Origin of the sequence: Streptococcus sp. IsoGale021 (genome assembly GCF_031142795.1) — a bacterium.
In the GTDB taxonomy this organism is placed as follows: Bacteria; Bacillota; Bacilli; order Lactobacillales; family Streptococcaceae; genus Streptococcus; species Streptococcus hominis.
This window is the reverse complement of sequence record NZ_JAKZJH010000011.1, coordinates 1-48,477: the sequence shown is the minus strand read 5'-3', so window position 1 is coordinate 48,477 and position 48,477 is coordinate 1. Positions and strand designations below refer to the sequence as shown.

The 48,477-nt window shown below is 39.3% G+C and carries 48 protein-coding genes and 2 other annotated features; of the genes, 10 read left to right on the top strand and 38 right to left on the bottom strand.

Going from position 1 to position 48,477, the window contains the following annotated elements; all coding sequences use genetic code 11:
• The 9 genes from RG565_RS08205 to RG565_RS08165 all read right to left on the bottom strand — a co-directional run.
• Nucleotides 1-1,750 (bottom strand): GbpC/Spa domain-containing protein (locus RG565_RS08205; protein ID WP_308937467.1); only part of this gene is annotated, 1,750 nt, incomplete at its 3' end.
• A gap of 348 nt (nt 1,751-2,098) precedes the next feature.
• Nucleotides 2,099-2,392, bottom strand: coding sequence for a 50S ribosomal protein L27 (rpmA, locus tag RG565_RS08200; RefSeq protein WP_003032879.1), 294 nt, complete (start codon nt 2,390-2,392; stop codon nt 2,099-2,101).
• A 17-nt stretch (nt 2,393-2,409) separates the two neighbouring features.
• Nucleotides 2,410-2,754, bottom strand: a complete 345-nt coding sequence (locus RG565_RS08195) for a ribosomal-processing cysteine protease Prp (protein WP_003032850.1) — start codon at nt 2,752-2,754, stop codon at nt 2,410-2,412.
• A 16-nt stretch (nt 2,755-2,770) separates the two neighbouring features.
• Nucleotides 2,771-3,085, bottom strand: a complete 315-nt coding sequence (gene rplU, locus RG565_RS08190; protein WP_003024987.1) for a 50S ribosomal protein L21 — start codon at nt 3,083-3,085, stop codon at nt 2,771-2,773.
• Between the two features lie 34 nt (nt 3,086-3,119).
• Nucleotides 3,120-3,191, bottom strand: a sequence feature (ribosomal protein L21 leader region).
• Nucleotides 3,192-3,326: 135 nt separating this feature from the next.
• Nucleotides 3,327-4,541: a tRNA uracil 4-sulfurtransferase ThiI gene (gene thiI / locus RG565_RS08185; RefSeq protein ID WP_247936696.1), complete on the bottom strand. Its 1,215-nt coding sequence runs from the start codon at nt 4,539-4,541 to the stop codon at nt 3,327-3,329.
• 3 nt (nt 4,542-4,544) lie between these two features.
• Nucleotides 4,545-5,687: a cysteine desulfurase family protein gene (locus RG565_RS08180; protein ID WP_247936718.1), complete on the bottom strand. Its 1,143-nt coding sequence runs from the start codon at nt 5,685-5,687 to the stop codon at nt 4,545-4,547.
• Nucleotides 5,688-5,799: 112 nt separating this feature from the next.
• Complete coding sequence (locus tag RG565_RS08175) at nt 5,800-7,719, bottom strand: fructose-1,6-bisphosphatase (RefSeq protein ID WP_247936697.1); 1,920 nt, start codon at nt 7,717-7,719, stop codon at nt 5,800-5,802.
• Between the two features lie 42 nt (nt 7,720-7,761).
• The gene (locus RG565_RS08170) at nt 7,762-8,580 is read right to left on the bottom strand and encodes a pyruvate, water dikinase regulatory protein (protein ID WP_003027505.1); all 819 of its coding nucleotides are present in this window, start codon (nt 8,578-8,580) and stop codon (nt 7,762-7,764) included.
• Between the two features lie 13 nt (nt 8,581-8,593).
• The gene (locus tag RG565_RS08165; RefSeq protein WP_003040398.1) at nt 8,594-9,223 is read right to left on the bottom strand and encodes a CBS domain-containing protein; all 630 of its coding nucleotides are present in this window, start codon (nt 9,221-9,223) and stop codon (nt 8,594-8,596) included.
• Nucleotides 9,224-9,399: 176 nt separating this feature from the next.
• On the opposite strand from RG565_RS08165, the gene ppdK reads away from it, so the two are divergent.
• Nucleotides 9,400-12,009: a pyruvate, phosphate dikinase gene (gene ppdK / locus RG565_RS08160; RefSeq protein WP_247936698.1), complete on the top strand. Its 2,610-nt coding sequence runs from the start codon at nt 9,400-9,402 to the stop codon at nt 12,007-12,009.
• Between the two features lie 198 nt (nt 12,010-12,207).
• On the top strand, nt 12,208-12,636 hold the full coding sequence (locus RG565_RS08155) for a DUF6556 family protein (RefSeq protein ID WP_003027515.1): 429 nt from the start codon (nt 12,208-12,210) through the stop codon (nt 12,634-12,636).
• Nucleotides 12,637-12,889: 253 nt separating this feature from the next.
• Here the strand turns inward: RG565_RS08155 and RG565_RS08150 are convergent, their stop codons facing one another.
• The 7 genes from RG565_RS08150 to lepA all read right to left on the bottom strand — a co-directional run bounded on the left by RG565_RS08150 (nt 12,890) and on the right by lepA (nt 20,441).
• Nucleotides 12,890-13,960 carry an ABC transporter substrate-binding protein gene (locus RG565_RS08150; RefSeq protein ID WP_247906081.1) on the bottom strand — a complete coding sequence of 357 codons (1,071 nt, stop codon included), beginning with the start codon at nt 13,958-13,960 and terminating at the stop codon, nt 12,890-12,892.
• The gene (locus RG565_RS08145) at nt 13,957-14,730 is read right to left on the bottom strand and encodes an ABC transporter permease (protein ID WP_106382539.1); all 774 of its coding nucleotides are present in this window, start codon (nt 14,728-14,730) and stop codon (nt 13,957-13,959) included. The genes RG565_RS08150 and RG565_RS08145 overlap by 4 nt, the downstream gene beginning before the upstream one ends.
• Nucleotides 14,727-15,533, bottom strand: coding sequence for an ABC transporter permease (locus RG565_RS08140; RefSeq protein ID WP_106083721.1), 807 nt, complete (start codon nt 15,531-15,533; stop codon nt 14,727-14,729). Before RG565_RS08140 ends, RG565_RS08145 begins: the two co-directional genes overlap by 4 nt.
• Nucleotides 15,514-16,671 carry an ABC transporter ATP-binding protein gene (locus RG565_RS08135; RefSeq protein ID WP_247936699.1) on the bottom strand — a complete coding sequence of 386 codons (1,158 nt, stop codon included), beginning with the start codon at nt 16,669-16,671 and terminating at the stop codon, nt 15,514-15,516. The genes RG565_RS08140 and RG565_RS08135 overlap by 20 nt, the downstream gene beginning before the upstream one ends.
• Nucleotides 16,672-16,767: 96 nt before the next feature.
• A complete protein-coding gene (gene murB / locus RG565_RS08130; RefSeq protein ID WP_003025014.1) occupies nt 16,768-17,670 on the bottom strand; it encodes a UDP-N-acetylmuramate dehydrogenase in 903 nt (300 codons plus the stop codon).
• Between the two features lie 194 nt (nt 17,671-17,864).
• The gene (locus tag RG565_RS08125; RefSeq protein WP_247936700.1) at nt 17,865-18,509 is read right to left on the bottom strand and encodes a hypothetical protein; all 645 of its coding nucleotides are present in this window, start codon (nt 18,507-18,509) and stop codon (nt 17,865-17,867) included.
• Nucleotides 18,510-18,617: 108 nt separating this feature from the next.
• On the bottom strand, nt 18,618-20,441 hold the full coding sequence (gene lepA / locus RG565_RS08120) for a translation elongation factor 4 (RefSeq protein WP_049534294.1): 1,824 nt from the start codon (nt 20,439-20,441) through the stop codon (nt 18,618-18,620).
• Between the two features lie 136 nt (nt 20,442-20,577).
• Here lepA and RG565_RS08115 point away from each other — a divergent pair, with 136 nt between their 5' ends.
• Both RG565_RS08115 and pepT read left to right on the top strand, forming a co-directional pair.
• Nucleotides 20,578-21,393, top strand: coding sequence for a Cof-type HAD-IIB family hydrolase (locus RG565_RS08115; RefSeq protein ID WP_049534292.1), 816 nt, complete (start codon nt 20,578-20,580; stop codon nt 21,391-21,393).
• A gap of 133 nt (nt 21,394-21,526) precedes the next feature.
• A complete protein-coding gene (gene pepT, locus RG565_RS08110; protein ID WP_247936701.1) occupies nt 21,527-22,750 on the top strand; it encodes a peptidase T in 1,224 nt (407 codons plus the stop codon).
• Between the two features lie 59 nt (nt 22,751-22,809).
• On the opposite strand, the gene RG565_RS08105 is transcribed toward pepT, so the two are convergent.
• Together RG565_RS08105 and udk are read right to left on the bottom strand one after the other, a co-directional pair.
• Nucleotides 22,810-23,490 carry a YoaK family protein gene (locus RG565_RS08105; RefSeq protein ID WP_164558146.1) on the bottom strand — a complete coding sequence of 227 codons (681 nt, stop codon included), beginning with the start codon at nt 23,488-23,490 and terminating at the stop codon, nt 22,810-22,812.
• A gap of 42 nt (nt 23,491-23,532) precedes the next feature.
• Nucleotides 23,533-24,165, bottom strand: coding sequence for a uridine kinase (udk, locus tag RG565_RS08100; RefSeq protein ID WP_003039926.1), 633 nt, complete (start codon nt 24,163-24,165; stop codon nt 23,533-23,535).
• Between the two features lie 104 nt (nt 24,166-24,269).
• On the opposite strand from udk, the gene RG565_RS08095 reads away from it, so the two are divergent.
• Together RG565_RS08095 and RG565_RS08090 are read left to right on the top strand one after the other, a co-directional pair.
• Nucleotides 24,270-25,259 carry a Gfo/Idh/MocA family protein gene (locus RG565_RS08095; protein WP_247936702.1) on the top strand — a complete coding sequence of 330 codons (990 nt, stop codon included), beginning with the start codon at nt 24,270-24,272 and terminating at the stop codon, nt 25,257-25,259.
• Complete coding sequence (locus RG565_RS08090; RefSeq protein ID WP_247936719.1) at nt 25,243-26,331, top strand: DEAD/DEAH box helicase; 1,089 nt, start codon at nt 25,243-25,245, stop codon at nt 26,329-26,331. The genes RG565_RS08095 and RG565_RS08090 overlap by 17 nt, the downstream gene beginning before the upstream one ends.
• A gap of 51 nt (nt 26,332-26,382) precedes the next feature.
• On the opposite strand, the gene RG565_RS08085 is transcribed toward RG565_RS08090, so the two are convergent.
• The 7 genes from RG565_RS08085 to RG565_RS08055 all read right to left on the bottom strand — a co-directional run bounded on the left by RG565_RS08085 (nt 26,383) and on the right by RG565_RS08055 (nt 30,993).
• Nucleotides 26,383-27,747 carry a polysaccharide deacetylase family protein gene (locus RG565_RS08085; protein ID WP_195322817.1) on the bottom strand — a complete coding sequence of 455 codons (1,365 nt, stop codon included), beginning with the start codon at nt 27,745-27,747 and terminating at the stop codon, nt 26,383-26,385.
• A 101-nt stretch (nt 27,748-27,848) separates the two neighbouring features.
• Nucleotides 27,849-28,235, bottom strand: a complete 387-nt coding sequence (locus tag RG565_RS08080) for a VOC family protein (RefSeq protein ID WP_003040302.1) — start codon at nt 28,233-28,235, stop codon at nt 27,849-27,851.
• Between the two features lie 279 nt (nt 28,236-28,514).
• On the bottom strand, nt 28,515-28,874 hold the full coding sequence (gene rplT / locus RG565_RS08075) for a 50S ribosomal protein L20 (RefSeq protein WP_003027551.1): 360 nt from the start codon (nt 28,872-28,874) through the stop codon (nt 28,515-28,517).
• Between the two features lie 46 nt (nt 28,875-28,920).
• Nucleotides 28,921-29,121, bottom strand: coding sequence for a 50S ribosomal protein L35 (gene rpmI, locus RG565_RS08070; protein WP_003025048.1), 201 nt, complete (start codon nt 29,119-29,121; stop codon nt 28,921-28,923).
• A 33-nt stretch (nt 29,122-29,154) separates the two neighbouring features.
• Nucleotides 29,155-29,685 carry a translation initiation factor IF-3 gene (gene infC, locus RG565_RS08065; protein ID WP_247936704.1) on the bottom strand — a complete coding sequence of 177 codons (531 nt, stop codon included), beginning with the start codon at nt 29,683-29,685 and terminating at the stop codon, nt 29,155-29,157.
• 15 nt (nt 29,686-29,700) lie between these two features.
• Nucleotides 29,701-29,830 (bottom strand) — a sequence feature (ribosomal protein L20 leader region).
• 26 nt (nt 29,831-29,856) lie between these two features.
• Nucleotides 29,857-30,534 (bottom strand): (d)CMP kinase, encoded by a 678-nt coding sequence (gene cmk, locus RG565_RS08060; protein WP_247906080.1) that lies wholly within the window; start codon nt 30,532-30,534, stop codon nt 29,857-29,859.
• A gap of 9 nt (nt 30,535-30,543) precedes the next feature.
• Nucleotides 30,544-30,993, bottom strand: a complete 450-nt coding sequence (locus RG565_RS08055) for an SAG1386/EF1546 family surface-associated protein (RefSeq protein ID WP_151379906.1) — start codon at nt 30,991-30,993, stop codon at nt 30,544-30,546.
• Nucleotides 30,994-31,038: 45 nt separating this feature from the next.
• On the opposite strand from RG565_RS08055, the gene RG565_RS08050 reads away from it, so the two are divergent.
• Nucleotides 31,039-31,236: a ferredoxin gene (locus RG565_RS08050; protein WP_003040052.1), complete on the top strand. Its 198-nt coding sequence runs from the start codon at nt 31,039-31,041 to the stop codon at nt 31,234-31,236.
• Here the strand turns inward: RG565_RS08050 and RG565_RS08045 are convergent.
• From RG565_RS08045 to cdaA, 6 genes are all read right to left on the bottom strand, one after another.
• Nucleotides 31,223-31,717 carry an EbsA family protein gene (locus RG565_RS08045; RefSeq protein WP_022525091.1) on the bottom strand — a complete coding sequence of 165 codons (495 nt, stop codon included), beginning with the start codon at nt 31,715-31,717 and terminating at the stop codon, nt 31,223-31,225. The genes RG565_RS08050 and RG565_RS08045 overlap by 14 nt on opposite strands.
• 215 nt (nt 31,718-31,932) lie before the next feature.
• Nucleotides 31,933-33,045: a glycerate kinase gene (locus tag RG565_RS08040; protein ID WP_247936706.1), complete on the bottom strand. Its 1,113-nt coding sequence runs from the start codon at nt 33,043-33,045 to the stop codon at nt 31,933-31,935.
• A gap of 3 nt (nt 33,046-33,048) precedes the next feature.
• Nucleotides 33,049-33,699: a phosphoserine phosphatase SerB gene (serB, locus tag RG565_RS08035; RefSeq protein ID WP_247936707.1), complete on the bottom strand. Its 651-nt coding sequence runs from the start codon at nt 33,697-33,699 to the stop codon at nt 33,049-33,051.
• A 108-nt stretch (nt 33,700-33,807) separates the two neighbouring features.
• Entirely contained in the window at nt 33,808-35,160 is a 1,353-nt protein-coding gene (gene glmM / locus RG565_RS08030; protein ID WP_247936708.1) for a phosphoglucosamine mutase, read from the bottom strand.
• A gap of 24 nt (nt 35,161-35,184) precedes the next feature.
• Nucleotides 35,185-35,913, bottom strand: a complete 729-nt coding sequence (locus RG565_RS08025) for a YbbR-like domain-containing protein (RefSeq protein ID WP_106083709.1) — start codon at nt 35,911-35,913, stop codon at nt 35,185-35,187.
• Nucleotides 35,900-36,757, bottom strand: coding sequence for a diadenylate cyclase CdaA (gene cdaA, locus RG565_RS08020; RefSeq protein ID WP_143876534.1), 858 nt, complete (start codon nt 36,755-36,757; stop codon nt 35,900-35,902). Before cdaA ends, RG565_RS08025 begins: the two co-directional genes overlap by 14 nt.
• Nucleotides 36,758-36,864: 107 nt before the next feature.
• Here cdaA and murT point away from each other — a divergent pair, with 107 nt between their 5' ends.
• From murT to RG565_RS08005, 3 genes are read left to right on the top strand one after another with little or no spacing between them, the layout of a single operon-like run.
• On the top strand, nt 36,865-38,208 hold the full coding sequence (murT, locus tag RG565_RS08015; protein WP_247936709.1) for a lipid II isoglutaminyl synthase subunit MurT: 1,344 nt from the start codon (nt 36,865-36,867) through the stop codon (nt 38,206-38,208).
• Entirely contained in the window at nt 38,208-38,993 is a 786-nt protein-coding gene (gene gatD, locus RG565_RS08010; protein ID WP_003035035.1) for a lipid II isoglutaminyl synthase subunit GatD, read from the top strand. Before murT ends, gatD begins: the two co-directional genes overlap by 1 nt.
• 28 nt (nt 38,994-39,021) lie before the next feature.
• A complete protein-coding gene (locus RG565_RS08005) occupies nt 39,022-39,270 on the top strand; it encodes a LapA family protein (protein WP_003035088.1) in 249 nt (82 codons plus the stop codon).
• Between the two features lie 377 nt (nt 39,271-39,647).
• On the opposite strand, the gene RG565_RS08000 is transcribed toward RG565_RS08005, so the two are convergent.
• The 7 genes from RG565_RS08000 to RG565_RS07970 all read right to left on the bottom strand — a co-directional run bounded on the left by RG565_RS08000 (nt 39,648) and on the right by RG565_RS07970 (nt 48,431).
• On the bottom strand, nt 39,648-41,546 hold the full coding sequence (locus RG565_RS08000) for an ABC-F family ATP-binding cassette domain-containing protein (RefSeq protein WP_247936710.1): 1,899 nt from the start codon (nt 41,544-41,546) through the stop codon (nt 39,648-39,650).
• 74 nt (nt 41,547-41,620) lie between these two features.
• Nucleotides 41,621-41,986, bottom strand: a complete 366-nt coding sequence (locus RG565_RS07995; protein WP_025271866.1) for a hypothetical protein — start codon at nt 41,984-41,986, stop codon at nt 41,621-41,623.
• 1 nt (nt 41,987) lies between these two features.
• Complete coding sequence (locus RG565_RS07990) at nt 41,988-42,692, bottom strand: matrixin family metalloprotease (protein ID WP_247936711.1); 705 nt, start codon at nt 42,690-42,692, stop codon at nt 41,988-41,990.
• A 144-nt stretch (nt 42,693-42,836) separates the two neighbouring features.
• The gene (locus RG565_RS07985; RefSeq protein WP_003034999.1) at nt 42,837-43,628 is read right to left on the bottom strand and encodes an alpha/beta hydrolase family protein; all 792 of its coding nucleotides are present in this window, start codon (nt 43,626-43,628) and stop codon (nt 42,837-42,839) included.
• Between the two features lie 97 nt (nt 43,629-43,725).
• Nucleotides 43,726-45,387, bottom strand: a complete 1,662-nt coding sequence (locus RG565_RS07980; RefSeq protein ID WP_247936712.1) for a ribonuclease J — start codon at nt 45,385-45,387, stop codon at nt 43,726-43,728.
• Nucleotides 45,388-46,084: 697 nt separating this feature from the next.
• A complete protein-coding gene (locus tag RG565_RS07975) occupies nt 46,085-47,371 on the bottom strand; it encodes a U32 family peptidase (RefSeq protein ID WP_247936713.1) in 1,287 nt (428 codons plus the stop codon).
• Between the two features lie 130 nt (nt 47,372-47,501).
• Nucleotides 47,502-48,431, bottom strand: coding sequence for a peptidase U32 family protein (locus tag RG565_RS07970; protein ID WP_247936714.1), 930 nt, complete (start codon nt 48,429-48,431; stop codon nt 47,502-47,504).
• Nucleotides 48,432-48,477: the final 46 nt, after the last annotated feature.

Sequence of the window (48,477 nt, the reverse complement as noted above, 5' to 3'; positions counted from 1 at the left end):
TGTAATCGGTATCAATAGAAGCATTAGAAGTATCTTCAACACTCTCTTTAATCGTTTCGCCAGCTTGATTTCTATAATTTACGATAACATTTCCAGTCACTTCAACGTAAGAATTATATACATTGGTTATTCCTAATTTAACTGTACCTGTTATATTATCAGATGACGATACATATTTATAAACTTTACCATTGAATGTTATTCGGTCTTCATGCGTTCCTGTATAACTTTCACCTATAAGTGTGCCTTTAGGTTTGACAGTTTGTGTTTCTGTCAACTTAGTAGTTGTACCTTGAATATAATTGTCAAGTAATACAGTCCCTGCTTTATTATAGCTAAAGAATTTATAACTTAAATTAGGCTTAGTTAAAACGAAAGGTGAAGGCAATTTACTTGTAATTGCTAACCAGTACCCGCTATCAAACTCTGAATCCCTACGCATGGTAAACGAGATAACATCGCCATTATCTATTACACCAGCGATACTAGTCTTATAAAAATCCGGATGGTTATATCTATCTGGGATATTTTGTGTCGGACTACTTGCAGCTAAACGATTATCAGATTGTTTTTCAACATACGAACCAGTTATTTTTACTGGTTTGAAGTTATAGTCTGCTATCCCCTCTTCATGCTTCTTTCCATCAGCACGTATCGTTTTTGACAAACTTGTCAGTGCCAATATAGCTGGAGTTGCTTGCTTAAATTGGATGATATTATCATTCTCGTCATAAAAACGAATTTTTACACCATATTTAGAAGGAGCAGTTAAGTTATAAAAAGTATAAATCCCCTTAGTTGGATCTTTCTCAGCAAAACCGATTATTCCTATCCCATTATTTAAATTTGTTACTTCATAAACAACTTTAGCAATTTTTGTACCATTATAGCTAGAATTTTGTAGATTTGTGTAAGTAGCTGTTATAGTTTGACCTTTGTTAATTTTGGGAATCACAAAATTCCCTGATGCAGAAGTTTTGTATGCAGCTATTGGATTATTAGCAAATGTCCTACCACTACCTATATATTCTTCATATGAGTACGCTCTAGGCGCATCTTGCTGACCAAATTCAGTTGTACCTGTAATTGATAGGTGAGCATTTGGTTCGTTTTCAAATTTCAGTCCTTGAGTTACAACTTCACTAAGATAACCTGGTTTTTGAGTATTACTCTGTGCAGTTGCATAGTCGTTTTTATATTTATCAACTGCCTCCTTTATTTTTTGGGCCTGCTCTTTCTCACGAGTGACAGCCTCAGCTTCTAAAGTTGCAACCTCTTCTTTAATATTCGCAGTTCCAATATTTTCTGTCGTCTCTTGCTTTGCTTCAATCCCATTATTCTTGGCTTCTGTTACAGCGTCTTTTAATTCTTGATTTTCAACTGTTACATTTGGATTTTGATTTTCTGTCTGTGCAGTAGATAGCATTGCTTGAGAAGCGGCTGCAGTAGGTGCTGTTGCAGCTGCTCTACTAGTTGAACTCATAGTAGTGGCTGAATCAGCCTTTGTAGTTGTCAGAGTAGTATTATCTTCTTGTCTAGCCATTTGTGATTGTACAACAAGACTTGTATTTGACGCTTCAGCTATAGGTATAGGTGCTGTTGTTTTAGGACTTTCAATATCATCAGCCGCCACACTCTTGTGTAAACTAAACATTGCGATTATTCCAAATATAATAACACCAACAGTCCCGTAAATTTTATTTTTACGAATTGAGCCATGACCTTGAAGTTCATTATTTTTTCTAAACATGCTAGTATCCTTTTTATAAATTATTTATCTTATCTATTCCTGAAGGTATAACTATATATGGAAATAGAAGAGTTTCATTACTAATTACAACTATATTATTACTTGTAATCACGTTAAAGATATCATTATATATTATACTTTGATAATTGGAATAATTCAACTAATATGATACTAAAATACATGAAAAACACATGTAAAATGTACTTAAAATAAAGATAGCTGCAAAGTTGTTCACAGCTATCTTATAATGAGATGAAGATTGTTCGTTTTATCTACATTTCTTTTGTTGTTTTCAAATTATCATTTCCAAAAGAAAGACCCGTACCATGAGGTAGGGACTTTCAATTCTTATTTCGCAATTGGGTAAACAGAAACTTGTTTTTTATCGCGACCTTTGCGTTCAAAGCGTACAACGCCTTCCACTTTCGCAAACAAAGTGTCATCTCCACCGCGTCCAACATTGACACCTGGATAGATGTGAGTACCGCGTTGACGATAAAGAATTGATCCACCAGTTACAGTTTGTCCGTCAGCCGCTTTAGCCCCAAGACGTTTTGCTTGTGAATCACGTCCGTTAGATGTAGAACCTCCACCTTTTTTGTGGGCGAAAAGTTGCAGATTAGCAAGATTCATTTTCAACATAATGTTTTTCCTCCGTGTTAGTTTTCTGTGATAACTCTTGTTTGGACGAACTCAGCTGAGTCCTCCGATAAGTTTGCCATACCTAAGAAGAATGATTCAAAGAAAAGTTGAGTCATTTCTCTTTGGTGAGATGGAATATCTGTAGGAATCTCTACCCGTAAGAATCCACCTTCTTCTTCGTTTAATTCTAAGATTGGTTCATAGCCTGCGAATTTTTCAATCGAATTGATGAAATTTATGGCAAGCGTAGAAACCGACGCACACACGACATCAAAGCCGTATTCGCCACTTTCGGCGTGTCCAGTAATTTCTGCACTCCTCAGCTCACCATCCTCGGCTCGTTCAAAGACTGCTTGTATCATGTGCTCTCCTTAAAAATTAAGCGTTGATTGCATTGATGACAACCTTAGTATATGGTTGTCGGTGACCTTGTTTACGATGGCTACCTTTTTTAGGTTTGTACTTGTAAGTAACAACTTTCTTTTGTTTTCCTTGCTTTTCAACAGTTCCAACAACAGTAGCTCCAGAAACAAGCGGAGTTCCGACAACAGTGTTTTCACCACCAACAAGAACAACTTCGTCAAATGTTACATCTTGACCAGCTTCAACGTCCAATTTTTCAACGTAAACTGCTTGACCAACTTCAACTTTAACTTGTTTGCCGCCAGTTTTAATGATTGCGTATGTGCTCATTATGCACCTCCTATGAATTTTACGGGTTTCCCCTAATTTTGTGAAGACTCGCCTAGCATCGTGGGACGAACCACTTATGACGATGTTCGAGCGGTTGCACAGGCTGTGCATAGTCAACTCTATAAGTATAGCATTTCTGATAGCCTTTGGCAAGTATTTTTTATCAAAAGACTAACTCAGTAGCTTTTAGTAATTTTTAATAATTTCCCAGAATAACTTCCAATCTCAAAATCCGTTCTTATTACAACAATCCCTCAATCATTTCATCCACCTCGTCTGTTTCTGCTTCTGGTGTAATTTCAGTAATGATGATACCAGCAACAGCACGTTCCACTAAAGCATCCACATCCATACGTGCTTCGTATTGCTCGGCATTTTTTATCTTTGGATTGGTTTTAGGCCTGTCTGGCGCAAAGATGGTACAACAATCTTCAAAGGGTTGAATCGAGATATTAAATGTATCAATCTTTTCAGCAATGTCAATGATTTCTAGTTTATCCATAGTCACGACTGGACGAATAATTGGAGTATTGGTGACAGCATTGATCGCTTGCATACTCTCTAGCGTTTGGCTAGCAACTTGACCAAGACTTTCTCCGTTTATGATAACAAGTCCCCCGCGTTCTTCACGAATGCGATCTGTAATGCGCATCATAAAGCGACGAGTTAGGGTCATCAGATAAGCTTCTGGTGCTTTCGCTTTAATTTCTTCTTGAATTTCCGTGAATGGCACTTCAATAAATTGAATACTGCCACCAAATTTGGTTAATTTGCGCGTCAAATTTTGCGCCTTTTTGAGAGCACCGGGACTTGTATAAGGGGGGCTAGCAAAGTGCACCGCTTCAATATCCACTCCACGTTTTAGAGCTAGATAGCCTGCAACGGGTGAATCAATCCCGCCTGACAGCATCAGCATGCCTTTTCCAGATGTTCCGACAGGAAGACCGCCTGCTCCACGAATCGTTTCATAGGACAGATAGGCTGCTTCTTCGCGGATTTCTACTTGCAGTGTAATATCTGGTGCTTTCATCTTGACTTGAACATGTGGAATCGCATCAAAGACTGCATTTCCCAAGGTCTGGTTCAATTCACGACTATCCAATTCAAAATTGTGGTCACTGCGTTTGCTGGCAATCTTAAAAGTCATCCCCTCTTTGTAAATTTCTTTCATAATTGTCTGCACCGCTTCAACCAAAGCAGGAACTGATTTTTCAATCTTATAAGACGGCGAGAAATTTTGAATCCCAAAAATCTGTTTAAGCGATTCTGCAACAGGTTGATAGTCCGTTCCGTGAAGATAGACATGTGCACGATCTCGGTCTGCTTTCACATGCACATCTGGGTAAATAGAGAGGACTGCTTGCATATTGCGTTTCAATTTGTTAATAAAACGCATGCGATTTTTTCCTTTGGTTGAAAGCTCGCCGTAACGAACCATAATTTCTGAATATTGCATTGTTTACCTTACTTTTCTAGTTTTTTCATAAATGAGTTTAAACGTTGTCAGAAATTGCTCAATCTGACTCATATCATTATCGGCATCCAGACTAATTCGCACAGCCGTTTGAGCCAGGGATTTTTCAACACCCATAGCTATTAAGGTTCCAGCTGGTTTGCCAGCTTTAGAGGAACAAGCACTCGTAGTAGATATATAAATATCATACTCTTCAAAAGCATGGACCACTACTTCTCCTCGTACCCCCTTGATACCAATAGTTAGAATATGCGGTGCAAAATTTTCTGTTCCTGAAAAAATTGTTACATCAGGGTATTTAGCTAGCTCTTCTAGGATAATCCCTTTCATCTTGGCTGTCCGTGTAGTGAAGGATCCCAGATTTTCTATAGATAAACGCAAAGCTTTTGCCATTGCTACAATACCAGCCAGGTTTTCAGTCGTAGAACGCTTATCTGATTCTTGACCACCACCATTCAACAGCGGGCTGATTTTCTTACCAGACTTGATATAGACAAAACCAACACCCCGTAATCCATGAAATTTATGACTAGAAAATGTCGCAAAGTCCACGCGCTCGGTCAAGTAATCTTTCGTTGGAATCTTAGCTATGGCTTGTACTGCATCCACATGAAAAGAAATAGTTGGCTTGTCCGCTAAAAGTTCTGAAATAGCTGCAATTGGTTGAACAGAGCCGATTTCATTGTTGATCGCCATGACTGAAATTAAAGTCGTATCCGATCGGATAAGGGTAGCTAATTTTTCAACATCTACAAAACCTTTTTTATCAACAGGCGCAAAATCCACTTCAAAACCTTGCTGCATCAGCCAGAGAGCGGATTCTTTCACTGCTGGATGCTCAATAGCAGATACAATGATATGCTTACCATAGTGCGCTTTTTCAAAAGCCACACCCTTGATAACCCAATTATCACCTTCCGTCCCTCCAGACGTAAAGAAAATCTCTTGAGAGGATTTACCGAGAAGCTCCGCAATTTGCTTGCGAGATGCATCTAACAAGCGGGTCGCCTGATTGCCCAAACTGTGGAGACTAGAAGGATTTCCCCAAATTTTAGAAGCAACTTCTGTATAGGTAGCCAAAGCCTCTGGGTAAGGCTTGGTCGTTGCTGAATTGTCTAAATAAATCATCTTAAATCTCTCCATTTCAATACTCCTATTGTAACACGAAAAAGAAATGGGGACAACAGCAAGACTTGAAATGAAAAGACCCTCCAAGTTTTGACTTGAAGAGCCATGAAGGCTAATCATAAAATTCATGCAAGAGAGCGGATAGTTCCTGTTGTTGTTCGATGAGGCTTTGACCGATTGTAGTTGATTTTATCAAAGTTCGCTCACGGACATGCTCAATCACTCTCTTCAAGGATGAGAGATCTACAGCCTTCTCAATCATTTTTTGCACATTTTGAAAAGGTTGGTGTGTGACAATTTGAAAACCATATGAATTATTGAGCAAGGAATAGCCAGCAATTCCCGTTTTCTTTTGATAGGCTTCACACAAACCACCGTCAATAACGAACAGCATTCCTTCACCTCGAATTGGAGATTCGCCTTTCAACGTTTTTACAGGTGTATGCCCATTTACAATCCTAGAATCTTCAGAAAAGAGACCGAATTCTTCCAAAATCAACTTGCAAATCTTAGCAGAATTCCGATAGGAGAAATATGGATTTTCCTTTTCAACGTGCGTTTCCTTATCCTCAATAAAATAACGCTCTAAGGTGGTCATCTTATCCTTGCCAAACAAGGGAGACAGTTTTCCATTCCAACAATACCAGATAAGATCCGTTGAGAAATCGTCTTGAATCTCTGGATTTTTAGAACTTTCTCGAATGTGATATTCAAAAAAGTTGAGCAATTCTTTACCAGCATAGCGAATTTCATTGATCTGTAAAGGTTGAAAATCTCCAGATTCTTCCAAAGGAATGCAGCCATGAAAAAGGAGGTGATTATTATAAATCTTATACATCGAACCCTTGTTCATCAAAAAAGAAATGTGACGTTTGATTTGAATCGAATGTTGAAAAGAATCTAGCAAAGTAGCAACCACTTCCTCTTCCTCGTCTGTCAGCTGATCTGGCTGTTGAGGATTGATTGTTTGGAAGCAAGTATTAGCTAAAAAATGCTTCTTTTCTCCAACTAGAATACTCTCTTCCCAATAATCAATCTTATCAAGCGTCAAGTTTTGAGCCATATCAAACTCCGGCCGCCTTTTAATCAGTTGATTTTCCAATTTAAACTGAATGATTGCTAGTGCTTGGTGAACCTTTTCCAACTGGAGAATTTCTTTAGGAGAATAGCGGTCGCTTCGTTTTCCTAAGTTGGGCTTAAATTTCGCATTTTCCGAATAGGTCTTTTCGGCAAAAAGAACGAGCGGTCTTAGATTGAGACCATAAGCTCTCTCAATATCGTAAAGATAGCCATATCTAGCAGCTATTCGCAAGAGAATAAGCAAACATTCTTTCGAGCCAAAGAAAGCCCCCATCCAGATAATATCGTGATTGCCCCATTGAATATCCACAGAATGATAAGCCATGATTTCATTCATTACTTTATCTGCGGCTGCCCCGCGGTCAAAAATATCGCCAACTATATGAAGATGATCAATGATTAACTGCCGAATGACCTTTGCTAATGCCGAAATAAACTGACTTGCCTCGCCTAAATCAATCAAATAGTTCTGAATCGTTTCAAAATAAATATTGCTATCCGGCAAATTTCGATCTGTATAGAGCAATTCTTCAATCACATAAGCATATTGTGGCGGCAAAGCCTTTCTCACTTTGGAACGAGTGTATTTTGCTGCCACAAAAGTTAGCAAAGTCAACAAGTTTTGAATAATTTCTCCATACCGGCTCTTGTCTTTCAAAGGATAAAGAAAACCATCGCTCAAAACTTCCTGAGGATAAGCAATCAGCAAGGTCAGCTTGTCTTTTTCCGCTTTTGATAATTCCTCTCCAAAGCAGTCGTTGATTTTTTCATTCAGATTCCCCGCACAGGTCCTTAGGATATAGTCAAAAGCCTCAAACTCACCGTGAATATCGCTAAGATACAATTCTGTCCCTTTTGGCAAATTTAAAATAGCTTCCAGATTGATTAACTCTGTAATGACTTTTTGTTTGGAATCAAACTCTTTTAATAAAATTCGTTTGTATTGTTCCATTCGTTCACCTCGTTTAAATACAGCACCTTAGGGCTTTAATTCTTATTTTGAAGCTAGAGATTTTAAGTGTTCTTCAATAATGCAAGCCGTCTCTTCAATAGATTTATCTGTCATATTGATAACATGAGCCTGATATTTTTGGAAAACTTTTTTAGAATAGTCCAATTCTTCATAAATTTTTTCAATATCTGTATAGCTTGTAGCTTGTGTCAAACCGAGCGCATCCAGACGGTTACTTCTCACTTTTGCCAATTTATCTGGGTCACACACCAAGCCTATCATTCTTCTTCTATCTACTTTATCCAAGACTTGCGGTAGCGGAACCTCTGGAATCAAGGGAAGATTGGATACTTTGTAGCCTTTATTAGCTAAATAGATGCTGAGCGGAGTCTTGGAAGTTCGAGAAACTCCTAAAATCACAAGATCCGACTCCAAAAATCCTTGTGGGTTCTTGCCGTCGTCATATTTAACAGCAAATTCAATAGCAGAGATTTTATTGAAATATTCCGTGTCCAAACGGTGCAGAACTCCTGGCACCTCAATCGGTTGCGTGCCTGTTTTTTCTTTGATGATTTCAAAAAATGGGTTCATCAAATCCAGATAAGACAAATGATTGACTCTGCTAAATTCCCTCGCAGTTGCTGCTAAATGACTGTCTACTAAGGTACTGATAACAACTGCGTCATCTTTGATAGCGTCCTGCAAAATATCCAACAATTCAGATTCCTTATTGATAAAAGGAAACCGATAGCTATTGTTGAAAATCAAATCTGGATATTGAGCCATAACGGCTGATAGTAATTTTTGGGATGTTCCTCCCAAAGAATCAGAAATGGCGTAAATGGTAATCTCTTGTTTCATGAAAACTCCTTTTTTATCTATTCACTTCTGCATTTCTAGCTTCTTGGATAATAAAGTCCAACAAGGCTGATTTAGTAATTGTTCCGATAATATGACCTTCATTTTGCTCCTCCACAACAGGCAAGGAATCAATGGCAAAATCCTGCAAAAGTGCCGCAGCTTCAAGGATATTCAAATCCTTATGGCAGGTTTTTATATGTGGCATTCTGGTCATGCAAACGGCTACTGGTGTCACATCAATATTGGCATTGAGCGCCGCTCTTAACAAATCCTTTCGCGATAAAATACCTAGTAGCTGCTTTTTTTCATCTATCACATAGAGAACATCTGCATCATACATAAATAAAGTAATAATGGCATCTTGAATAAACGAATCGTGCGCCACCAATACTGGTGAGGTCATGACATCTTCAACTTTCTTCTGAAAAGTATCAAAGAAAAAGAGCGTTTCCAAATCCGAACCAGCATAAGTGTAGCCAACTTTCGGACTTGCTTTTAAAATCCCCACTAAGGTTAGAAAGGATAAATCTGAGCGCAAAGTTGCTCTAGACACATCTAGCAGTTCTGAGATTTTTTCACCGCTAACTGGTTGATCTTTCTTTACAATCTCAACGATCTCTTTTTGTCGTTTTGTTAATTTCAACTTTTACTCCTTTTCCAATATCAATTTCAAATCATTATTATGTGTCATATTATAACAAATAAAACTCTTTTGTCAACGATTTATGATTTGTTTTTTCAGTTGACAAACATATATGATGTATATTACAATGTATTTGTCTTTTATTATGACACATATTTAATAAATTGGAGGCAAAAATGGATAAATGGATTTATTCTTTTGAAGAAGGACGCGCTGAAGACAAGGCGCTACTAGGTGGTAAGGGTGCCAATTTGGCAGAAATGACCCATTTGGGGCTGCCTGTACCTGAGGGATTTACGATTACAACTCAAAGTTGTCTACGTTATTTAGAAGCTCCTTCCTTTTTTGAATCTATTTTAAAAGAGGAAATTTTGAAAGCGATTACTAAACTAGAAACCAAAACGAATAAATTTTTCATGGGGAATGAACCCTCACTACTACTGGTTTCTGTCCGTAGTGGAGCTAAAATTTCTATGCCTGGTATGATGGACACGATTCTCAATCTTGGTCTAAATGACTTGCGTGTTCAGACTTTAGCAGATGCGACAAATGCCAATTTCGCTTACAATTGTTATCGGCGTTTATTGCAGATGTTTGCTGATGTCGTTTACGGCATTCCCAAAGAAGAATTCGACCAATGCTTAGAAAAAAACGAAAAACAGTTGAGTAAGAAGGTCAATGACTTTTCAAAAGAAGAACACCAATCACTTATTCAACAATATAAAGAACTCTATCAAGAACACTATCAAAATTTCCCACAAAACCCTAAAGAGCAACTCTACGCTGCTATCAAAGCGGTATTCAAATCATGGAACAATCCACGCGCTAAAGTCTACCGTGAACTAAACCACATTCCACATGATTTAGGTACGGCTGTCAATGTCCAGAGTATGGTATTTGGCAATAGCGACCAAAAAAGCGGCACAGGCGTTGTTTTCACCAGAAATCCTGCCACTGGTGAACATCATCTGTTTGGGGAATTTTTGCTCAATGCTCAAGGAGAAGATGTCGTTGCCGGTATTCGGACTCCAGAGCCGATTGACTCTCTTAAACGAATCTTACCACAGGCCTATGAAGATTTTTGCAACTACGCCAAGATTCTTGAAAAACACTACAAAGATATGCAAGATATTGAATTTACTATTGAAAAAGAAAAACTTTATATCCTGCAAACTCGAAACGGAAAACGGACGGCTAAAGCAAGCTTAAAAATTGCTTTGGATTTAGTGAGCGAAAAAATGATTTCAAAGCAAGAAGCTCTCTTGCGAGTCAGTCCTTCTACCATTGACCAACTGATTCACCCTGTTTTTGAAGAAAAAGCTTTAACATCAGCTCATCACTTAACTCAGGGGCTTCCCGCTAGTCCAGGTGCCGCAACAGGAGAAATTGTCTTTACTGCCGAGCGCGCCAAAGAATTTCATGCACTTGGAAAGAAAGTGATTTTAGTTCGCCAAGAAACTTCTCCCGAAGACATTGAAGGAATGGTAGTTAGTCAAGCAATCGTGACCAGTCACGGTGGCATGACTTCTCATGCAGCCGTTGTAGCTCGTGGCATGGGCACTTGTTGTGTCGCAGGATGCGGAGAATTATCTATCAATGAAGACGGAAAAACACTTGTATGCGGTAAGGTAACCTTAAAAGAGGGAGACATCCTTTCTGTAGACGGCACTTCCGGCAAACTCTACATTGGAAGCATTCCAACCACTATGATTGATAATAATGACGAATTACAACTGTTCCTTTCTTGGGCAGATGAGATTGCACAGCTAACCGTTCGAGCGAATGCCGAAACCATTCAAGATTTGAAAACAGCTGTTCAATTTGGAGCCAAAGGCATTGGTCTTGCTCGTACAGAGCATATGTTCTTTGGTGAGGAACGGATTTTAGAAATGCGCAGATTGATTTTATCAACGAATGAAATCGAAACTAAGTCTGCTTTAATGACACTTTTGGCATTTCAAGAAGAAGATTTCTATCAGATGTATCAAACCATTCAAGATAAACCGATGATTGTCCGCTTGCTAGATCCGCCTATGCACGAATTTTTACCAAAAACACAACAGGAAATTGAGCAATTAGCTAGGAAATTGCAAGTACCTCTTGATACACTAATGCGGAAAATCACTTCTCTACAAGAAACGAACCCAATGCTGGGACATCGTGGTTGCCGCTTAGGAATTACACAGCCTGAAATTTATAAAATGCAGGTAGAAGCCATTTTTAATAGCGCTATAAGACTAGCAAAAGAAGGCATGATCATTAAGCCAGAAATCATGATTCCTTTAATTGCAGAAAAGTCGGAGTTACTTTCAATCAAAACATCTCTTTGTCAGCATATTGATAAGATTTTCAAGAAACATCACATGCAGCCATTCCCTTATGAAATCGGTACAATGATTGAACTGCCGCGCGCTTGTTTCATCGCAGATCAGTTAGCCGAGGAAGCAGACTTCTTTAGTTTTGGTACCAATGATTTGACGCAAATGACCTATGGTTTTTCTCGTGATGATATTGGAAAATTTATCCAGCATTACAAAGAGGGAGAAATCATGTCATTTGATCCATTCCAAACCATTGACCGAGCTGGAGTGGGCGAGCTCATGAAAATAGCTATTTCAAAAGCTCATCAAGTAAAGCCAGAACTTCCAATTGGTATTTGTGGTGAAGTCGGAGGAGATCCTGCTTCTATTCCTTTCTTCCAAGAGATTGGCATTACTTATGTTTCTTGCTCACCTTATCGCGTTCCTGCTGCACGATTAGCTGTTGCGCAAGCACATCTTTCCTAGTTCCTTCCTTATAAGTGAATCAGCTCTTTCTATCTGCTAACAGGACAGACAAGGATGGAGCTGATTTTTTGTAAAAGGTAATTTTTTCAATCAATTTTCGATTGCTTTACATGAAATTTTCAACATTTTAAATTTTTTTAAGACAATTTTAAATAAAGAGGGTATAATGAAGATGAGAAAGGAGATTATCAACTCACAATGGAAAATTATTCTCGAAAAAACAAAACTTCAACTACTAAAGAAGAAAAAGCGCCTACTCGTCACCATATCAAAAAAGGGCTGTCAGCTTTTCAAAAGACCCTTGCTACGATTGGGAGTATTCTTGGGATTATCACCGCAACAATCACAATCCTGACTTTCATGAATAACAATAAATCTGATAACAAAACAAAAACCAGTCAGACAACACAAACAACTATTATCAAAGAAATTCAGAAAGAAACAACAACAGACGGGGCTCAATCTAGCAACACGACTGCTACTAGTCAAGGCGAAACAGAAACAAGTAGCGCTAGTTCTGACACCACGCAGTCTAGCAATACATCAAACGATATTAGCTCTAGTCAGACAAGTAGCAAAACGACTGACAACGACACAAATACAACTACTTCAAGCTCTAGTAATTAAAAAAACGGAAGTGAGACAACCAATCAGATCAATGTCTGGGAGTTGCTCAACTTCCGTTATTTTTTATATTTAATTTTATACTCTCAATGAAAATCAAAAAGTTTGAATGAGATTCACTGCGTGAACCTTGTCCTACGACTTCAACTGGCTTCCAGAAGGTTTTTGATGGAAACCTTGCTTCCTTTATCCGCAGTCTTTAATAGTTCCTCGGGCTGTTAAAGTTTACGAAGTTCGAAACAATTTTCACGGAGCATTATTTCCGATACATTTTCACTTGAAGATACAAGTCATTATAAATTCCTAGCCATTTTGAGCCGAGCTGTTGATAAACTTCTAAGTGCTTCAGAGTTTCCTCATCTGGGTAAAAAGCTTTGTCCTCTTGGATTTCTTTTGGCAGCATCGTCTTAGCAGGCATGTTAGGCGTTGAGTAGCCAACATACAAAGCATTTTTATAGGCATTTTCAGGTCTTAACATAAAGTTAATAAATTGATAAGCAGCTTTTTTATTTTTAACTGTTTTAGGAATGACAATATTGTCAAACCAAAGATTGCTGGCTTCTGTTGGAACAACATAGCGAAGTTTGTCGTTTTTCTCTAACATTTGCCGTGCTTCTCCTGAAAAACTAACACCAATCGCCGCATTGTTTTGAATCATATAGCCTTTCATCTCGTCTGCTACAATGGCTTTGATATTAGGCGTTAATGTATAAAGCTTATCAACCGCTTCTTGTAATTGCTTAGTATTTTTAGAATTGAGGCTATAACCTAAAGCATTTAGCCCGACACCCATTACCTCGCGCGCTCCATCAATCATCATAATAGAGTTTTTATATTCAGGTCGCCACAGGTCACTCCAATGCTTAGGTGCTGTTTTGACCAATTCAGTGTTGTAGACAATGCCTAGCGTTCCCCAAAAGTAAGGAATGGAGTATTGATTTTGGGGATCAAATGATTGATTTAAAAACCGATTTCCAATATTTTCTAAGCCTTTAATCTGAGAATGATCCAGCTTTTCTAATAAGTGCTCCGACATCATTTTTGAAATCATGTATTCACTGGGAATAGCAATATCGTAGGTTGTCCCGCCCTGTTTAATCTTCGTGTACATGGATTCGTTGGAATCAAAGGTTTCATATTGGACTTGGACACCGGTTTCTCTGGTGAACTTCGTCAGCAACTCTGAATCAATGTAGTCTCCCCAATTGTAGATGACTAATTTGTCACCAGAACCGATTTTTGTCCGACTTTCAATGTGATGGCTCAAGCCCCAGAGGATAAGGATAATAGCAACAATGCCCATTAAAAATGAATAAAGCTTTTTCATGCCGCATCCTCCTTCTCACGAGAAATAAAGTAATAACCAATCACCAAAAGAATACTGAAAAGAAATACCAAAGCAGAGAGAGCATTGATTTCTAAAGAAATTCCTTGCCGAGCCCGCGAGTAAATCTCAACCGACAAGGTTGAAAAACCATTTCCAGTCACAAAGAAGGTCACTGCAAAATCGTCCAAGGAATAGGTGAACGCCATAAAATACCCTGCAATAATCGCTGGTGTCAAATAGGGCAACATGATTTCTTTTAACATCTGAACTTGGCTTGCCCCTAAATCATAGGCCGCCTTAATCATGTCGTCATTCATCTCTTTTAGCCGTGGCAATATCATCAAAACTACGATAGGAATTGAAAAGGCAATATGACTCGCCAGAACAGATAGAAAACCTAATTGAAATTTGATAGTTGTAAAAAGAATTAAGAAACTTGCCCCAATCATGACATCTGGCGCTACCATAAGGATATTATTAACCGATAAAAAGGCGTTCTGGTATTTCTTTTTGGCTTGATAAATATAAATGGCACCAAACGTTCCGATTGCTGTTGCAATCAAAGAAGATAGAAAGGCTAAGAAAAAGGTCTGCGCTAAAATGAGCATTAAGCGAGTATCACTGAACATATTTTGAAAATGCGTCAGACTAAAGCCTGTAAACTTGTTCATATCATCGCCAGCATTGAACGCATAGCCAATCAAATAAAAAATCGGCAAATAAAGAATTAAGAAGACGACTGTTAAATAAATACTAGCAGTTTTTTTCATCGCTCTCCCCTTTCTTTCGTTGCCCACATGATAACGAGCATGGCTACAATCAAGACAACACCAATGGTTGAGCCCATGCCCCAATTTTGTGTAGTCAGAAAATGCTGCTCAATGGCTGTACCTAGCGTAATAACGCGATTGCCACCGATCAAACGCGTCAGCATAAAAAGACTGAGACTGGGAATAAAGACTGACTGCACACCACTTCTCACGCCATTCATAGATAAAGGAAAAACGACACGACGGAAGGTTTCCCAACGATTGGCACCAAGATCATAGCTGGCATTGATCAGATTTTGGTCCATGTCCTCTAAAACATTAAAAATCGGCAATATCATAAAAGGCAGTTCAATATAACTGGCTACAAAAATAAAAGAGAAATCTGTAAACAGGATTTGCTGAGAGCCAATCCCAATAAAACTTAAAAATTGATTGACAGAGCCATTTTGCCCGAAAATCCCAATAAAAGCATAAGCTTTGAGAAGGAGATTGACCCAGGTCGGCAAGATAATGAGCATCAACCAAAGCTGTCTATGCTTTAGTTGTGTCAATAAAAATGCCGTTGGGTAACTGATTACTAAAGTGACAACTGTGATAATCCCCGCATATAAAACAGAATTCAAACTCATTTTGAGATAAGTCAGATTTTGCGAAGTGAAGTAGATCTTATAATTTTCAAGAGTAAAGTGACCTTCAATATTGAAAAACGACTGCCAAACAATCATGGCAACAGGCGCTAATACAAACAATAGAATCCAAAGAATATAAGGAGCAACAAAAAGATTAGAGGTTGTTTTCTTCATCGCGCTCCTCCTCAATAGCATTGATTAAGCCTGCTTCTTGCTCTTCCATTTCGACATATTCTTCAATCCGAGCGTCAAATTCTTCCTCTGTTTCATTGAGACGCATGATATGAATATCTTCTGGTTCAAAGTCCAGCCCAATCTCTTCTCCGACAATGGCTTTGCGAGTCGAATGAATCATCCACTCATTACCCAAGCCATCATAAGCGATGATTTCATAATGCACTCCGCGGAAGAGCTGGGTGTCAACCTTAACTTGAAGTTTTCCTTCTTCCGGAAGTGTAATCCGCAAATCTTCTGGACGAATGACGACTTCCACCTGCTCATTAGGACGCATTCCTCCGTCAACAGCTTCAAATCGTTTGCCATTAAATTCGACCAAATAGTCTTCAATCATCTTGCCAGGAAGAATATTGGATTCCCCGATAAACGTCGCTACAAAGTGATTGATAGGTTCATCATATATATCAACAGGTGTCCCTGACTGCACAATCTCCCCGTCATTCATCACAAAAATCCAGTCGCTCATAGCCAGCGCTTCTTCTTGGTCATGGGTGACAAAGACAAAGGTAATCCCCAGACGCTGTTGCAATTCCCGCAATTCATACTGCATGTCTGTCCGCAACTTCAAATCTAGTGCAGACAAAGGCTCATCTAACAAAACCACACGCGGTTCATTGACAATAGCACGCGCAATAGCAACCCGCTGACGCTGACCACCAGAAAGTTTGCGAATAGAGCGGTTCTCAAAACCGTCCAAACGCACCATTTTCAGGACTTCCGCAACCCGACGTTCTACTTCTTGTTTTTCAACTTTACGCAAACGCAACGGAAATGCCACATTTTCAAAAACGGTCATATGCGGAAAAAGAGCATAGGACTGAAACACCGTGTGCACATCGCGTTTATTAGTCGGAATATCGTTGATTCGGACGCCATCAAGAAAAACATCACCGCTTGAAGCATCTAACAAGCCAGCGATGATATTTAGAATGGTTGATTTTCCTGATCCAGATGCGCCTAGAAGTGTGTAAAATTTGCCTTCTTCTAACTCAAAATTGATGTCCTTTAAAACGACTGTATTGTTATCTTCAAAAACTTTTGATACATTTCTAAATTCAATGATTGGTTTGTTCAATTGCCATAAATTCCTTCTTTTTCATAGATTGACAGATTAAAGTCTTGTCCTGACTGATTTTTTAGAGAATAATATGAATGTTGCCACTAGAGACACTCATTTCTCCCCAATAATTCGGACTTCTCTTTCCAAAGTCACACCAGAATGAGCTTTCACTGTCTCAATCACATGTGCAATCAAATTTTCATAATCTGCTGCAGTTCCATTATCAACATTGACCATAAAACCTGCATGCTTTGTAGAAACTTCTACCCCACCAATGCGATGCCCTTTTAAATTTGCTTCACTAATCAATTGCCCTGCGAAATGCCCCACCGGACGTTTAAAAACAGAGCCACAAGAAGGATACTCTAAAGGCTGCTTCAATTGACGAAGGTGGGTCAAACGTTCCATTTCTTGACGAATCACACGGTGCATACCTGGTGCTAAGGCAAACTTGGCAGAAATCACCACATCACCTGTCTGTTGAACGTAAGAACGGCGATAGCCAAATTTCATGTCTTGAGCACTAATATTTTTGATTTCCCCATCCCGTGTCAACACTTTACAAGAAAGTAAAATATGCGAAATCTCACCACCATAAGCACCAGCATTCATAAAGACAGCTCCGCCAATGCTCCCTGGAATCCCGCAAGCAAACTCAAAACCTGTTAAGCTATGATGAAGTGCAATGTGTGTCGTTTCGATGAGATTAGCACCTGCTTCTGCTTCAATGGTGTAGCCATCCACTGCAACACCATTTAATTTATCAAACATAATCACAAAACCACGAATACCACCATCACGAACGATGATATTGCTAGCATTTCCTAGTACCATCCAAGGAATCTGCTCCCGATTAGCAAATTTTACCACTCGTGCCAATTCATAACGATTTCGCGGAAAAACCAGATAATCGGCAGCTCCACCTACTTTTGTATAAGTGTATTGTTTCAAAGGTTCATCAAAACGGATATCAATTCCGTTCAATTCTGATTTTAACATTTCTAAAGTTGACATTTTTTCTCTCTCTTAAACAAAATTCAATCTATTATACCAAATTTAGCAAATATTTACGATAAATTGAAGAAAATATTCTTTCAAAAAAGACCCAAATCATGGCTGAAGCCTTTATTATAGCTTTCCCAAACTATTTAAAAAGTGGATTGAAATCGCGATGTTTGTAAAATCACAATTTGAACTCCACTTTACTTTTAAATTTTTGTTTTTTCTTTACTCAAGCTCCATGTATTTTCGATATAATTAATGAACTTTATGAGTGTTGCTCGATCGCCCTCGAATGCAATGAGATAAACTTTCTCGTCTTTTTTGAAAATCCAACTAATCAAGTATTGACCTGATTTCATTATAACATTAACTTGATAAGCTTCGTTACCTGCAACCGTGCTTTTTGAACCCCAAATTTTCTTTACGTCTGCATTGTTTTGCCAATTGTAGTAAATGCGATTAGCAATCGTTTGTGCCGTAAATTCTTCTCCTTCTTTGATGTTGGCTTTTTCTTTCGTATAGGCATTCATGGTCACAATATTATAGGCAGAACCATCTGTATATTGAATACTATCGCCACCATTTACATCAGTAAACTTCACCCACTTTTTAGGAATATCAATATAACCGTAATCATCCGAACCAACACGTTGCATTTCTTCCATCTTCACATCTTTTTTCGTAGCATTTGATGAACTTGAGCTACTGCTTTCTTTTGCAGAGACTCTACTTGACGAAGATGACTGTTGTGATGATTTGGGTTTATTCCCTCCGCTTGAACTACATGCTTCTAGTGTAAAGATAAGGAGTACCGCTAAAAATAAAATCAGCCAGCTCTTTTTCTTCTTCATAACTAATTCCTCCTATCTTTTTATTTTAGCATATTTATTTAGAGTTCACAATTATTTCACGACACAAGAAAAGAGAGCATTCCACTCTCTTTATAACTTTTGTACATATCACTCATCATCCATGCTGAGGACGCTGAGGAACGCTTCTTGTGGCACTTCAACAGATCCGATGGCCTTCATCCGCTTCTTACCAGCCTTTTGTTTTTCCAAGAGCTTACGTTTACGGGAAACATCTCCACCATAACATTTGGCAAGTACATTTTTCCGTAGAGCTTTGATGTCTGTCCGTGCCACAATTTTCTGACCAATTGCTGCCTGAATCGGCACTTCAAATTGCTGACGCGGAATAATTTTCTTTAATTTTTCAACAATCAATTTTCCGCGTTCATAGGCAAATTCCTTGTGAACAATGAAGCTAAGAGCATCTACTTTGTCACCATTAAGGAGAATATCCATTTTAACGAGACTCGACTTGCGGTATTCTGAGATTTCATAGTCAAAGCTAGCATAACCACGAGTTGAGGATTTTAGTTTGTCAAAGAAATCAAAGACAATTTCTGCCAACGGAATTTGATAGATGACATTGACCCGATTTTCATCGATATAGTCCATAGTCACAAAGTCACCGCGTTTACGCTGAGCCAATTCCATGACTGCTCCGACAAATTCCTGCGGCACCATAATCTGTGCTTTGACATAAGGCTCTTCAATGGAATCAATCTTGGTCGGTTCTGGAAATTCGCTCGGATTGGAAACATCAAGGGATTCGCCGTCTGTCATATTAACCTTGTAGATAACCGACGGTGCCGTCATAATCAAGTCAATATTAAACTCTCTCTCCAAACGTTCCTGAATCACATCCATGTGGAGCAAACCGAGGAAACCACAACGGAAGCCAAAACCTAAAGCTTGAGAAGTTTCGGGTTCAAATTGAAGACTAGCATCATTAAGCTGAAGTTTTTCCAAAGCTTCCCGCAAATCATTATATTTATTGGACTCAATCGGATAAAGTCCAGCAAAAACCATCGGGTTCATCTGCTTGTAGCCATGAAGTGGTTCATCTGCTGGATTGTCCGCTAAGGTCACCGTATCTCCGACCCGAGTATCCTGCACCGTCTTGATAGAGGCTGCGATATAGCCAACATCTCCTGTTGCAAGAAAATCTCGTCCAACAGCTTTTGGAGTAAAAATACCCACTTCAGTTACATCAAAAGTCTTGCCATTACTCATGAGCTGAATGGTATCACCTGGCTTCACAACTCCGTCCATCACGCGCACTTGCAGAATAACTCCACGATAAGCATCATAAACCGAGTCAAAAATAAGGGCTTTGAGTGGTGCAGTCACATCTCCTGTCGGCGCAGGAACTTTCTCCACGATTTGCTCTAGAATCTCTTCAATCCCGATACCAGCTTTAGCCGAAGCCAACACAGCTTCGCTTGCATCCAAACCAATGACATCTTCAATCTCTGTTCGAACTCGCTCTGGATCAGCAGCTGGAAGGTCAATTTTATTGATAACTGGTAAGATTTCCAAATCATTATCTAAGGCAAGATAAACATTGGCTAAAGTTTGTGCTTCAATACCTTGTGCTGCATCGACCACCAGAATAGCCCCTTCACAGGCTGCCAACGATCGCGATACTTCATAAGTAAAGTCCACATGCCCTGGTGTATCAATCAAATGAAAAATATAAGTTTCACCGTTCTTAGCTCTATAATTGAGTTCAATCGCATTGAGCTTAATAGTAATGCCCCGCTCCCTTTCCAAATCCATACTATCTAAAAGTTGAGCTTGCATTTCCCGGCTGGATACAGTATCCGTCGCTTCCAAAATTCGATCTGCCAAGGTTGACTTACCGTGGTCAATGTGAGCAATGATGGAGAAATTCCGAATCCGCTCCTGCCGTTTTTTTAATTCATCTAAGTTCATTTTTCTCATCCTTTTCGGGTATTCTATTTATTATAACATAAGGCAGGTGACTTTTACCAGTCTTGAAAAAGCGTTCCATATCCCGTTTCATTTGTGCTATAATAAAAGCAAATACATTTACAGAAATGAGGGTGCTATGATTAAATTAATCGCATTAGATATGGATGGCACACTTTTAAATAGCCAAAAAGAAATTCCCCAAGCACATATTGATGCTATTCATGAGGCAGTTGAAAACGGAGTAAAGCTCGTTCTTTGTACAGGTCGTCCCTTGGTCGGAGTGAAACCTTACTATGAACAATTAGGGTTGAGCGGAGAAAACGAATATGTCATCATTAACAACGGCTGCTCTACTCATCAAACGAAAGATTGGAATCTTGTTGCTTGGAAAGAACTGAGTGTGAAAGACATTCTTTATCTAGATAACATTGCCAAGCAAACTCCCGCCCAATTGACTCTTTTTGATGAAGAACGTTATTTAGTGGTAGACGAAAAGCCAAGTGAGCTAGTCACTTATGACGCTAGCCTTGTTTTTACAACCCCCACAGAAATCAGCCTCAAAGAAGCTATCAGCGGCAAGAATATCATGTTCCAAGCTATGTTTCTAGCACAGCCTGATGAATTAGACACCTTTGAAAAGCAATTTGCAAGCCAGATTTGCCAGCATTTCAGCGGCGTTCGTTCCCAACCAGTCATTTACGAAGCTATGCCCAAAGGCACTACTAAAGCGACTGCTCTTAGGGAATTAGCTCAACGATTAGATATCAAGCCCCAAGAAATTATGGCAATTGGTGACGCCAATAATGACATCGAAATGCTAGAGTTTGCAGGTCTTGGTGTGGCTATGGGAAATTCCAGTGATTATGTAAAAAAACTCGCTGATTACGTTACAGATAGCAATGATGAAAACGGTGTTGCCACAGCTATTGAAAAACTCATTTTGAGTAACTAATAGGATGAATCATGAGCTTCTTTTCAAGTTCATGATTTTTATTGAAACATATTGTCATTCTTTCACTATTTGTAGATAGCCTTCCCTCCCAAAATATGATACACTAGTTACATCTATGCAAAAAGGAGAACTTATGAACTACCCTACTCTTTTAGAACGTTTTTTGACTTATGTAAAAGTAAATACGCGTTCAGATGAACATTCTACGACGACACCAAGCACACAAAGCCAAGTAGATTTTGCCAATAACATCCTCATTCCTGAAATGAAACGCGTTGGTTTGGAAAATGTATATTATTTACCAAATGGCTACGCTATCGGCACTCTTCCTGCAAATGACCCAAGTCTCACGCGCAAAATTGGTCTCATTTCCCACATGGACACAGCAGACTTCAATGCAGAAGGTGTCAATCCACAAATTATTGAAAATTATGACGGCAGTGTAATTCCGCTAGGACAATCTGGTTTTAACCTTGACCCTGCTGATTTTGATAGTCTGAAAAAATATAAGGGACAAACCTTGATTACAACTGATGGAACAACCCTTCTCGGCTCTGATGATAAATCAGGTATTGCTGAAATTATGACAGCGATTGAGTATCTGACAACTCATCCTGACATCAAGCACTGCGAAATTCGAGTTGGCTTTGGTCCAGATGAAGAAATCGGTGTCGGAGCTGATAAGTTTGATGCGACAGATTTCGATGTAGATTTTGCTTATACGATTGACGGTGGACCGCTCGGTGAACTTCAATTTGAAACCTTCTCTGCAGCTAGTGCAGAAATTATTTTCCAAGGACGCAATGTCCACCCAGGCACTGCCAAAGGACAAATGATCAATGCTCTGCAATTAGCTATTGACTTTCATAATCAATTGCCAGACGGTGCTCGCCCTGAACTAACAGACGGCTACGAGGGCTTCTATCATCTTATGAATGTAGAAGGAACTGTCGAAGAAGCAAAAGCAAGTTATATCATTCGTGACTTCGACACAGCAACTTTTGAGCAACGCAAAGAACTCATGCGCTCTATTGCCGCTAAAATGAATGCAACGCTTGGCGGTGAACGCGTTCAGCTAGAGCTTAAAGATCAGTACTACAATATGCGCCAAGTCATTGAAAAAGACATGACACCTATCAATATTGCAAAGGCTGTTATGGAAAAATTGGACATCAAGCCAATTATCGAACCTATTCGTGGCGGAACAGACGGCTCAAAGATTTCCTTTATGGGCATTCCAACACCAAATATCTTTGCCGGCGGTGAAAATATGCATGGGCGCTTTGAATATGTCAGTCTGCAAACAATGGAACGCGCTGTTGATACCATTATTGGTATCGTTTCTTACAAAGACTAACATTCCATAACTCTATCAAAAAACTGCAACTCTCATCAAAGCTGAGTTGCAGTTTTAATTTATCTTCTGCGAATGTATTGCACCATTCTAAAAGTTAAAAATGCTAGTAAAATAATAGCTACGAGCCAGATTGTTTTCAACAAATAAAATTGTATCAAATAAGTGGAAACAATCGCTCCTGTCACAAAACTTCCTAATAAAGCAACGAAGAAAATACCTTCCGCTAAGCAAATTTTTTCTTTTGTCCGCACATAAGTACCAAAAGCAACCATTGTTTTTTTGATATTGCCCGTCATAAAGGAATTATTGTAGACAATACCGTCCACTTCACCAAAAGCTGTTGCCACCAACCCCATACAAAAACCAATCGGTGGAACAATGAAAAGGTTGGACACAGTTACTGGTAGAAATCCTGTAAGCCCACAAACCAAAATCAGTGGAAGAATGCTGGATAAGCGCCATAAAGAATTTTCAAAGTTATTTTTGAAAATAGTTAGCACAAAAATGCCTAGCATAAAAGCCAGCATCGTTGCTAACTTCACTTCTATTTCTCCTGTCTCATGATGAATCAATTCAACTGACAAGAAAACAACGTTTCCTGTTTGGCCCGCAACCAATGTCCCGCCTCTTTCAATAAATGTATAAGCATCAATAAATCCCGCACAAAAAGTCAGCAGACAGGCAAAAAATTTCGATCGCGAATGAAACTCTCTTTTTCTTTTTACACTATTTATCATCATCACCTAAAAAGTCTAGCACTCCCTCACTAGACTTCCTTTCTATTACTCTCTTGCTTCCTGCAAGATTTTTTCAATTTTCGTTGTAATCAAATCAATCGCCACTGTATTAGAAGCTCCTTCTGGAATAATCACATCCGCATAGCGCTTCGTAGGCTCAATAAATTGATGATACATGGGTTTTACCACACCTAAATATTGCTCAATGACACTGTCTAAACTACGTCCACGCTCATCCATATCACGCTTAATCCGACGAATAATCCGAACATCATCATCCGTATCAACAAAAATCTTAATGTCCATTAAATCACGTAAGCGTTTGTCCTCTAAAACCAGAATTCCTTCTACAATAAAGACATCTTGCGGATCTTGACGATACGTTTTATCACTGCGTGTATGAGCTGTATAGTCATACGTCGGAATATCTACCGGACGTCCTGCCAACAATTCCTTGATTTGCGCAATCATCAAATCTGTATCAAAAGCAAAAGGGTGGTCATAGTTGGTCTTGATTCGCTCTTCAAACGTCAAATGTGACTGATCCTTATAATAAGAATCATGCTCAATCATAGAAATCTTTTCATTTGGGAAATTTGACAGAATGGCTCTTGAAACACTCGTCTTACCGCCACCAGAACCACCAGTTACTCCAATAATAATCGGTCTATTTTGCATTATTCACTCCATTTTTTATCATCTTACCTATTTTACACCAAATCATGATATAATGAAAGAGGTAAATTAAAATAAATGACAAGACAAAAAATAAGGAGAAAACGATGTTAAAACTCGGAACGATTGGAACAGGAGACATTGTTCACCAATTTGTCAAGGCTGCTCATTCGACAAAAGAGTATCAATTGACTACGGTATATTCACGGACGATACAAGCTGCTCAAGCATTTGCCAGTCATTATGAAAATGTAGATTGCTACACAGATATGGCTGATTTTTTAACTAGTGATATAGACATTATTTATATTGCAAGCCCCAATTCTCTGCATTTTCCACAAGCAAAAGCTGCTATTTTAGCAAGCAAACATGTAATTGTAGAAAAACCTGCTGTCTCACGCCCAGAAGAATGGGCTGAATTGATAACATTAGCTCAAGAACAGCATGTATACATTTTTGAAGCAGCTCGTAACTATCATGAGCAATCATTTGATGTCATTTCAGATTTTCTCAAAAATAAAACGATTCTTGGAGCACATTTCACCTATGCGAAGTATTCTTCCAAAATGCCAGCTCTGTTAGCTGGACAAGAGCCAAACGTCTTTTCTGCTAAGTTTTCAGGCGGTGCTCTAATGGACTTAGGCATTTATCCTGTCTATGCAGCCATACGACTTTTTGGAGCACCAGAAAATGCTTATTACACCGCTCAGCAGTTACCAAATACAGTTGATCTAAATGGAGTAGGAAGTTTAATCTATCCAGAATTTCAAGTGACTATCCAAACCGGAAAAAATATCAATAGCTTTTTCCCTGCTGAAATTTACACAACAGACGGTACGCTAACCTTAAATTCAATCGAATTCATCACTTCTGCTGTTTTCCAAAATCTAAACAAGGAGAAAACAACTCTTGAAATCACACGCTCTTCTCACACCATGGCTGAAGAAGCCAAACGATTCGCTCAAGTATTAAACGGTGAAATAAAACAAGAAGTTTACCAAAACTGGCTAGATGCTACTGCAACCGTGCATAAAATCCTATTTAGCATGCGCCAAGATGCTGGCATTAGATTTGAGGCTGATGATGATAACAACTAAATTTCCCCAAAGTTGGCAAGACCAACTCACCAAACTTGGCTTTGAGCATTTAACTCCCATTCAAGACCAACTCTTTCAGCCTATTACAGAGGGTGAAAATGTCCTTGGGATAAGCCCTACCGGCACTGGAAAAACACTCGCCTACCTTTTCCCAACTCTTCTAAAACTAAAACCTAAGAAATCCCAGCAATTACTTATCTTAGCCCCCAACACTGAGTTAGCTGGACAGATTTTTGACGTTACTAAAACGTGGGCTGAACTACTTGACTTAACAGCTCAACTCTTTCTATCTGGTTCCAGTCAAAAACGACAAATTGAACGATTAAAAAAAGGTCCTGAAATTCTCATTGGAACACCTGGACGCATTTTTGAACTCATCAAACTAAGAAAAATCAAAATGATGAATGTTGATACAATCATTCTGGATGAATTTGATCAACTGCTTAGCGATTCGCAATATCATTTCGTTCAGCAGATCCTGCACTATGTACCACGTGAACATCAATTGATTTACATGAGTGCGACTGCTAAGTTTGACCAAGACAAGCTTGCTGAAAATACTCTGCTCATCAAACTAGAAGAGCAACAGCTTGACAATATTCAACATTTTTATATGCAAGTTAAACAGCGCGATAAAGTTGAATACTTGCGAAAGCTGGCTCAAGTCTCAGAATTTCGTGCTCTTGTCTTTTTCAATGCTCTCTCAGACTTAGGAAATGCTGAGGAAAAACTACAATATCGTCAGATTCAGGCCGTGTCTTTGGCAAGTGATGTCAATATTAAATTCCGCAAAGTCATCTTGGAGCAATTTAAAAACGACGAACTCACACTCTTACTTGCTACCGACTTGGTAGCTAGAGGAATTGATATTGATTCTCTCGAATGTGTCATCAACTATGACCTGCCTCGCGATCTTGAAACCTATACACACCGTGCTGGACGAACCGGCCGTATGGGCAAAGAAGGCTATGTCATTACATTCGTCAGCCACCCAGAAGAATTAAAAACGCTTAAAAAATATGCTCATGTTCAAGAAATTATCTTAAAAGATCGTGAACTCTATGTGAAATAAAAAGAGTATAGAAAAAGGATAGGAAATAACCATTTCTATCCTTTTTTCTATCTAATTTGCACAGTAATACAGCTGATGTCCTTCCAATCGATGATTCAGAAGTTCACTAACTGTAACCAAAGTGTACCCATTCTTTTGCAAATATTCAATCACACTCGGCAAGGCATTAATGGTTGTTTGATGAATATCATGCATTAAAATAATTGATCCCGGACAAGTCTGCTTTTTCACTTGCTCCATGATAGACCCAGTATTGCGATTTTTCCAATCCAAGCTATCCACATTCCACATGATGAAAGACATATCAACAGCATTTCGGATTGTATCGTTGATAGCTCCATAGGGCGGACGCATCATTTTTGGACTCTCTCCGATAACAGCCCGAAGCGCTGCTTGTGTATCCTCAATCTGTTTTTTCGCTTGTTCAAGAGCAAGAGTTGGTAACTGCGGATGACTCCAACTATGATTGCCAATCTCATGCCCCTCATCGTGAACACGTTTGACAAGTTGCTCATTTCCAGCTACATTTTTCCCCAACATGAAAAAAGTTCCTTTGACATGGTATTTGGCTAAAATATCCAAAGCCTGCGATGTCGTTGCTGCATTGGGACCATCGTCAAACGTCAAAGCTACTAATTTTTGCTGTTTTTTAGCTTGATAGGACTGATAAGCTGCCAAATCCTCTCCCTTTAAATAATGCTCATCAATCACCTCATACAAAGCTGATAAGGCAATTTCCATATTTGAAGCTCGTTCATTGTTGTTATAAAATAGCTTGAGTTTTCCTTTTTCATAACTGAATATCCATTGAGAGATATCCTTTGCTTGAAATTCCTGCAGAATCTTCTGCTCTTTTGTTTTATGGAGAGTGGTGATTTGCTGCTGCATTTCTTCTAGCAATAACTTTTTGGCTTGCTCAGTATTTTTAAAAAGTCGATTTAAGCTAAACAATTTATTGTCGGACGACATGTAAAGCGAGTCCAGAACCTCTTCTCTAGCCTTTCCAACTTTCGTAGTCAACACTGGATAAGAGATTCGCTTGATTTCAACTTGCTTTACTCCAGAAAAATTTGTCTCTGTAAAATGACTCACATAAAAAATAAGTTTATCGTATTGCGATGCTTGACTTTGTTTATCTGAAAATTTCTGAATATCGGCATTGATTTTCTCTTTAATAACACCAATATCTTGCTTACTCTCTGTTAATGGATAGTAAGACGTAATGAGCCGACTTCCTACACGTCCTGTTTGCTTTCGTACTGAACCCTGATGATATTTTGTATCTGCCCTTTTCAGAACTTGTGAAATTTGTTGATTTAATTTTCTTTCTTGCAGTAATTTTCTAATCCGAAAACTCCCAAAAATAATAATCATTAAAAAAGCGACATTTAGGACAATGAGAAGTATTTTTTTCACTACACTACCTTTCTACCTCGTCTCTTTCGTTTAAAAAAGACTTTACATACTAAAAAAGGCTAAAATAGTTTCAAGCCTTTCATTTGCAATTATTTACAAACTTATAAAGTTTTTTCTTGAATCACTTCAACTTTATAACCATCCGGATCCTTAATAAAGTAATAATTCGGCTTTGTTCCAGGAAGTCCATTTGGCTGTGTAACCTCATATCCTTTAGCAGTGTGTTCAGCGTGAAGCTGTAGCAAATCAGCCGTACTCAAAGCTACATGAGCAAATCCATCGCCAATCACATAAGGTCCGTGTCCATAATTATAAGTCAATTCTAACTCATACTCATCACCTTCAAGCCCCAAATAAACAATTGTAAATTGATGTTCTGGGAAGTCCTTGCGCCGTAATTCTTTAAATCCAAATGCATCTGCATAAAATGCAATAGATTTTTCTAGATTTTCCACTCGCAAGCACGTATGCAACATTTTCGAAGCCATAACATCCTCCTTTGCTTTTTTCCATTATATCCTAAATCACGAATTTTCTCCAGCTTCAGCTATGAAGAAAAAATAAGGAGTGGGATCGAACTAAACAAAAATTTAATCCCATCCCGCTCCTATAAAGTTGCTGAGTTAAAAAACAAATAGCCCTGAGATTTGTTTCGCACATTCTATCTTGCAATCTCAAGGCTCTCCTTTGAACAATCAACCATTGCGTCGTTGGTCTATGACACAGTATAATTTAAGGCTGGAAACATTCTCCCAGCCTATTTTTCATTATTTACCTAATTTTGCTTTAGCTGCATCTGCAAGAGCTGTGAAAGCTGCTACATCGTTGACAGCTAGGTCCGCAAGCATTTTACGGTTGACTTCAATTTCAGCCAATTTCAAACCATGCATCAATTGTGAATATGACAAACCATTCATACGAGCTGCCGCATTGATACGTGTAATCCACAATTTGCGGAAATCACGTTTCTTTTGACGACGGTCACGGTATGCATAGTAGTAAGAATTCATTACTTGTTCTTTTGCTGTACGGAACAAGATGTGTTTTGCACCATAGTAACCTTTAGCTAATTTTAAAATACGTTTACGACGTTTGCGTGATACAACGCCACCTTTAACACGTGCCATTTATATTTCCTCCAATATTTCCTAGAATAATCTGCTACAAAATCTCTTATTTAAGACCTGTCAGCATTGCTTTGATACGTTTGAAATCTCCTGAATGCACCATTGCTGCTTTACGAAGATGACGACGTTGTTTTTTAGTTTTTCCGTGGAAACGGTGAGAAGTGTAAGCACGGAAACGTTTCAAGCCACCAGAACCTGTACGTTTGAAACGTTTAGCTGATGCGCGGTGTGTTTTTTGTTTTGGCATGATATTTTTCTCCTTTTTCTAACTTCTGACAGATTACTTTTTGTCAGGGATTGGTGCTAATTGCATGAACATTTGACGTCCATCCATTTTAGCTCTCTGCTCAATAATCGCAATGTCTTGCGTTGCTTGAGCAAAGTCGGCTAATACTTTAGCTCCGATTTCTTTGTGAGTAATCATTCGCCCTTTAAAGCGAATAGAAACCTTCACTTTATTTCCTTTTTCAAGGAACTTGCGTGCGTTGCGAAGTTTTGTATCAAAGTCACCTTTATCAATCGTTGGACTGAGACGAACTTCTTTCACAGTAACAACACTTTGTTTTTTGCGCTGTTCTTTTTGTTTTTTCTGATACTCAAATTTGAACCTTCCGTAGTCCATAATTTTCGCAACAGGTGGTTTAGCTTGTGGTTGAATTAGAACAAGGTCCACATTTGCATCGTCGGCAATTGCTTGCGCTTCGCTAAGTGGTTTAATGCCTAATTGTTCACCATCAAGACCGATCAAACGAACTTCACGCACACGAATTTCATCATTGATGAATAAGTCTTGTTTTGCTATGGTTTTCACCTCTTTTTTATTTTTAGAGAAAAACAAGAGCGGACTTGCTAACGCAAGCCCGCACTACATGATAGTATTTCATTTCTGAAACTTAATCCGTAGAGCCAGACAACGTTAGTCGCAAGGCGAGAAGTTCTCACTTCTGCTTTTCTCAACTTTTATATAATAACAAGTTTCAGATTATTTGTCAAGGATTTTTTTAGCTTTTTCTTCGATAAAAGCAACAACTTCAGCAATTCCGATACCCGTTGTATCAAAATGAATGGCATCAACTGCTGGTTTTAAAGGAGAAACCGCTCGATGACTGTCTTTATAGTCCCGCTCTGCAATTTCTTTTTTCAGAGTTTCTAAGTTCGTCGGAATGCCTTTTTCAAGATTTTCTTTATAACGACGCTCAGCTCTTTCGTCAACTGAGGCTACGAGGAAAATTTTTAATTCTGCATGAGGTAGCACAACCGTTCCAATATCACGACCATCCATGACGATACCACCTTGAGCAGCAATTTCTCGTTGTAAATCCACCAACTTTTCTCGTACTTCTGGAATTGCAGACACCCAAGAGACATTGTTGGTCACTTCGTTTTCACGAATCGGATGCGTCACATCTACATCTCCGACAAAAACAAGCTGCTCTCCATTTTTATCACGCCCAAAACTAACTGGATGAGTGTCTAATAATGCGACAATTTCAGACCACTTTTCTGCCGATAAATCATTCTTTAAAGCTAAGTAAGTCGCCGCACGATACATAGCGCCTGTATCCAAGTAAGTGTAGTCGAAATCTTTCGCAATAATCTTGGCAACTGTTGACTTTCCGCTTGAAGCTGGACCATCAATGGCGATTTGAATTTGTTTCATTCTATACTCCTATCGAATTTTCACCACATCACCCGGATTGGCATACCAAGCACCTGTCGTCATGTGAGAAGGATTTAAACGCTCCAATTCAGCAATCGAAATCCCTCCACGCGCAGCAATAGCCGCCTCACCTTCTCCAGCTTGAACAGTAAGCGTTCCTTCAGATGATTGCGTTTGACTGCTATCACTTGTTGCCTTAGAAGACTCTGGAACGCTAGAACTTTCACTTGGTTTGCTGGTAGCCTTAGTATTATAAAAGCCCTCTGTTGCTGCTTTTTTGCTGCTTCCGCCAGTTGATAAATAAATCATCATACCTACAATTGTAATCACCATGATGAAAAAAATAACCGCTAAAATTGTCAACACACGATTGGCCACTACATCGCTCGTTTTTTTACTTCTCGTCAATTCTTTTTCTCCCTTGTCGTAAATATCTTCTTCCCATGGTTCCTTTGCCATGACTTCCTCCTTGTATTTTTTCCAAATTCCGATTACAATATGAATATGAAAGTTACACTCATTCCTGAACGGTGCATTGCTTGCGGGCTTTGCCAAACTTATTCTAACTTATTTGATTACCACGACAATGGCATTGTCAAATTTTATCAAGATGATGAATTGCTAGAAAAGGAAGTTCCTGAAACAGCTGATGTTATCGAAGCCATCAAAAACTGTCCTACAAAAGCTCTTAAGAAAGAGTAGTTTTTTTAGGATGAGCATAATAGGTTTCAAAATAGTCTACGTGGGTTAAGTTGTCCATTAGTTCAACTTCCCCTTTAAAATGGTCATTCAAAGCCAAAGCATTTACAAAATACTTCTTAGGCCACTTACGCATACAAAACGTACGGCCTTTTTCTTTACCATCAAATAAAAGAGTAATAGAAGTTTTTGTCACTTCCACTTTACGAATTGTTGAAATTTCAATCTTTGAAGGTGTGAATGGATTTGCCGTAGTAATTCTCAAAATCCCGTCATCGTATATAGTGAAATATCTATGTACGCCAATCCCTAACAAAACCATAAAGAGAAAGAAAGAGAAAAGAACTAAAAACGGAACTTCTGAACTCTCAAATAAAAATGCAAAACCTATAAAAATCGGAATGACCGATAAAGACCAATAAATGATTAGAAGAGAAAGATCTGGCTGCCAATGATAACGCAATTGACCAAAAATCTTTATCATATCTACACCTCCTCTTATATAGTTTATCATAAAAAAAAGAAAAATGGGAGTGAGATTAGACAACAAAAGAAAAAATTAAAGAAGTGAAAGAATACTAGCTCTAATCTCTTATTAAATTAGTCGAAAATAGTAGATGTGATAGAGATAATCGCCTCAACGAAAATGCAAATAGCTCAAATTCCACTTTCTCAAGATTCAGCCGATAGAGTTAAATCTTATATTTTCATTTTTAATAGATTTCCAATATTTTGGGCTGTCCAGATGAGATTCTCTTCTGCCTTGGCTAAAGTAATAGCTAGAGGTTCGACTTGAGAAATGATTGGAAAAGCAGCTTGAATGTTTTCTGCCGGAAAATCAGGTAAGTCATCGCTTAAACTACCACAAATAGCAATCACAGGAATATTACTAGGCGTTCTTTTGGCTACTCCAATCGGAGCTTTACCTGCCAGACTTTGTTGATCCATTCGTCCTTCACCCACGATGACTAAATCAGCCTTTTTGACACGATTATCAAAATCAAGCAAATCAAGACAAGTATCAATTCCTGAAACAATTTTTCCATGTGCAAATGTTACCAGACCAGCTGCCATACCTCCTCCAGCACCTGCACCAGTCAGTGAAAAAATTGCTGGATTAGCCTGTTTATAAAATGTTGCCATTGCCTGATCCACTTGAGAAAATAGCAGAGCGGATAAGCCTTTTTGTCCTCCAAAGACGTATGTTGCGCCGTTTTCACCACAGAGAGGATTCGTGACATCTGTCAGAATCTGGATGTCCAGATTTTCTAAAATTGTAGGAACTTTGTCAGCTGAAATACGGGCCACACGACCCAACGATGCACCTTTTGCTTGAAGCAAATGATTGTCTTTATCGAAAAATTCATAACCCAGTCCAACTGCCATTCCAATCCCACCATCATTGGTAGCAGAGCCCCCTACGCCAATATAAATTTGCCTCACACCTTCCTTGGCTAGATACAAAATCAACTCTCCCAATCCCCTGGTATCAAGAGTCAGAGGATTTCTTTTTTCTGGTGAAATAGAGGCTAAACCAACCAAATCAGCCATTTCAAAGAGAGCTATATCTCCTTTGCGAGCATATTTCATCGAAACAGGTTCTCCGAAAGGCCCGGTTACGATGTGAGTATAAGTGTCTAACTGCAAGGCTGCGATCAAAGCTGTCATCGTTCCTTCACCACCATCTCCAATGGGTAGCAAGTCAAATGTCGCTTCAGGGAGTGCCTTGGAAAATCCTGCTTTTATAGCCTCTGCAACACTTTGGGCTGATAAACTTTCTTTAAAAGAATCTGGTGCAATTAAAATATGCATGGCTTAGTCCTCACTTTCTATCTCTTCCAAAAGTTTTATGACCTGATACAAGTCCGTTTGATTGATTTGATACGGCGCTTGTTCTCTCACAAGAGGCTTGGCGTTAAAAGCAATCCCGATTCCTGCCGTCAATATCATTGGGAGGTCATTGGCACCGTCTCCTACAGCAATGGTTTGAGCAAGAGTCAAATTGTTTTCCTCCGCCCATTGTCTTAGCATTGCTTTTTTGACTTCTTTTGTGACAATTGTTCCTAAAACTCTGCCGGTTAGCTTACCGTCTTTCACTTCTAAACGATTAGCTTTTACGTAATCTACATTCAATTTCGCGGTTAATTCGTCTACCATTTCATGAAATCCGCCTGATACAACGCCAACCTTGTATCCACGCTGATGCATGTCTTCTATCAACTGTTGAGCTCCTTTTGTAAAATGAATTTGCTTAGAAACTCGTTTAAAAATTGTTTCAGGAAGTCCTTTGAGCAAGGCCACGCGTTCTATCAGAGCTGTCTCAAAATCATATTCCCCTTGCATAGCCCGTTCTGTAATGGCTGCGACTTGCTCACCAACTCCTGCTGCAGCACCTAGCAAATCAATTCCTTCTTCTCTAATCAAGGTACTGTCAACATCCAGTACCAATAGCCCTCTTGTTTTCACATCATCACCTCATATATTGCTTGTATTATATAAAAAATTGATTGACAAAACAAGTTGCAATAGAAAGAAAAAAGCCTCGTTTGCTGTACAAACAAGAGCTTCTTTACTTTATTCAATACCAATTTCAGTACGTACAATATCTGCAATTGTATCAACGTAATAGTCTACTTCTTCGTGGCTTGGTGCTTCTGCCATGACCCGTAAAAGTGGTTCTGTCCCGCTTGGACGAACAAGAATGCGACCATTGCCAGCCATTTCCGCTTCCATTTTTTCAATCACCGCTTTAATGGCAGGCACTTCCATGGCCTTGTCCTTCATGCTGTTTTCAACACGGATATTGACCAATTTTTGTGGATAAATCGTTACTTCCGATGCTAATTCAGACAAAGGCTTGCCTGTTTCTTTCATTACTTTTGTCAATTGAACAGCTGTCAGCTGACCGTCACCCGTCGTATTATAATCCATGATAATCACGTGACCGGATTGCTCACCGCCCAGATTGTAACCAGATTTGCGCATTTCTTCTACAACATAGCGGTCACCAACAGCTGTAATCACCTTGTTAATGCCTTCGCGATCCAAAGCCTTATGGAAACCAAGGTTTGACATAACGGTTGTTACGATTGTATTTTGAGCAAGCAAACCTTTTTCAGAGAGGTATTTCCCGATGATATACATAACTTTATCACCATCGACAATCTCACCATTCTCATCAACTGCAATCAAGCGATCGCTATCTCCGTCAAATGCTAGACCAAGTGCTGATCCTGATTCACAGACTGTTTCTTGCAATTTTTCAGGATGTGTAGAGCCAACATTCAAGTTGATATTTAACCCATCTGGATTTTCTCCAATGACTGTCAATCTAGCTCCCAAATCCGCAAATACTTGACGAGCACTTGTTGAAGCAGCACCATTTGCTGTATCAAGAGCAACTTTCATTCCGTCTAAATCAAGACCAGTGGACACGAGATATTGTTGATATTTGCGCAATCCTTCTGGATAATCCATCAGTGTCCCTAATCCTTCCGCACTTGGACGTGGTAAATTGTCTTCTTTAGCATCAAGAAGAGCTTCAATTTCTAATTCACGCTCATCGTCCAATTTATAGCCGTCGCCACCAAAGAATTTAATACCGTTGTCAAGCGCTGGATTGTGGCTAGCTGAAATCATGACACCAGCACTTGCTCTCTCAGATTTCACCAGATAAGCAACGCCTGGTGTGGCAATAACTCCGAGCTTATAAACACGAATCCCAACAGACAGAAGTCCAGCTACTAAAGCACTTTCCAGCATTTCTCCTGAAATACGCGTGTCACGTCCTACAAAGACACGGGGTACATCTTTCTCATGCTGGCTTAATACATAACCACCAAAACGCCCTAATTTAAAAGCTAACTCTGGTGTTAATTCCACATTTGCTTCTCCACGAACTCCGTCCGTTCCGAAATATTTTCCCATTTTTATAAAATCCTTTCAATACTTTTATTTGGATGAGCTCGTCGAACTCGAAGACGAACTTGATGATTTAACAGTAATTTTTATGGTTGTCTCATAAGGAGTAATCACACTTGGCAAAACTGTGCCATTTGCATCAACTGCCTGTAATGGGGCATTTCCTGAATAGTTAGCGGATATTTTTTCACTAGTTGGCACTACCGCTTCTACATGATCGACCTTAGCAAGCGTATCTTCGTCACTTGTAACAGTTACCTTATTGTCACCAACCGTCACGCGATCAACCATCAACCCATCTGCTAACTGGGCTGAACTAATCGTTGTTTTCACTTCAACTGTCTTACTTGCTTTCTTGCCAACTTTCACCGTAATCTTAGCCGGTGTAACAGTCGCAGTCAACCCACTTGGTAAATTTTTAATAGCTAAAGGTACCTCTCTTGTTCCCTCCGTAGCTTTTGTCAAATCCGCCACAACCTTGAATTTTCGTGTACTTTCTTGCATTTCACTGGCAAGGGTTACACGATTAGAGCCTGTCAGCACCACCGACACTTCAGATGAAAATCCACTGATAAAATATTTTTCACTATTGTATTTAATATCAATTGGTACACTAGGCAAGGTGTTGGTATAGGTTTCAGAAGTTGTTTGTCTAGCATTTGAATTATTTTGGTAATTTGTCGTGGTGGCGTAAATAAATAAAATACCCGCAAAAAAGATTGAAGAAATGATGTACCAAATCTGTTTACGATTTTTCATGTTTCCAACCTCCTAGCACACGATTTCTAAATGGTGATTTTGGTGGTTCATCTGAAATCAGTACTTTCCGCAATTCTGCTTCAAATTCCTCTAATGTCAAATTATGCTTGAAAACTCCATTATGTGTGATAGAGATACCTCCAGTTTCCTCCGATACTACAAAAGTAAGGGCATCGGATACTTCTGACAGACCGATTGCCGCGCGGTGACGTGTCCCAAATTCCTTAGAAATACCTGTGTTTTCTGTGAGCGGAAGATAAGCGCAAGAAACGGCTATTTTATTGTCTCTTACAATGACAGCACCGTCATGCAGTGGTGTATTTGGAATGAAGATATTGATTAACAACTCACCAGATACATCAGCGTCCAACGGAATCCCAGTTGCAATGTATTCTTGCAAAGTTCTGCTACCTTGGATAGCAACGAGAGCTCCAATTTTCCGCGGACTCATATAATCTACTGCTTTGACAAATGCCTGCACCATTCTTTCTTCTGAGCTAATCGGTGCTGTCGAAAACAAATCGGTAGCACGCCCCAGCCTCTCCAGACCTGTACGAATCTCAGGTGTAAAAATCACAACCGCCGCAATGACCCCATAGGTGATAACTTGGTTAATCAACCAAGAAACCGTTGTTAAACCAATGGCATTGGCAAGAATCTGAGCCAGCACAAAGATTAAAACCCCTCGAACGAGAATCATAATTTTAGTACCAGCGATTGCTTTTGTAAAATAAAATAAAATCCAAGCAACCAGTGCAATATCGATAATATTGGTAACAATACTCCAAGGACTAGAAAATAAACTAGACCAATATTGGAGATTGGACAATTGCTGAAAATTCATTTTCAGTGTCCTCTCTTTCTCAACCTAAAAACGTTCTTGACTATTATATCACTTTTCAAGATATTTTTCTGTAACCTTCTTTACTTTTTTATGATAAAATATTTCTTATGAAGATAAATACTATGTTGGGCACTCTTGCAGGGAAGTCCTCCCATTTTGTTTTAAGTAAACTGGGACGTGGTTCAACTCTGCCTGGAAAACTTGCCCTGAAATTTGACAACGACATTTTAAATACACTAGCACGTGATTACGAAGTAGTGGTGATTACAGGGACAAACGGGAAAACCTTGACTACTGCTCTTACAGTTGGGATCCTCAAAGAGGCTTTTGACGAAGTAGTGACCAATCCCAGCGGAGCCAATATGATTAGCGGCATTACAACCACTTTCCTAACCGCAAAAAAAGGAAAATCTGGCAAGAATATCGCTGTACTGGAAATTGATGAAGCTAGCCTCTCACGCATTTGCGATTACATTAAACCGAGCCTTTTTGTCTTTACCAATATTTTCCGAGACCAAATGGATCGTTACGGAGAAATTTATACGACCTACCAAATGATTTTGGATGCTGCTCAAAAGGTTCCTACGGCAACCGTCTTGCTAAATGGAGACAGTCCGCTGTTTAACTCTGTTACTCTCAAAAATCCGGTCCAATATTATGGTTTTGATACTGAAAAAGGTGAGCCAAAGCTGGCTCATTACAATACGGAGGGTATTCTCTGTCCTAAATGTCAGCACATTTTAAAATACAAGCTCAATACTTATGCTAATCTAGGCGATTATATTTGTGAGCACTGTGATTTTAAACGTCCTGAATTAGACTACAAACTGACTGAGTTGACCAGCCTTCATCACAACAGTTCAGAATTTGTCATTGACGGTCAAAGCTATCACATCAATGTCGGTGGTCTCTACAATATCTACAACGCTTTAGCTGCCGTTTCCGTTGCTCAGTTCTTTGGAGTTGACCCAACCACTATCAAGACTGGTTTTGACAAGAGCAGAGCCGTTTTCGGACGTCAGGAAACTTTCAAGATCGGAGACAAAGAGTGCACGCTGGTTCTCATTAAAAACCCTGTTGGAGCTACGCAAGCTCTGGAGATGATCAAGCTCGCTCCTTACCCATTTAGCTTGTCCGTTTTGCTCAATGCTAACTACGCGGACGGTATTGACACGAGTTGGATCTGGGACGCAGATTTTGAGCAGGTTTTAAACATGGATATCCCACATATGATTGCTGGCGGGGTTCGTCATTCTGAGATTGCTCGCCGCTTGCGAGTCACTGGCTATAATGCTGAACAAATCAGTGAAGTAGCTGATTTAAGCCAAGTCTTTGAAGAAATTAAAAACCAAGAAACCAAGCATGCCTATATCCTAGCTACTTATACCGCCATGCTAGAATTCCGTGAATTGCTTGCTTCTCATCAAGTCGTCAGAAAGGAGATGAACTAATGGTTTATACATCACTAACTTCTCCTGAAAATCGGGATTATACTTATGATTTAAAGATTGCTCATCTCTATGGCAATCTCATGAATACATACGGCGACAATGGCAATATTCTCATGCTCAAATATGTAGCTGAAAAGCTAGGTGCTCGCGTTCAAATTGATATTGTCTCACTTGAAGATGAGTTTGACAAAGATTACTATGATTTGGCGTTTTTTGGCGGAGGGCAAGACTACGAGCAGACCATTGTGGCACGAGATCTGCCTGCAAAAAAAGATAGCTTGGAAGAATTTATCAATCATGACGGCGTGGTGCTAGCTATCTGTGGTGGCTTTCAGCTTCTAGGTCAATACTATATCGAAGCTTCTGGTCGGCGGATTGAGGGACTTGGAATTATGAGACACTATACTCTCAATCAAAAAAATAACCGCTACATCGGCGACATCAAGATTTATAACGATGAATTTGACGAAACCTATTATGGTTTTGAAAATCACCAAGGACGGACCTTTCTATCTGACGATGAAAAACCGCTCGGCAGAATTATTTATGGGAATGGAAACAACAAGGAAGACCAAAGCGAAGGCGTACACTACAAGAATGTCTTTGGCTCTTATTTCCACGGTCCTATCCTATCCCGCAATGCCAATCTAGCTTACCGCCTAGTGACAACTGCTCTGAAGAATAAATATGGTCAAGATATTCCCCTCGCCAACTACGAGGACATTCTAGCTCAAGAAGTCCCAGAAGAATACGGAGACGTCAAGAGCAAGGCAGAGTTTGAATAGGGATATGAAACACAAAAGGAGACCAATGATGAAAGAAAGAATGTACTACATTTTACTGCTACTTGCAATCCTCCTAATCGCTGGACTGTCTTTGGCAAATATGCAAAGCGTCACCGTTAGCTTTATTCTCTTTCGTTTTAAAATTCCACTGATTCTCTTAATTTTACTCTCTGTCTTACTTGGAGCTATCACTACTATCCTCATCAGCATGCCAAAGAATTTTTCTCTCAAAAATGAATTAGCTAAAGCCAAAAAAGAACTCAAAACAAAAAACTAGGTTGGAAATCCAACCTAGTTTTTTGAAGATATTCTTAAAAAGTTCGGATTTTACTTTCGGACACGTTTTTTTTGTCAAAATTCTCTTGTCCGCAAATCGGACGACATTATTTTTTCAAAAAAGCTTTGTCCGAAACAAGAATGTTCGGAATTTGCTCCAAAAATCTCTTTCCGAAAACTGGACAAAGCAATCTCTCCCCTAAAACTTCTCGTCCGAATGTGGAAAATGGCAAATTATTTAAAAGTTGCCTCGTCCTTCATGAAGGACGAGGTTTTTTGCTCAAAAAACTCTCATCCCCATTTGGAATGTTCGAGATTTACTCTCAGGGAAGAATTTCTCCGCTTCGGATGAACTTTCTTGACTTAAAAATAGCTCGCTCACACCCGTTCTGCCACTTCTTCCCACTCTGTCATGGCTGCTTCCTGTCGTTCAGTCAGCTGGTCTAGCTTCTGCTGAAACTCCATGAGCTCGCTCGCATCATTGGTCTCCTGCATAGCTGTAGTCAACTCGGTCGTTTGCATCTCCAGCTCTTCGATTTCAGCTTCTAACTGCTCCAAACGGCGAGCTAATTTCCGAGCTTCTTTCTGTGTTTCTTTCTGGAGTTGGTAGTTGGTGACTGGCTGAGGCTGAGTGGGCTCTGTTGCGGAAGCTTTCTCCTCTCTCAAAGCTTCCAGCTCTGCTTTTTTCTCCAGATAATAGTCATAATCGCCCAGATAAAGAGTGGAGCCAGTATCAGAAAGCTCGATAATCTGCGTGGCAACACGGTTAATAAAGTAGCGGTCATGGCTAACAAAGAGCAGAGTGCCGTCAAAGTCAATCAAGGCATTCTCCAACACCTCTTTGCTATCAATATCTAGGTGGTTGGTTGGCTCATCCAGCACCAAGAAATTTTTATTTTCCATAGACAGCTTAGCCAATAAAAGCCGCGCTCGTTCCCCACCTGACAGCATACTGACAGACTTTTTGACATCATCTCCTGAGAAGAGAAAGGCACCTAGACGATTGCGGATTTCCACTTCTGGTGTTAGTTTAAAATCATTCCAAAGTTCGTCCAAGACTGAATTGCTCGGTGTCAATCGGCTTTGGGTCTGGTCATAGTAGCCCAGCTCCACATTTACCCCCAGATGCTCCTGCCCACGGATAAAAGGAATTTGTCCTACAATGGACTTGATAAGAGTTGTTTTCCCAATACCATTTGGTCCGACAATAGCTACTGCGTTAAATTTGCGAATATCCAGATTGATAGGCTCGGATAACACTTGGTTATCATAACCAATAGCCGCATCTTCTACAGTCAGAACGACATTTCCAGAAGGCTTAGCCGAGCGAAAGGTCATATTAGCAGAACGACTGCCTCTGTCTGGCTTGTCCAGACGCTCCATTTTTTCCAGCTGTTTGCGTCTGGATTGAGCGCGTTTGGTTGTAGATGCCCGAACCAGATTGCGATTGACAAAATCCTCCAAAGCAGCAATTTCCTTCTGCTGCTTTTCATAATTCTTGGCCTCCGTCAAGAGCTTCTGCTCCTTTTGCTGAACAAAACTAGAGTAATTTCCCACATAGCGGTCCAACGAATGCTGGGTCAAGTCCAGCGTCACAGTGGCTACCTTGTCTAGGAAATAACGGTCGTGACTGACGATGATGAGAGCTCCGCCATAGTTGCTCAAATAGTTTTCTAGCCAAGCAATCGTCTCTATATCCAAGTGGTTAGTTGGCTCATCCAGTACCAATAAATCTGGCTTTTCCAACAGCATTTTTGCTAAAGCCAGTCGAGTATTCTGCCCGCCCGAAAGCTCTTCTATCTTCATCTGCCACATGGACTCGTCAAACTTGAAACCATTGAGAATCGCACGAATATCTGCCTCATAGGTAAAGCCACCTGCCTGACGGAAATCCTCTGACAAGCGGTCATAGTCTGTCATCAGCTTTTCCAGATCCGTCCCAGTCAAATCCCCCATAGACAGCTCCATCTGTCTCAATCGTTGCTCCTGCTGACGTAAATCATCAAAAACATGCAACATTTCATCGTAAATGGTATTGGCAGACTCAAAGCGGCTGTCCTGAGCCAAATAAGACAGGGACATGTCCCGCTTTTTATTGACTTCCCCAGTGCTTGGAGCTTCCTCACCAACTAAAATCTTCAAAAGAGTGGACTTACCAGCTCCATTTTTCCCTACTAAGGCAATTCTATCTCGTTCATCCACTTGCAGGTTGATATTATCAAAAAGAACCTCCCCTGCAAAAGAGCGTTCAATCTTATTTGCTTGTAAAATAATCATAAACCTATTATAGCAGATTCCTATCTCAACTGCTATCTTAGAAAACAAAAATACGGTTCATTTCGACCGCATTTTCATTTAAAGCTACTTAAAATTTCTTGATTTTGCATCACAAGGTAAACACCTAATAGAATAATCAAAGCAAAAAGCCCTAATTTGATGATTCCTTTTACAAAACGAATGACCCAAAGAATTATCATCGAACCAATCAACCACATCACAGCTGAATGATTGAAAAATCCTTGAATAGCTTGACTATTTTGACCAAAGAAATTCTGAATGGACACAGGAACATGTTCCTGCCATGCAGCTGTCACACCGATATGATTGGCAATATCAGAACCACTTTGCCATAGCCAGGCAAAAATACTAGAATTAAAGACAAACAAGAAAACTTGCTCTGGGAAACGTCTAATGATTTTAAAGATACTTCTTATCATGCTATGCTTGATACAACTCCTTTACTGCTTGAACATCTACTGCTTGAATCTCGTAAAACGAGCCAGAAGATTGCATGACAGATTTTTCTTCATTATGTTCTAATCCAATCGCATGTCCCAATTCATGTTCTGCTGTGTTTACGATTCGTTCATAAGAGTAGCCGTATTGACTATTCAATAGATAATAACGATTTAGCCGAACCGTTACATTTGTGAAGCGTTTCGTCAATAAATTAGTTTGTGATTCTGCCTCACCTGCCGCACTCACCGTACCATCATTCATCTCTGTCGCCACAATATTGGCTTGACTTTTATCATTTACAATCTGAAAAGTGAAAGCACCTGTTTGATTCCAAGTACGAATGGCTTCCTGATAAGCTGAGCGAAATGTCTCATCTTGTGTATCTATATAAACCGTAGCGCTTGCTGTGTCCCATCGGACACCAGACGCTTGATGAACATGATTGTCCGATAGCTGTTTGGTCAGGTCTCTCACATTTTGCCCGACGCCTAGCTGACTATCCTGTCCACTTACATATCGATAAATTTGACTGACATCTTGCTGAAGTGTTGTCGAAAAACTGCTTTTAGAAGGACTCATGATATACAAGATTCCCACTAAAAAGAGTGCTGTTAATGCAAGACTATAAACTAAACGCCATATCAAGCGCAACAGCGCCGAAAATATTCGAAATATAAACCTCATACTTCCCTCCTAATCTCAAATGTAAAGAGTAAGTATAATGAGATTCGCTTAAAAATTTCTTAACATAGAGAACTGTAAAAGAAAGAATAAAATATTGACAAAAAAATGTAAATTGCTGTCAAAAAAGTCATCTCTCAAGCAACTTTAGGATAAGCGCTCCTCCACTTCAAAATCAATCGGCAACCATTTCAGAAATTCTTCTAGTTGATTTTCCCAATAATACCACTCATGCTTTCCCGGATTATGATGATAGGTGATATCTAAGCCACATTCGCGCAATTGTTTAACAGCTACTTCATTTGCTTGATAAAGAAAATCCTGCTCCCCACACCAAGCGTAAAATTTAGTCTTTTTATCTGACTTCTTTGCCATTGTCGTCAAAAAATGCCGCTTGACATCAGCTGCTTTCAAATCGCCAAACACACCTTGCCAATAGTTGAGCGTCCCACCTGGAAGTTCTTCTATGTCCACATCATCTAGACCGAGCCCAATAGCGCCTGAAAATGACCCTGCATAAGAGAATCGATCTGTCGTCAAGGCTATTTTATAAGCCCCATAACCTCCCATTGACAGACCTGCAATAAATGTTTTCTCCCGTTTCCGACTCATATTGGGAAAGAAACGCTGCATAACCTCAGGCAATTCTTTTGCTATGGCATCATAATAATTCAATCCATAAGCAGTATTAGTGTACCAAGCAAGATCTGTTGACGGCATAATGACAATTAAATTTGTATGGCGCAGTAAACGCTCAATATTCGTCCTTTTTCGCCACGAATTTTCATTGCCTCCCATGCCGTGCAAAAGGTAAAGAACGGGAATATCCATATCTGCTATCTGACTGGGGGCTACTGCATCCGCATCAGGATAGATGACATTGACACGACGCTCCATTTCTAGTACTGCTGAATGATATTCTATTTCAAAAAATGCCATTTTTTCTCCTTTTAATATAAATGTAAGAAAGGGGTTGGAACAAACGTCCTGACCCCACGATTTTTGTAACTATATAAAATGTGCTAATTTAACCTACTTAACGCACTTCCATTACAACAGGTAAAATTGCCGGACGACGTTTGGTTTGCTCAAAGAGATATTTCGCAAGATTGTCACGCACCGAGCCTTTCAACTCACTCCAGTCAAAATTATCTTTTGCAAGGTAATCTTCAACTGTTTTATTGATTAAGTCAGCACTCTCACGCAAAATATCACGGCTTTTCTTGACATAAACAAATCCACGTGTATGAACCTTGGCTTTGGAAATAATCTTCTTGTCACGACGGTTTACTGTAATGGCTACGATAAAGATACCGTCTTCAGACAGAACTTTGCGGTCACGAAGAACGATAATTCCGACATCACCAATCGCATTTCCGTCAATCATAACATCACCAGAAGATACCGCACCAGCAGGTACAAAATCATCCGTTTCATATTCCATAATGCTACCACGTTTTGGAATAAAAATGTTCTCTGGCAACATACCAATTGCCATGGCAGCTTTAGCATGTGCTGCCAATTCACGATATTCTCCTTGAATTGGGAACAAGAATTTTGGCTGCAAGAGGTTTAACATCAATTGCAAATCGCGCTCATTTCCATGTCCAGACACTCGCAAATCTTGCGTAATTAGTTTGACAACACCACCTGCTTGGTAGATCATGTTTTCTACACGTGCCACCAAGGCTTCTTTTGCGATAGACGGTGTTGTAACAATATAAACCAAATCACCTTCTTTGATTTCTACATAACGGTGACGACCAATAGACATCTTGCGCAAGCCATTGATTGGCTCACCCATACGCCCAGTTTCCAAAATAATCAGTTCATGATCTTCAAACTTAGACATTTCTTTTGGTTTGATTAGCAAACGTTCGTCCACAAGTGATAATTTCTTCAAGCGAATAGCTGTACGAACGATATTTTCAATGTCAAACCCCGTCAGCACAACACGACGACCCGTTCTAGCAGCAGCTTCAAAAACCTGTTGAATACGAGAAAGATTGCTTGCAACCGCCGCAACAATCACGCGCCCTTCCCAATCACCAATCGTATTGCTAATTTCTTTTGCAACTTCGCTCTCGCTTGCCACTTGAATATTACTATCCGCATTTGCAGAATCACTAAGAAGAGCTAGAACGCCTTCACGACCAATTTCCGCCAAGCGAGCAAAATCTGTTGCGTAAGACTGACTAGCCGTTTGGTCAAACTTGAAATCACCTGTGTAAACAATATTCCCTTCAGACGTTTTCAAAACAATCCCTAAACTCTCTGGAATAGAGTGCGTTGTTTTAAAGAAAGATACAACTGTACCTCCAAAATCAATCTCTGTGTCTTCATCAATCACATGAAAATCATTGAACTTTTTGACCGTATCATTTCCTTTGACAAATAACTTAGCCAACTCAATCGTCAATTCTGAGCCAAATACAGGGACTTTCGTTTCAGCAAGTAAATAAGGCAAGGCACCAATTGCATCCGCATGCCCGTGTGTCAAAAAGACCCCTGCAATACGGTCCTTATTTTCAAACAAATAGTCCATATTTGGAATAACAAAATCCACACCAAGCTGTTCATTTTCTGGATATTTTAATCCGACATCCAGGACAAAAATAGATTCATCCACTTCAGCGATGTAAAGATTTTTTCCATTTTCACGTACACCGCCCAAAGCAATCAATTTAATATTGCTCATTGATTCTCCTTTTCAAATTTTTTTACTAACGGTCCTTGGAATCCCAAGTCGAATTACAGTTTTGCAAATCTTTTGCATATCTAATTTATTATACTACTTTTCATGATTTTTTTCAAAGAACAGAGCATACAAAAACTCCTAGTTACTGTATACCTACAGAAAGCTAGGAGCCGTCTCTATTTGCTAATAAGTGATAGATAGACTTTCAGAAAGTAATTATCTGAAAAGAGATTCTTATGATGATTCCATCGTTACTTTATTAAAGAATGATTTTCTTGTCCACAATATATCAAAAACAAGTTTTTTCATCTAAAACAATAGCGGTTTTTTTACTAAGCATGAAAATCATTAAAAAGCTTCTACCGACTGCATCAAATAACATTCTTATTTATTCTTACTTTGCGTTCTTCATACGCGATGCAATTCTACAAACCACTACATGACATCTTCAGAAATATTTAATCAAATACCTCCAATTAAGAAAAACAATTAGCAAATAGAAACTAATACATCATAAACGATTTAAAATATGAATGTTCCGATACCCATTGGAATCAGCCCTTTCTTATCTTTCTTTAATTATATTGTACACCTTCTTTTTTAAAAAAGCAAGCGTTTACATTCATTTTTTTAAAATATTTTTTACAAATGAAAAGAGGCAGAATTAACCATTCAAACCTCTTCTCAATGTGGATTTTTATGCCCGTACTGTGACACTTGTGCCGTCTTCTTTATAAAGATTTATCAAACCTTCTTTACGACTGCGTACCATATCACCTGGATAAACCGGATGTGGCAAGGAAATCGTCAACAGTTCCATCGGATTTGGAGCCCGATCAATTTTATTTCCATCTGAATCATGTAAATCTGTAATGACTGCGTTAAAATGACGGAAACCAGGGCCATAAAATTCAACTGGGTCGCTCTCATTGATGACATTTCGTTGCCGAATAGTCGCTGTTTGCGTATCAGGGTCATAAGCCACCACTTCTGCCACAAATTTATATTGCGGAATTTTGCGGCGTGATCCAAAAAGCTGCTCATTTTCAGTCGGTGTATGATAATAAAATCCTGTCGCCAACTCACGTTGCGCAACTTTCCACATTTCATCTACTAAATCTTGCTTGATTGCTTCAAACTTTTCAGGACTTTCAAGATAAGCATCTACTGCCGCCTTGTAACAATTTGAAACAGTAGATACATAGTGAATAGACTTCATGCGTCCTTCAATTTTCAAGCTGTCTACTCCATTTTCAATCATATCTGGAATATGGTCAATCATGGACATATCCACAGCCGACATAGAAAATTCTTCTGGAATTTCGCCTTTTAAGCTCTTGCGCTCTTGTCCAAAGGGCATATCGTAGAGATCATATTTCCAGCGGCAAGATTGAGAGCAGCCCCCACGATTGGCATCCCGCATGCTCATATGATTAGATAAAGTACAGCGCCCTGAGTAAGAAATGCACATAGCACCGTGAACAAAAGCTTCAATCTCAACATCGGTATGTTTGCGGATTTCTGCCAATTCTTCCATGGAAACTTCGCGCGCCAAAACGACACGTGTCAACCCCAAATCTTTCCAAAATTCCAAGGTTTCATAGTTTGTTGCGCTAGCTTGTGTTGACAAGTGTACTTCCAAACCTGGCGCTTCTGTACAAGCAATGGCAATCAAAGCTGGGTCAGATACGATAACGGCAGAAATGCCAATATCCCGCAAAGTGCGGAACCATTCCCCAGCTCCTTCTTCATTGCCTTCGTGGGTTACCATGTTCGCAGCCACATAGACTTTTGCGCCATGTTCACGAGCAAATTGAACGCCCTCTTCCATTTCTTCAAACGTAAAATTTCCAGCACGACTGCGCAAACCATAGGCTTGTCCACCAATATAAACAGCATCCGCTCCATAACGAATGGCGACTTTTAATTTTTCCAACGTTCCAGCAGGCGCCAGAACTTCTGGTCTTTTCAAAGTTTTTGTCATATTCTCGCTCTTTTCTAAATTCTAATACTTAGCCTTTTTATTTTATAGCAAAAAGGGCTTGAAAGCAAACTAAAGGTAACAGATTGTTAATGTTAAACAAGCAGTCACAACTCGCGACCACCTGTATTCCTTATTTCACCTGGTCTGGATCATATTCATAAAATCCAGTATCCAAGAAACGATTTTTGGGATGCAATTGATGAATCTGCTCATCCAAAAGGAAAGCCTGATCATGTGTAAATTGATTGGTCTCAATCAGCTCACGCGCTTGCACAAAGAGTTTGGCAATTTCAACAAAATTGTGTCCTGGCGTGTAAATGCCTTCTAATTTCCAATGTGTAAAGCAATGTTCTACCAACTCTCCAAGTTTCGTCATCATATCCAAATCATTATTTGCAAAAATATGCGTCCCATGATTGTCCTCAAAAATAGAATAATGGCTATCTGGGTCACTCGGCTCTGCAAGGAATAAATCACGCTCACGGCTCTTTTCGTCATCAATATGAGTGAAATTATAATAATTTTGCAAAAGCGGACGCTTAGAGTGATGAATGACGCTAGCACCATAAACCAAAATCTCAACAGGAATTTCTAAAATCTCTTGCATTTTAAATAGTTCAGCAGATGGGATTTCACGCGCTAGAACTGCCTCAGAAGCGCCAGCTTTTTGCCCCCAGAAGTTCACCTGACGACTGCTGGCAACCATAGTCGAGGCATCATAAATCGTCTTAAACGGATAACCGTCACGTTTTAACACATAAAACACACCAGCATCTCCCACAGTAATGTAATCTGCCTGAATATCCACTAAAAAATCAAGAAATGGCTTGATTTTATTCATCATTTCCTGATGCATCAAAGAATTGACAGCAACTGTCAACTTTCTGCCTGCCTCATGTACAAGGGCTGCAATCTGCCGCAATTCGTCATAAGAAAAAGTATGGGGTAACCGAAGACCATACTCTTTTTCACCTACATAAATGCGATCCACACCTGCTTCTAAAAGCTCTTTTACTTGTTCAACGCTCTCAGCTGTCGCTGTAATGATAATCTTTTTCATAGCAAAATTATAACATATTTTTGATTTCTCTTCTATTTTTTAATTT

What these genes read in the sequence shown, in the direction of transcription:
- rpmA (WP_003032879.1), bottom strand. Translation starts at nt 2,392, where the DNA reads ATGTTGAAAATGAATCTTGCTAATCTGCAACTTTTCGCCCACAAAAAA.
- RG565_RS08195 (WP_003032850.1), bottom strand. Translation starts at nt 2,754, where the DNA reads ATGATACAAGCAGTCTTTGAACGAGCCGAGGATGGTGAGCTGAGGAGT.
- rplU (WP_003024987.1), bottom strand. Translation starts at nt 3,085, where the DNA reads ATGAGCACATACGCAATCATTAAAACTGGCGGCAAACAAGTTAAAGTT.
- thiI (WP_247936696.1), bottom strand. Translation starts at nt 4,541, where the DNA reads ATGCAATATTCAGAAATTATGGTTCGTTACGGCGAGCTTTCAACCAAA.
- RG565_RS08180 (WP_247936718.1), bottom strand. Translation starts at nt 5,687, where the DNA reads ATGATTTATTTAGACAATTCAGCAACGACCAAGCCTTACCCAGAGGCT.
- RG565_RS08175 (WP_247936697.1), bottom strand. Translation starts at nt 7,719, where the DNA reads ATGGAACAATACAAACGAATTTTATTAAAAGAGTTTGATTCCAAACAA.
- RG565_RS08170 (WP_003027505.1), bottom strand. Translation starts at nt 8,580, where the DNA reads ATGAAACAAGAGATTACCATTTACGCCATTTCTGATTCTTTGGGAGGA.
- ppdK (WP_247936698.1), top strand. Translation starts at nt 9,400, where the DNA reads ATGGATAAATGGATTTATTCTTTTGAAGAAGGACGCGCTGAAGACAAG.
- RG565_RS08155 (WP_003027515.1), top strand. Translation starts at nt 12,208, where the DNA reads ATGGAAAATTATTCTCGAAAAAACAAAACTTCAACTACTAAAGAAGAA.
- RG565_RS08150 (WP_247906081.1), bottom strand. Translation starts at nt 13,960, where the DNA reads ATGAAAAAGCTTTATTCATTTTTAATGGGCATTGTTGCTATTATCCTT.
- RG565_RS08145 (WP_106382539.1), bottom strand. Translation starts at nt 14,730, where the DNA reads ATGAAAAAAACTGCTAGTATTTATTTAACAGTCGTCTTCTTAATTCTT.
- RG565_RS08140 (WP_106083721.1), bottom strand. Translation starts at nt 15,533, where the DNA reads ATGAAGAAAACAACCTCTAATCTTTTTGTTGCTCCTTATATTCTTTGG.
- murB (WP_003025014.1), bottom strand. Translation starts at nt 17,670, where the DNA reads ATGTCAACTTTAGAAATGTTAAAATCAGAATTGAACGGAATTGATATC.
- RG565_RS08125 (WP_247936700.1), bottom strand. Translation starts at nt 18,509, where the DNA reads ATGAAGAAGAAAAAGAGCTGGCTGATTTTATTTTTAGCGGTACTCCTT.
- lepA (WP_049534294.1), bottom strand. Translation starts at nt 20,441, where the DNA reads ATGAACTTAGATGAATTAAAAAAACGGCAGGAGCGGATTCGGAATTTC.
- RG565_RS08115 (WP_049534292.1), top strand. Translation starts at nt 20,578, where the DNA reads ATGATTAAATTAATCGCATTAGATATGGATGGCACACTTTTAAATAGC.
- pepT (WP_247936701.1), top strand. Translation starts at nt 21,527, where the DNA reads ATGAACTACCCTACTCTTTTAGAACGTTTTTTGACTTATGTAAAAGTA.
- RG565_RS08105 (WP_164558146.1), bottom strand. Translation starts at nt 23,490, where the DNA reads ATGATGATAAATAGTGTAAAAAGAAAAAGAGAGTTTCATTCGCGATCG.
- udk (WP_003039926.1), bottom strand. Translation starts at nt 24,165, where the DNA reads ATGCAAAATAGACCGATTATTATTGGAGTAACTGGTGGTTCTGGTGGC.
- RG565_RS08095 (WP_247936702.1), top strand. Translation starts at nt 24,270, where the DNA reads ATGTTAAAACTCGGAACGATTGGAACAGGAGACATTGTTCACCAATTT.
- RG565_RS08090 (WP_247936719.1), top strand. Translation starts at nt 25,243, where the DNA reads ATGATGATAACAACTAAATTTCCCCAAAGTTGGCAAGACCAACTCACC.
- RG565_RS08080 (WP_003040302.1), bottom strand. Translation starts at nt 28,235, where the DNA reads ATGGCTTCGAAAATGTTGCATACGTGCTTGCGAGTGGAAAATCTAGAA.
- rplT (WP_003027551.1), bottom strand. Translation starts at nt 28,874, where the DNA reads ATGGCACGTGTTAAAGGTGGCGTTGTATCACGCAAACGTCGTAAACGT.
- rpmI (WP_003025048.1), bottom strand. Translation starts at nt 29,121, where the DNA reads ATGCCAAAACAAAAAACACACCGCGCATCAGCTAAACGTTTCAAACGT.
- cmk (WP_247906080.1), bottom strand. Translation starts at nt 30,534, where the DNA reads ATGAAACAAATTCAAATCGCCATTGATGGTCCAGCTTCAAGCGGAAAG.
- RG565_RS08055 (WP_151379906.1), bottom strand. Translation starts at nt 30,993, where the DNA reads ATGGCAAAGGAACCATGGGAAGAAGATATTTACGACAAGGGAGAAAAA.
- RG565_RS08050 (WP_003040052.1), top strand. Translation starts at nt 31,039, where the DNA reads ATGAAAGTTACACTCATTCCTGAACGGTGCATTGCTTGCGGGCTTTGC.
- RG565_RS08045 (WP_022525091.1), bottom strand. Translation starts at nt 31,717, where the DNA reads ATGATAAAGATTTTTGGTCAATTGCGTTATCATTGGCAGCCAGATCTT.
- RG565_RS08040 (WP_247936706.1), bottom strand. Translation starts at nt 33,045, where the DNA reads ATGCATATTTTAATTGCACCAGATTCTTTTAAAGAAAGTTTATCAGCC.
- glmM (WP_247936708.1), bottom strand. Translation starts at nt 35,160, where the DNA reads ATGGGAAAATATTTCGGAACGGACGGAGTTCGTGGAGAAGCAAATGTG.
- RG565_RS08025 (WP_106083709.1), bottom strand. Translation starts at nt 35,913, where the DNA reads ATGAAAAATCGTAAACAGATTTGGTACATCATTTCTTCAATCTTTTTT.
- cdaA (WP_143876534.1), bottom strand. Translation starts at nt 36,757, where the DNA reads ATGAATTTTCAGCAATTGTCCAATCTCCAATATTGGTCTAGTTTATTT.
- murT (WP_247936709.1), top strand. Translation starts at nt 36,865, where the DNA reads ATGAAGATAAATACTATGTTGGGCACTCTTGCAGGGAAGTCCTCCCAT.
- gatD (WP_003035035.1), top strand. Translation starts at nt 38,208, where the DNA reads ATGGTTTATACATCACTAACTTCTCCTGAAAATCGGGATTATACTTAT.
- RG565_RS08005 (WP_003035088.1), top strand. Translation starts at nt 39,022, where the DNA reads ATGAAAGAAAGAATGTACTACATTTTACTGCTACTTGCAATCCTCCTA.
- RG565_RS08000 (WP_247936710.1), bottom strand. Translation starts at nt 41,546, where the DNA reads ATGATTATTTTACAAGCAAATAAGATTGAACGCTCTTTTGCAGGGGAG.
- RG565_RS07995 (WP_025271866.1), bottom strand. Translation starts at nt 41,986, where the DNA reads ATGATAAGAAGTATCTTTAAAATCATTAGACGTTTCCCAGAGCAAGTT.
- RG565_RS07990 (WP_247936711.1), bottom strand. Translation starts at nt 42,692, where the DNA reads ATGAGGTTTATATTTCGAATATTTTCGGCGCTGTTGCGCTTGATATGG.
- RG565_RS07985 (WP_003034999.1), bottom strand. Translation starts at nt 43,628, where the DNA reads ATGGCATTTTTTGAAATAGAATATCATTCAGCAGTACTAGAAATGGAG.
- RG565_RS07980 (WP_247936712.1), bottom strand. Translation starts at nt 45,387, where the DNA reads ATGAGCAATATTAAATTGATTGCTTTGGGCGGTGTACGTGAAAATGGA.
- RG565_RS07975 (WP_247936713.1), bottom strand. Translation starts at nt 47,371, where the DNA reads ATGACAAAAACTTTGAAAAGACCAGAAGTTCTGGCGCCTGCTGGAACG.
- RG565_RS07970 (WP_247936714.1), bottom strand. Translation starts at nt 48,431, where the DNA reads ATGAAAAAGATTATCATTACAGCGACAGCTGAGAGCGTTGAACAAGTA.